This window comes from Tepidibacillus sp. LV47 (assembly GCF_048381575.1).
In the GTDB taxonomy this organism is placed as follows: Bacteria; Bacillota; Bacilli; order Tepidibacillales; family Tepidibacillaceae; genus Tepidibacillus.
This window is the reverse complement of the sequence record NZ_JBLWIF010000003.1, coordinates 1-57,671: the sequence shown is the minus strand read 5'-3', so window position 1 is coordinate 57,671 and position 57,671 is coordinate 1. Positions and strand designations below refer to the sequence as shown.

Annotated in this window: 54 protein-coding genes; 49 read left to right on the top strand and 5 right to left on the bottom strand. The window is 34.9% G+C overall.

Annotated elements, in window-relative coordinates; translation table 11 throughout:
• Positions 1-2 precede the first annotated feature (2 nt).
• From aroC to ACMW72_RS05100, 8 genes are all read left to right on the top strand, one after another.
• A complete protein-coding gene (aroC, locus tag ACMW72_RS05135) occupies positions 3-1,172 on the top strand; it encodes a chorismate synthase (protein ID WP_418367778.1) in 1,170 nt (389 codons plus the stop codon).
• 1 nt (position 1,173) lies between these two features.
• Positions 1,174-2,262, top strand: a complete 1,089-nt coding sequence (aroB, locus tag ACMW72_RS05130; RefSeq protein ID WP_418367777.1) for a 3-dehydroquinate synthase — start codon at positions 1,174-1,176, stop codon at positions 2,260-2,262.
• A gap of 37 nt (positions 2,263-2,299) precedes the next feature.
• Positions 2,300-3,583, top strand: a complete 1,284-nt coding sequence (gene aroA, locus ACMW72_RS05125) for a 3-phosphoshikimate 1-carboxyvinyltransferase (RefSeq protein ID WP_418367776.1) — start codon at positions 2,300-2,302, stop codon at positions 3,581-3,583.
• A 239-nt stretch (positions 3,584-3,822) separates the two neighbouring features.
• Positions 3,823-5,112: a tetratricopeptide repeat protein gene (locus ACMW72_RS05120; protein ID WP_418367775.1), complete on the top strand. Its 1,290-nt coding sequence runs from the start codon at positions 3,823-3,825 to the stop codon at positions 5,110-5,112.
• A gap of 136 nt (positions 5,113-5,248) precedes the next feature.
• A complete protein-coding gene (locus ACMW72_RS05115; RefSeq protein ID WP_418367774.1) occupies positions 5,249-6,334 on the top strand; it encodes a hypothetical protein in 1,086 nt (361 codons plus the stop codon).
• Positions 6,335-6,510: 176 nt separating this feature from the next.
• Complete coding sequence (locus ACMW72_RS05110) at positions 6,511-7,053, top strand: ReoY family proteolytic degradation factor (RefSeq protein WP_418367773.1); 543 nt, start codon at positions 6,511-6,513, stop codon at positions 7,051-7,053.
• A gap of 123 nt (positions 7,054-7,176) precedes the next feature.
• Positions 7,177-7,800 carry a DUF1405 domain-containing protein gene (locus ACMW72_RS05105; RefSeq protein ID WP_418367772.1) on the top strand — a complete coding sequence of 208 codons (624 nt, stop codon included), beginning with the start codon at positions 7,177-7,179 and terminating at the stop codon, positions 7,798-7,800.
• A 42-nt stretch (positions 7,801-7,842) separates the two neighbouring features.
• Positions 7,843-8,631 (top strand): sporulation protein YpjB, encoded by a 789-nt coding sequence (locus tag ACMW72_RS05100; protein ID WP_418367771.1) that lies wholly within the window; start codon positions 7,843-7,845, stop codon positions 8,629-8,631.
• Between the two features lie 160 nt (positions 8,632-8,791).
• Here ACMW72_RS05100 and ACMW72_RS05095 read toward each other — a convergent pair whose 3' ends face one another.
• Positions 8,792-9,619, bottom strand: a complete 828-nt coding sequence (locus tag ACMW72_RS05095) for a YitT family protein (RefSeq protein ID WP_418367770.1) — start codon at positions 9,617-9,619, stop codon at positions 8,792-8,794.
• Positions 9,620-9,830: 211 nt separating this feature from the next.
• On the opposite strand from ACMW72_RS05095, the gene ACMW72_RS05090 reads away from it, so the two are divergent.
• The 15 genes from ACMW72_RS05090 (at position 9,831) to ACMW72_RS05020 (ending at position 25,658) form a co-directional block, all read left to right on the top strand.
• A complete protein-coding gene (locus ACMW72_RS05090) occupies positions 9,831-10,340 on the top strand; it encodes a tetratricopeptide repeat protein (RefSeq protein WP_418367769.1) in 510 nt (169 codons plus the stop codon).
• Positions 10,341-11,120, top strand: a complete 780-nt coding sequence (dapB, locus tag ACMW72_RS05085; protein WP_418367768.1) for a 4-hydroxy-tetrahydrodipicolinate reductase — start codon at positions 10,341-10,343, stop codon at positions 11,118-11,120.
• Positions 11,121-11,147: 27 nt separating this feature from the next.
• A complete protein-coding gene (mgsA, locus tag ACMW72_RS05080; RefSeq protein ID WP_418367767.1) occupies positions 11,148-11,585 on the top strand; it encodes a methylglyoxal synthase in 438 nt (145 codons plus the stop codon).
• A gap of 139 nt (positions 11,586-11,724) precedes the next feature.
• Complete coding sequence (locus tag ACMW72_RS05075; RefSeq protein WP_418367766.1) at positions 11,725-12,963, top strand: CCA tRNA nucleotidyltransferase; 1,239 nt, start codon at positions 11,725-11,727, stop codon at positions 12,961-12,963.
• Entirely contained in the window at positions 12,947-13,906 is a 960-nt protein-coding gene (locus tag ACMW72_RS05070) for a biotin--[acetyl-CoA-carboxylase] ligase (RefSeq protein WP_418367765.1), read from the top strand. Before ACMW72_RS05075 ends, ACMW72_RS05070 begins: the two co-directional genes overlap by 17 nt.
• A gap of 265 nt (positions 13,907-14,171) precedes the next feature.
• Positions 14,172-15,017, top strand: coding sequence for a 3-methyl-2-oxobutanoate hydroxymethyltransferase (gene panB, locus ACMW72_RS05065; protein ID WP_418367764.1), 846 nt, complete (start codon positions 14,172-14,174; stop codon positions 15,015-15,017).
• Positions 15,018-15,019: 2 nt separating this feature from the next.
• Positions 15,020-15,880, top strand: a complete 861-nt coding sequence (gene panC, locus ACMW72_RS05060) for a pantoate--beta-alanine ligase (RefSeq protein ID WP_418367763.1) — start codon at positions 15,020-15,022, stop codon at positions 15,878-15,880.
• Between the two features lie 2 nt (positions 15,881-15,882).
• Entirely contained in the window at positions 15,883-16,266 is a 384-nt protein-coding gene (gene panD / locus ACMW72_RS05055; protein WP_418367762.1) for an aspartate 1-decarboxylase, read from the top strand.
• Positions 16,267-16,333: 67 nt separating this feature from the next.
• Positions 16,334-17,734, top strand: a complete 1,401-nt coding sequence (locus ACMW72_RS05050) for a tetratricopeptide repeat protein (RefSeq protein ID WP_418367761.1) — start codon at positions 16,334-16,336, stop codon at positions 17,732-17,734.
• 101 nt (positions 17,735-17,835) lie between these two features.
• Positions 17,836-20,667 (top strand): ATP-dependent DNA helicase DinG, encoded by a 2,832-nt coding sequence (gene dinG / locus ACMW72_RS05045; RefSeq protein WP_418367760.1) that lies wholly within the window; start codon positions 17,836-17,838, stop codon positions 20,665-20,667.
• 36 nt (positions 20,668-20,703) lie between these two features.
• A complete protein-coding gene (locus ACMW72_RS05040; protein ID WP_418367759.1) occupies positions 20,704-21,585 on the top strand; it encodes a ComEC/Rec2 family competence protein in 882 nt (293 codons plus the stop codon).
• Positions 21,586-21,650: 65 nt separating this feature from the next.
• Complete coding sequence (locus tag ACMW72_RS05035; RefSeq protein WP_418367758.1) at positions 21,651-22,466, top strand: Ku protein; 816 nt, start codon at positions 21,651-21,653, stop codon at positions 22,464-22,466.
• Positions 22,467-22,479: 13 nt separating this feature from the next.
• Entirely contained in the window at positions 22,480-23,421 is a 942-nt protein-coding gene (gene ligD / locus ACMW72_RS05030) for a non-homologous end-joining DNA ligase (protein WP_418367757.1), read from the top strand.
• Positions 23,421-24,320, top strand: a complete 900-nt coding sequence (ligD, locus tag ACMW72_RS05025; RefSeq protein WP_418367756.1) for a non-homologous end-joining DNA ligase — start codon at positions 23,421-23,423, stop codon at positions 24,318-24,320. The genes ligD (ACMW72_RS05030) and ligD (ACMW72_RS05025) overlap by 1 nt, the downstream gene beginning before the upstream one ends.
• 36 nt (positions 24,321-24,356) lie before the next feature.
• Positions 24,357-25,658 (top strand): amidohydrolase family protein, encoded by a 1,302-nt coding sequence (locus ACMW72_RS05020; protein WP_418367959.1) that lies wholly within the window; start codon positions 24,357-24,359, stop codon positions 25,656-25,658.
• 102 nt (positions 25,659-25,760) lie between these two features.
• Here the strand turns inward: ACMW72_RS05020 and ACMW72_RS05015 are convergent, their stop codons facing one another.
• Entirely contained in the window at positions 25,761-25,928 is a 168-nt protein-coding gene (locus ACMW72_RS05015) for a hypothetical protein (protein ID WP_418367755.1), read from the bottom strand.
• A 157-nt stretch (positions 25,929-26,085) separates the two neighbouring features.
• Between ACMW72_RS05015 and ACMW72_RS05010 the strand changes: the two genes are divergently transcribed.
• The 9 genes from ACMW72_RS05010 to ACMW72_RS04970 all read left to right on the top strand — a co-directional run bounded on the left by ACMW72_RS05010 (position 26,086) and on the right by ACMW72_RS04970 (position 34,951).
• Positions 26,086-26,250 carry a YpmA family protein gene (locus ACMW72_RS05010; protein ID WP_418367754.1) on the top strand — a complete coding sequence of 55 codons (165 nt, stop codon included), beginning with the start codon at positions 26,086-26,088 and terminating at the stop codon, positions 26,248-26,250.
• Between the two features lie 26 nt (positions 26,251-26,276).
• Entirely contained in the window at positions 26,277-26,762 is a 486-nt protein-coding gene (locus ACMW72_RS05005; RefSeq protein WP_418367753.1) for a hypothetical protein, read from the top strand.
• Positions 26,763-27,104: 342 nt separating this feature from the next.
• Positions 27,105-27,638, top strand: coding sequence for a hypothetical protein (locus ACMW72_RS05000; RefSeq protein ID WP_418367752.1), 534 nt, complete (start codon positions 27,105-27,107; stop codon positions 27,636-27,638).
• Positions 27,631-29,127 (top strand): AAA family ATPase, encoded by a 1,497-nt coding sequence (locus ACMW72_RS04995; RefSeq protein WP_418367751.1) that lies wholly within the window; start codon positions 27,631-27,633, stop codon positions 29,125-29,127. The genes ACMW72_RS05000 and ACMW72_RS04995 overlap by 8 nt, the downstream gene beginning before the upstream one ends.
• 129 nt (positions 29,128-29,256) lie before the next feature.
• Positions 29,257-30,126, top strand: coding sequence for a 3-hydroxyacyl-CoA dehydrogenase family protein (locus tag ACMW72_RS04990; RefSeq protein WP_418367750.1), 870 nt, complete (start codon positions 29,257-29,259; stop codon positions 30,124-30,126).
• 238 nt (positions 30,127-30,364) lie between these two features.
• Positions 30,365-31,567, top strand: a complete 1,203-nt coding sequence (locus tag ACMW72_RS04985; RefSeq protein ID WP_418367749.1) for an acetate/propionate family kinase — start codon at positions 30,365-30,367, stop codon at positions 31,565-31,567.
• 40 nt (positions 31,568-31,607) lie between these two features.
• On the top strand, positions 31,608-32,798 hold the full coding sequence (locus tag ACMW72_RS04980; RefSeq protein WP_418367748.1) for a pyridoxal phosphate-dependent aminotransferase: 1,191 nt from the start codon (positions 31,608-31,610) through the stop codon (positions 32,796-32,798).
• 65 nt (positions 32,799-32,863) lie between these two features.
• Entirely contained in the window at positions 32,864-34,153 is a 1,290-nt protein-coding gene (asnS, locus tag ACMW72_RS04975) for an asparagine--tRNA ligase (RefSeq protein WP_418367747.1), read from the top strand.
• 72 nt (positions 34,154-34,225) lie between these two features.
• Complete coding sequence (locus ACMW72_RS04970; protein WP_418367746.1) at positions 34,226-34,951, top strand: DnaD domain protein; 726 nt, start codon at positions 34,226-34,228, stop codon at positions 34,949-34,951.
• 14 nt (positions 34,952-34,965) lie between these two features.
• On the opposite strand, the gene ACMW72_RS04965 is transcribed toward ACMW72_RS04970, so the two are convergent.
• Entirely contained in the window at positions 34,966-35,418 is a 453-nt protein-coding gene (locus tag ACMW72_RS04965; RefSeq protein WP_418367745.1) for an OsmC family protein, read from the bottom strand.
• Positions 35,419-35,661: 243 nt separating this feature from the next.
• On the opposite strand from ACMW72_RS04965, the gene ACMW72_RS04960 reads away from it, so the two are divergent.
• The 3 genes from ACMW72_RS04960 to ACMW72_RS04950 all read left to right on the top strand — a co-directional run bounded on the left by ACMW72_RS04960 (position 35,662) and on the right by ACMW72_RS04950 (position 39,102).
• On the top strand, positions 35,662-36,615 hold the full coding sequence (locus ACMW72_RS04960) for a TAXI family TRAP transporter solute-binding subunit (protein ID WP_418367744.1): 954 nt from the start codon (positions 35,662-35,664) through the stop codon (positions 36,613-36,615).
• 74 nt (positions 36,616-36,689) lie between these two features.
• Positions 36,690-37,181, top strand: coding sequence for a DUF1850 domain-containing protein (locus ACMW72_RS04955; protein ID WP_418367743.1), 492 nt, complete (start codon positions 36,690-36,692; stop codon positions 37,179-37,181).
• Complete coding sequence (locus ACMW72_RS04950) at positions 37,165-39,102, top strand: TRAP transporter permease (protein WP_418367742.1); 1,938 nt, start codon at positions 37,165-37,167, stop codon at positions 39,100-39,102. Before ACMW72_RS04955 ends, ACMW72_RS04950 begins: the two co-directional genes overlap by 17 nt.
• Before the next feature lie 84 nt (positions 39,103-39,186).
• Here the strand turns inward: ACMW72_RS04950 and ACMW72_RS04945 are convergent, their stop codons facing one another.
• A complete protein-coding gene (locus tag ACMW72_RS04945) occupies positions 39,187-39,636 on the bottom strand; it encodes an OsmC family protein (RefSeq protein WP_418367741.1) in 450 nt (149 codons plus the stop codon).
• Between the two features lie 254 nt (positions 39,637-39,890).
• On the opposite strand from ACMW72_RS04945, the gene ACMW72_RS04940 reads away from it, so the two are divergent.
• The 5 genes from ACMW72_RS04940 (at position 39,891) to ACMW72_RS04920 (ending at position 46,279) form a co-directional block, all read left to right on the top strand.
• The gene (locus ACMW72_RS04940) at positions 39,891-40,253 is read left to right on the top strand and encodes a hypothetical protein (protein ID WP_418367740.1); all 363 of its coding nucleotides are present in this window, start codon (positions 39,891-39,893) and stop codon (positions 40,251-40,253) included.
• 126 nt (positions 40,254-40,379) lie between these two features.
• Positions 40,380-40,946, top strand: a complete 567-nt coding sequence (locus tag ACMW72_RS04935; protein ID WP_418367739.1) for a non-canonical purine NTP pyrophosphatase — start codon at positions 40,380-40,382, stop codon at positions 40,944-40,946.
• Between the two features lie 55 nt (positions 40,947-41,001).
• Positions 41,002-42,216, top strand: a complete 1,215-nt coding sequence (locus ACMW72_RS04930; protein WP_418367738.1) for an MFS transporter — start codon at positions 41,002-41,004, stop codon at positions 42,214-42,216.
• A gap of 38 nt (positions 42,217-42,254) precedes the next feature.
• Positions 42,255-43,514 carry a metallophosphoesterase family protein gene (locus ACMW72_RS04925; protein WP_418367737.1) on the top strand — a complete coding sequence of 420 codons (1,260 nt, stop codon included), beginning with the start codon at positions 42,255-42,257 and terminating at the stop codon, positions 43,512-43,514.
• Between the two features lie 14 nt (positions 43,515-43,528).
• On the top strand, positions 43,529-46,279 hold the full coding sequence (locus ACMW72_RS04920) for an AAA family ATPase (RefSeq protein WP_418367736.1): 2,751 nt from the start codon (positions 43,529-43,531) through the stop codon (positions 46,277-46,279).
• Positions 46,280-46,295: 16 nt separating this feature from the next.
• On the opposite strand, the gene ACMW72_RS04915 is transcribed toward ACMW72_RS04920, so the two are convergent.
• A complete protein-coding gene (locus tag ACMW72_RS04915; protein ID WP_418367735.1) occupies positions 46,296-46,418 on the bottom strand; it encodes a hypothetical protein in 123 nt (40 codons plus the stop codon).
• A gap of 94 nt (positions 46,419-46,512) precedes the next feature.
• Here ACMW72_RS04915 and ACMW72_RS04910 point away from each other — a divergent pair, with 94 nt between their 5' ends.
• From ACMW72_RS04910 to ACMW72_RS04870, 9 genes are all read left to right on the top strand, one after another.
• Positions 46,513-47,730, top strand: a complete 1,218-nt coding sequence (locus tag ACMW72_RS04910; RefSeq protein WP_418367734.1) for an MDR family MFS transporter — start codon at positions 46,513-46,515, stop codon at positions 47,728-47,730.
• Positions 47,731-48,736: 1,006 nt separating this feature from the next.
• Complete coding sequence (locus ACMW72_RS04905) at positions 48,737-49,189, top strand: Lrp/AsnC family transcriptional regulator (protein ID WP_418367733.1); 453 nt, start codon at positions 48,737-48,739, stop codon at positions 49,187-49,189.
• A gap of 309 nt (positions 49,190-49,498) precedes the next feature.
• Positions 49,499-50,347 carry a M55 family metallopeptidase gene (locus ACMW72_RS04900; protein ID WP_418367732.1) on the top strand — a complete coding sequence of 283 codons (849 nt, stop codon included), beginning with the start codon at positions 49,499-49,501 and terminating at the stop codon, positions 50,345-50,347.
• Between the two features lie 31 nt (positions 50,348-50,378).
• Positions 50,379-52,001: a peptide ABC transporter substrate-binding protein gene (locus tag ACMW72_RS04895; protein ID WP_418367731.1), complete on the top strand. Its 1,623-nt coding sequence runs from the start codon at positions 50,379-50,381 to the stop codon at positions 51,999-52,001.
• Positions 52,002-52,093: 92 nt separating this feature from the next.
• Entirely contained in the window at positions 52,094-52,702 is a 609-nt protein-coding gene (pcp, locus tag ACMW72_RS04890) for a pyroglutamyl-peptidase I (RefSeq protein WP_418367730.1), read from the top strand.
• Between the two features lie 54 nt (positions 52,703-52,756).
• The gene (locus tag ACMW72_RS04885) at positions 52,757-53,668 is read left to right on the top strand and encodes a fumarylacetoacetate hydrolase family protein (protein WP_418367729.1); all 912 of its coding nucleotides are present in this window, start codon (positions 52,757-52,759) and stop codon (positions 53,666-53,668) included.
• A 168-nt stretch (positions 53,669-53,836) separates the two neighbouring features.
• Positions 53,837-55,006: a sugar diacid recognition domain-containing protein gene (locus ACMW72_RS04880; RefSeq protein ID WP_418367728.1), complete on the top strand. Its 1,170-nt coding sequence runs from the start codon at positions 53,837-53,839 to the stop codon at positions 55,004-55,006.
• Positions 55,007-55,150: 144 nt separating this feature from the next.
• Positions 55,151-56,422 (top strand): GntP family permease, encoded by a 1,272-nt coding sequence (locus ACMW72_RS04875; protein ID WP_418367727.1) that lies wholly within the window; start codon positions 55,151-55,153, stop codon positions 56,420-56,422.
• Positions 56,423-56,447: 25 nt separating this feature from the next.
• Positions 56,448-57,584 carry a glycerate kinase gene (locus ACMW72_RS04870; protein ID WP_418367726.1) on the top strand — a complete coding sequence of 379 codons (1,137 nt, stop codon included), beginning with the start codon at positions 56,448-56,450 and terminating at the stop codon, positions 57,582-57,584.
• The last annotated feature ends 87 nt before the right edge of the window (positions 57,585-57,671 follow it).

The following is a 57,671-nucleotide window of genomic DNA, read 5'->3' as shown; positions in this document are numbered from 1 at the left end:
AAATGAGGTTCTTAACCGCTGGGGAATCACATGGACCTCAATTGACAGCGATTATTGAAGGGGTTCCTAGTGGTTTTCCAATATCTATTCCACAGATTAATGAGAGTTTAGCGAAAAGACAGCGCGGTTATGGAAGAGGAAGACGAATGCAAATCGAAAAAGATCAAGTAGAGATATTAAGTGGTGTACGTTTTGGTAAAACAACAGGTGCACCGATTACATTGGTGATTAAAAATAAAGATTATGTTCATTGGCAAAAGATTATGAGTGTAGATGATCAAAAAATTGATCATTCAAGAAGAGTTTCCCGGCCAAGGCCAGGACATGCCGATTTGAATGGCGGACTTAAGTATCAAGTAAAGGATTTAAGAGATATTTTAGAACGTTCAAGCGCAAGAGAAACAGCGATACGTGTAACAGTTGGTGCGATAGCAAAGCAATTGTTAAATCCTTTTGGAATACGATCATTTAGCCATGTTATTAATATTGGAGGAATTGAAGCAAAATCTTTTGAACAGCTTAAACCGAAAAACATAGAAGAATTGATCCAACAAATCGAGTCCTCGGAGGTGCGTTGTGCCGATCAACAGAAGACTGAACTGATGAAACAAAAGATTGATCAAGCTAAGGCTAATGGAGATACGGTAGGTGGTATTGTCGAAGTGGTTGTTTTTGGCTTACCTGTTGGACTAGGGAGTCATGTACACTGGGATCGTAAATTGGATGGCCGACTTGGGCAAGCGATTCTTAGCATTCAGGCTTTTAAAGGTGTTGAGCTTGGTATGGGTTTCGCTGTTGCTAATCATTTTGGTTCTGAAGTTCATGACGAAATTTTTTGGAATGAGGAGAAAGGGTTTTATCGAGCAACGAATCGAGCTGGAGGTATCGAAGGTGGGATGACAACGGGAGAACCTTTGGTGATCAGGGGTGTAATGAAACCAATCCCCACGTTATATAAACCTCTAAAAAGCGTGGACATTGATTCGAAAGCTCCCTTTGAAGCAAGTGTTGAACGTTCAGATGCTTGTGCTGTTCCAGCTGCTAGTATTGTAGCAGAACATGTCGTCTTATGGGAGGTCGCAAATGCTTTTTTTGAAAAATTTTCGGGTGATTCTTATATAGAGATTGAACAACAACTTAAGAATTATCTTCAATTGGTGAGGAATTATTAATATGGCTGTCAAGCGATTGAAAATAGAGACAAAAGAGCACAATTATGATCTTTTAATTGGTGCAGGAATTATTAACCAATTTGCTGACTATTTATATCAATTAGGAATCACCTCGAAAACCAAAATTTTGCTCATAACCGACTCGAATGTTGCCCAATTTCATCTTGAAGTAGTAAAAAAAGTCCTTTCTTCTTTCCAATTGTATGAATACATTGTTCCAGCAGGGGATACAGCGAAATCTTTGAAACAAGTAGAAGCGATCATTACCTTTATGATTCAACATGGATTTGACCGATCCTCTTATGTGATTGCCTTAGGCGGAGGCGTAGTTGGTGATTTGAGTGGTTTTGTTGCGGCGATTTATATGAGAGGAATTCCTTTTATTCAATGCCCTACAACCATCTTGGCTCATGATAGTAGTATTGGTGGAAAGGTAGGAATTAATCATCCTTTAGGTAAAAATTTAATTGGCGCTTTTCATCAACCATCATTTGTGCTTTATGAGACAGAGTTTTTAACCACTTTACCAAAAAGAGAGATTCGTTCTGGCTTAGCAGAGGTCATTAAACATGGATTGATCGCTGATTCCAGTTTTATTAACTGGTTAAGTCAACATGTTGAATCTTTATTAAATCTAGATTTTGAAGCTCTAAATGAAGCACTTTATCAAGGGTCAAGAATTAAAGCAGCGATTGTCAAAGAAGATGAAAAAGAACAAGGAATTCGTGCTTATTTGAATTTTGGTCATACACTAGGTCATGCGATTGAGACCCTTTCGAAGTATCAGTATTCTCATGGAGAAACAGTTGCGATTGGAATGGTATTTGCGACCCGACTTGCAAGGAAAATGGGATATATTTCAAGAGAGATCGAAGAATACTATGTGAATTTAATTGAACGTTTTCAATTACCTACAACCATTCCTAAGGATTATAATACAGAAGAAATTATAAAGATTCTGTTGAGAGACAAAAAATTTAAACATCATCAAATCCGAATGGTCATCCCTATTGAGATTGGAAAAGTGACGATTGTTGAAGGGATTGAAATCGATCGGGTAAAACAAACGATTGAAGAATTAAAAGTTTAAATGTGAATGATTGTAATAAAAAAGGTGAGGAGAAAAGATGAAAACGGTACATTCCATATCTTCATTATCAGGTTCAATACAAGTTCCAGGTGATAAGTCCATTTCCCATCGAGCAGTTATGCTTGCTGCAATAGCAGAAGGAATAACGGAAATTAACGGATTTTTAAATGGTGAAGATTGTTTGCATACAATCAAGGTATTTAAGCAACTGGGAGTGGAGATTGAACAGACAGGGGAAACAGCTTATAAAGTGAAAGGAAATGGACTTTATTCTTTAAAAGAACCAAAAGATGTTTTATATGTTGGTAATTCGGGAACGACCATCCGTTTGACTTCTGGAATATTAGCGGGTCAACCTTTCTATAGTGTATTAACAGGGGATCAGTCCATCATTCGTCGGCCAATGAAAAGAGTGATTGAACCACTTAGGAAAATGGGAGCTTTCATTGATGGAAAAGAAAATGGTCGTTTTGCTCCAATTACCATACGAGGTGGCTCTTTACATGGGATTAGCTATGAATCTCCTATAGCAAGTGCACAAGTGAAATCTGCTATTTTACTAGCTGGCTTGTATGCTGATACGCAGACGACATTCATTGAACCTTATCGATCAAGAGATCATAGCGAAAAATTATTAGCACAGTTTGGTGCCAAACTTGAGATTAAAGGTCGACAAGTCACTATCTTTCCGAAACCACGTTTAGAAGCTCAGTCAATCCAAATTCCTGGTGATTTTTCGTCTGCCGCTTTCTTTATTGCTGCAGCACTAATTGTACCTAATAGTCGCATTGAGATTCGAAATGTAGGATTGAATGAAACGCGAATTGGTTTCCTTGAGATAGTGAAGAAAATGAACGGTAAAGTAGAAATTACTGATCAGCGTTTTTTTGGGCAAGAAGTGGTCGGAGATCTGATTATCGAAAGTAGTTCCTTGCATGGAATCGAAATTTCAGGGGAAATGATTCCTCGGCTAATTGATGAGTTACCCCTTTTGGCTGTTTTAGCTAGTCAAGCGGAAGGAACAACAAAAGTAACGGATGCAAAAGAATTAAGAGTAAAAGAAACCGACCGTATCGAAACCATTTCTACAGCACTTCGTAATGTTGGAGTTGAAATTGAAGAACTTGAGGATGGTTTTATTATCAAAGGAAAGCAAAAGATACGTGGTGGAGTGATTTCCACAAAAGGAGATCATCGAATCGGTATGGCAATGGCAATTGCGGGTTTAATTGCAGTAACACCCATTATCATTCATCAGTCAGAAGCGATTCATGTCTCTTACCCACAATTTTTTGAAGATTTAAAGCAACTTGCGAGATAGATTTTTTAATATTCTGAAAATTCATTGACTTTTTTGCCTATCCCATATATACTAAATGTAGCATAGTTAGTTGGTTTCTCTTCGCTCCTATCCTAATGCACTAATCGGTAATATACCGAATCCACATCATACAATTGATGTGGTTTTTTTGTTTTTTACCAATTTATTTTGGAATAAATTTTTTTATGTTAAACTAAAGAAAAAGTATTTGCTGGCACATAAATAGTGAGGTGCATAAAATGAAAGACTTTCATTCAGATCGTATTTCATCAATTCTAACGATGTTGGAATCAGGAGAATATGAACAAGTTATCGAACAGTTAACTAAAATAGATATTAACTCCCTTCAAAATGACGAAAAAATAGTTTTAACAAAAATTTATTTATCATTAGGATTTATGGATCAAGCAAGAATGATCATTCAACAATTAAAGAACGTAGAAACTAATTTTTCAGATCTACAACGATTGGAAGCAGAATTAGAATATAAAGAAGGGGATTATGATCATGCGATCGCTATTATGCATGATTTGGTTGAAAACGAAGAATATGATGATTATGATTTGGTATTTATATCCCAAATCTATTTTGACGATGGTTTACCGGAGGTCGCTTACCGCTATATTCAAAAAGCCCTCAACCTAAATTCAAAAATTCCCTTTTATCATTACCAAAAAGGCTTATATGCATTTGAAATGGGGAATATAAAAGAGGCCCTTGAGAGTTTCCAGGAAGCGATCAAATTAGATCCAGCCGAACCTCTCTATCATTTGGCCCTAGGTGAAGCTTATTACAGTTTAGGGCAATTCGAAGAGGCATTAGAAGAATATGATGAGGTATTAAAGAAGAATTCTGAACAAGAAGAAGCATTGTATTTAAAAGGGTTACTTTTGGTACAGATGGGTGATCTAGATGAAGGAATACGCTATTTAAAAAAAGTAGCTAAAATGCAACCAGAAAATATCGAACTTATGATCTCACTTGTTGATGCATATGAAAGGAATCATGACCATACAAAAGCTCAGGCCGTGTTGAAAAAAATTTTACAAATTGATGAATATTATTTACCTGCCTTAAAACGGTTGGGAGAGATTTACATATACCAAAAAGAATGGCAAAAAGCAAAAGAGATATTAAATAAAGCGCTTGAAATTGATCCAGATGACCTCACATTACAGGTAATGTATGCAAAAATACTAAAAACATATGGAGATGTTAAAGAAGCGATTCAACAATATGAATTGATCCATCAGAATGCTCCTTATGAAGAAGAAATATGTGAAAATTTAGGTGATCTCTATTTAAAAGCAGGTGAAGTAGAAAAAGCTATTCAATGTTACGAAAAACAATTAGAGATAGTCCAAGATCCCAAAATTTTGAACCAATTAGCTGCCTGTTATGCAGAGATAAAAGATTATCAAAAAGCGCTATCTATGATTGAACAATCTTTGGTTTTGGATGATTCTCAAGAGCAACTTCTTTTGATTAAAGAGCAATTTCTCGATTTACTCAAGTCCCAAGAGATCTAATCTTTTGGGACTTTATTAGTACGGTTTGTCATCACTCCGTTCATGGATTATCAGTGACAATTTTATTCTATCTGAATGGAATATTTTAACTAAAAAGAAGGGATAATAGTAAAAATTGGAATTAGGAGTGATGGCATTGAATTTAGCTGAGATGTTGTTATATGCGGATATCAGCCACATCAACAAAATTGCCGATCACTATCAATGTCAATGCGATCGTCATTCAAAACAAGATATGATTCAAACATTAATTTATAAAATCTTACAAAAGCAAACCATGTTGAATATCTTGAAGCAAGCCGATGATACGGAGCAAACATTTATGATGCTATTGTATCTTGATCAGAGAAATCAATTTACCATGGAAGATTTGCTTGCAAAAGGAAAAAAAGCGATTCAACTGCATGAATCATCCCATAAACCCCGTGATTTAATCCTGTTGTCATTAAAAAAAGGTTGGATCTTTCAAGGGTTAGAAAAAAAGAATGCTTTAGTATATTTAATTCCTGACGATTTAAAAGCAAAAATGTTGGAATTAATCCGTAATCAATATCTTTCTCAAATGCATACTCTAAAGGAACTTTCTTTTTACCGTGATGAAAAAAGGTTGATTGCAGCAGACTTTCAAACCTTTTTGAAGTTTGTATCCAATGAAGAAATATTACTCACAGGGGACGGTAGTATATATAAAAGGCAACAACAATTATTGTTTAATCAATTTTTAGTACCCGAAGAACCGATTAAAAAGCCAGGATGGAGATTTGGTTATGGTCGAAGATATCGTCAATACCCAGATCGTTTTTCCCTTATCTACGATTATGCTTTTTACAAAAAAATGATTGAAGAAGATGAAAGAGGATTCTTATATTTGACAAATTTAGGAAGAAATCGATTGGATCATGAGAATCTAGAAGAAATTACAATGGAAATTTATAAATTTTGGCTTCGAATTTATAAATCCTCTATTCCCTTCTTGCCATTTATCGTTCAGCTGATTGACCTTTTAGCTTTTGATTGTTGGCTTTCTTTAGAAGATCTAAAAAGAACGGTTTTAATTTGGCTAAAAGATCGTTATTATGAAACCAAGGAGGTTATTTTTAACGAAAGAATTATTAAAATGTTACATCATCTTGGAATTATTCAAATTGGCCAGGACCAAGAGAAAAGTTATATTCGTTTAACAAAAGAAGGTCATCGATTCGTAAATGGTTTTGAAATGTAAAAGAAACGTAACTTAAATAAAGGATTTTGGGACCATAAAAGCGAAAATAAAAGTAAAGGAATAAAGCCAAACTGATTCGCCTAATTTTCTAACAACAATATAGAATCTTCAAACTTTTAGTATTTAATATAAACGTTACATCATATGTATAAAATAGGAGGGTGGCATCATCGAAAATGATTACGGTTTCAGAGAAGAAAGATTTTATTAAGTGGTTCTTGAATTCATATACATTAGCAAAAAAGGAAGCAGCTTGGTTATTAACTTATATTGCCTCAAACGAAAAACTATTAGAAAAAGTTCATTTTGTTAATGACATCCACGATTTGCCTAAATCCATCCTCATATCAACAGAATGTGTAACCATGACCCCATTCAAATTTTACAAAAACAACCGTGTTACACCTGATGTAGAAACAGCATTTTTAGACATTCGTTCCAATCCAGATGAAGATATCTATATAGGTCTGTATTTTAAAGACCGGGAATTTTCCCCGGAATACGCCGCGGTATTGGAGGGAAATCCAATGGAAAAACAGAACATGGTCAAAGACTCATTGTTAGAGTTGTTCGCGGAGATGGTATTGGATCAAGTTACATTTCAATTCACAAAAGAAAAATTATATATTGCAATTGATGAAGCGCTCCAAAAAGGGGATAAAGCTGAGTTCATCAAACTTACCGATCAGCTAAATCAATTATTAAAAACAGTTGAATGAAAAAGACCGAAAAGGCCTGGGTATATCTCAGGCTTTTTCGTGGGTTTACTTAATAGAGAGAAGAGCAAGTGTTAATAAACAATTTCCCTTTGTATTTTTATCACTGAATAGGGGAGTATTATGGTGAATCTATGGAGACAAATTGAGAGATATTTAGAACAGTCTTGGTTTATTTTGACATTAATCATCATTAACTTTCTCGGATCGATCTATGGGTTTTATTGGTATAAAAATCAATTGATGGATACACCAGCAGAATGGTTAATCTTCGTTCCAGATAGTCCTACATCGAGTACATTTTTTACGTTATTTTTGATCCTCTATTATTTTCGGAAAAAATCCCCAATTATTGAAGCAATGGCTTCAATCACTTCATTTAAATATGGTATCTGGGCTGTTGTCATGATTTTATGGGGAGCTTTAGCAAAGGATTCCTCATGGATGAAGATTTTTATGGTTCAGACCATTACATGGTCAGATGGTATGTTAATGATGTCTCATTTAGGCATGGCATTTGAAGCTATCCTCTTTTTTAAGAAGTACTCCTACGGTCCACTTTCAATCGGATTCATTGCCATCTGGACTTTATTAAATGATTATATCGATTATTCAAAAGATGTGCATCCATGGTTAAAAGAAAGTATTAGCCATATTGACCCCATCGTAGCTCGTTTTACCTTAGGTTTATCTATTTTCACGATTCTTTTATTCTACTTTTTATCTTATTTACGAAGAAAACAAGCATAAAGTCGTACAACCCCCCATATCTTAAAATGAGGGGTGAATCTCATGAGTAAAAAAATAGGATATGGAATCATGATTAGCTTCTTAGTTTTCTTTTTTTTCTTCACTTATACTAAAGCTAATAATCCAGAAAATCCATCTATCGCTTCCATTCAAAGATTAACACAGTATTTAGTTGAACTCGTTCAAAGAAAAGATTATGATCAAGCAAAACAAGTGATTGAACAATTAAATTCACAATTGCTAGCGGTTCCTTACAAGGGAATAACCTCGGTAGAAGGGATGAAAGCAATCGCTTCATTGGCAATACAAATCAAAAAAAATCTCTCAAAACTTTCACCAGAGGAAGAACTTATTTCGTATTTGACAACCCAATTTCAGTTAGCGATTGATGCATTAAACCATAAAGAACAACCTTTATGGAAACGCTATTATTCTACCTTACAAACAGATATCAAAGAAATGGAAACAGCCATCTCCATGAATCAAAAAGAAAAGTTTGACAGCGCTCTTAAAAAATATCAAGAACATTACCAATTAATAAAACCGGCACTTCAAATCTCAAAACCCGATTACATTGTGGAAAAGATAGATTCTCTCCATACAGCTTTAACAAGCCAAAAGGTTGACCAAAACAAAGAAATTATCTTATCTCAATTAAAAGAAGCAATAACAGAATTATTTTTCGGAAATGAAAAGGATGTAATCGGAAAAATTGTTGAAGAAAAAACCTTGTGGAATACCACATTGGGAATGGGGTTTGTTATTTTTATCGTATTAAGCTATGTCATATGGAGAAAATTTAAAGGAGCAAAAATAAACATTAGTACTTAAGAGCACATTCTAAATAAAAATAGGTTTGTATATACCAACACGCTCCGTTGTCCGTGTATTTCATTTGAATGAAAGGAATAAGAAAGAATACACTCCCAAAAGACGTTGCTTATGGAATATACAAACCATTTTATATTTATGCCTTTCTTATAAGTAATCTTTATGCTTTTTCAAACCCTTCCCCTAAAACATCATGAACATCGCTAACGACAACAAATGCCTTAGGGTCAATTGATTGGACTATCTGTTTAAGGCGAGATAGCTCGTTTCTACTGATTACACAATACAAAACTTCTTTATCATTTCCCGTATATCCCCCCCTTCCCTTCAACACGGTAGCCCCACGATCCATTTCTTTCATGATTTTTGTTGTGATTTCTTGTGCATGATCAGAGATAATCATTGCCGCTTTCGCTGCGTAGGCACCTTCTTGAGCAAAATCAATCACTCTAGCAGCGACAAATACAGCTATTAATGTATACATCGCTTTTTGGACACCAATATAAACAGCTGAGAGAGAGATAATCACGAAATCAAAAATAAACATCGTTCTTCCCATACTGAAACCAAAATACTTATACACTAATCTAGCAATAATATCGACCCCACCTGTTGAACCACCATAACGAAAAATAATTCCTAAACCAAGACCGATTGAAACTCCAGCATATAATGAAGCTAAAAGTATATCGTCTAGTGGTTGGCGAAAACTTTCTGTTAACCATAAAAAGAAAGAAACAAGCGTTGTCCCAACGATGGTGTAAATCATAAATTGGTGTCCAAGTTTCTTCCATCCAAGAATAAATAAAGGAATATTTAACAATAAAATCACAACACTTGGAGAAAAACCAAAAACGTATTTTAGTAATAATGCAATTCCAGTAAAGCCACCTTCAGAAAGGTGATTGGCGATGGTAAAATAATTCAAGCCAAAGGAATAAATAAAAGCTCCGATTGTGATAAAAAAGATATTTTGGATGTGTTTCATGATTAAGAACTCCCTTTTTCGTATTCCTTATTCATTATACAAATGATGTGCAAAAAATAGCAATTATATCCAATATTCCTATTTGATTTCTTAAAAAAAATTAGGTACGATAAACTGTAGTAAATACCTAAGTAGCTGGACAAATAGGCACACCGATTGTAACTTTTATTCATATACTATGTCATAGGCCGAAAACAAAGGTGTGTTGGCTATGTCTTCAGGTAGAAGTTACATCAAGGCGGCTTATGATGCCATTTTCCAAAATGATTTTCAAAAGGCCATTGAATTATTTAAACAAGCGATTCGCTGTGAACCAAATAATGCTTCCTATTATTACAGATTATCCATTACTTATGATCGCAGCGGGTTTATGAAAAAGGCGATCGAAACAGCAAAAAAAGCATGTGAACTTGAACCAGAGAATCAAGGCTATCGGTATCATTTGCAGATTCTTCAGTCGAAAAATTTAGTATATGTAGCTGCCGATTTAATGAGGCATAACATCTTCACAAAAGAAATAAAAGAAATACTTATCCAAGCCAAAAAGTTAGACCCATTAAATATAGGAGCATATTTACTATTAGGCATTTTTTATGGAGAAACAAATGCATTACATCTGTCGTTAAAAGAGTTTAATTCTGTCTTTTATATTCAACCTTATCATCTCCAAGCAAAACAATTAAAAGAATACTATCTCAATTTATACCAAGAAGGTGATTAAATGCGTCGTTTAAAAGTGATGGTTTCAGGAGCAAAAGGAAGAATGGGAAGAGAAGTTATTAAAATGCTCAAACAAGATGATGAGCTTCTTTATGTTGGTGGGATCGATCCAATTGGTCCTTCACAACAAGAAACAGATGGCAAACCTATTTATCAGCGTTTGGAAGAGGCATTAATTGCCGAAAAACCTGATGTTCTCGTTGATTTTACAAATCCACATGTTGTGAAAGATAATGTTAGAATTGCAATTGAGATGGGGGTAAGTCCAGTAGTTGGTACGACTGGATTTACCCAAGACGATATTGTATTTTTGGACAAGCTAGCAAAAGAGCATGATCTTGGTGGAGTCATTGCTCCAAACTTTGCCATTGGTGCAGTATTGATGATGAAATTTTCGCAAATGGCAGCAAAATATATGTCCCATGTGGAAATCATTGAGTATCACCATGATAAGAAATTGGATGCTCCATCTGGAACTGCCTTAAAAACAGCGGAATTAATTCAAAAGGTAAGGCAAGAATTAAAACAAGGACATCCAGATGAAACGGAGACACTTGTTGGTGCTCGCGGTGGAGAATATTCTGGTTTTCGCATACATAGTGTAAGGCTCCCAGGTCTAGTTGCTCATCAAGAAGTGATTTTTGGCGATAGGGGACAGACGTTAACGATTCGCCATGATTCCATTGATCGAGAATCGTTTATGCCTGGAGTTAATTTAGCGATTAAAAAAGTAAAACATTTGCGGGGTATTGTTTACGGATTAGAACATTTACTAGACTAAAAAATTAAATTAACAGGGGGAGAAACCTTGAAAATCGCATTAATCGCTCATGATCGAAAAAAATCGGAACTTGTCAATTTTATGATCGCTTATGAATCGATCTTTAAAGAACATGAACTCTATTCTACTGGGACGACGGGGAAGAGAATCATGGAGCAAACTGATCTTAAGATTCATCGATTTCAATCTGGTCCGCTAGGTGGAGATCAACAAGTTGGTGCTTTAATTGCTCAAAATGAATTGGATCTGCTCATTTTTTTTCGGGATCCGTTAATGGCCCAACCCCACGAACCAGATATTATTGCCTTGCTTCGCTTATGTGATGTTTATGGAATTCCTGTTGCTACCAATGTTGCTACTGCAGAAATCCTTGTCCGTGCATTAGGAAGAGGGGAGTTTGCATGGCGAGAGGTAGTACATCGGTATAAACAAGGATTTGAAAATGGATCAAGCCTTTCTGAGTAGAAAGGCTTATTTCTTACCTACCACTTGTTTCAACATCTGAATCATTTTTGCTAAAAGTACGAAGATACTCACAATCATTCTCATTTTAAATTCCTCCAATCAAAGACGTTGAAGATTTAATTAACTAGGAGAAGAGAAGATGAGAAATAAAAAAATTGCGAAGAAAATATTACAACGTTTGCTTCAACATGGTTATCAAGCCTTTCTTGTTGGTGGATATGTTCGTGATCTCCTGCTAAAACGTCCAACAACAGATATTGATGTTGCCACCGATGCCAGACCAGAAACGATTCTTCATTTATTTGAAAAGGCAATACCTACCGGTTTAAAACATGGGACTGTTACGGTTATCGAAGGAGGAGTTTCCGTCGAAATTACGACTTTTCGCAAAGAGGGAAAATATTTGGATTTCCGTCATCCATCTGAAGTAGAATTTGTAACCAATCTCTACGATGATTTAAGTCGAAGGGATTTTACGATGAATGCGATCGCAATGGACTACAATGAACGATTGATTGACCCATTTAATGGATTATCCGCTATTTCCAATCGAACGATAAAGAGTGTGGGCAATCCTAATGAGCGATTTCTGGAAGATCCATTGCGCATGTTAAGGGCTATTCGTTTTGCTGCCCAGTTGGAATTTCAGATTGAAACGAAAACACTTCAAGCGATAGAGGAATTCGCTTCTTATCTCCAGTATATTGCCATTGAAAGAGTAAAAGTAGAATTAGACAAGATCATGAGGTCCTCTCACCCTGAATTGGGAATCGAATTATTGTATTCCTTGAAACTTGTTCGCTATTTCAAAGGAATGGTTGATGGACCTCTTTCTCAGATTGATAGCAAGAAAGTTTGGCAAACGATAAATATGACTCAAGACCCCTATATTCGGTGGTGTATTTTATTTGAACAACTACAGCCAAAAGAGCGAATTAAAGTCATGGAAGGACTTAGATTTTCCAATCAAGAAAAGAAGGAAATTCTTAACATCTTCAAAGCTTATTCTATCATTAAAAAAGATCAGAAGTTAGAGGATTTAAAAAAATGTCTCATTGAAACAGATGAAGAGATTTGTCAAAAAGCATTAGAATTAACTTATTTGTTCGGTTATATTCATGAGAAAGACATGTTAAAATTAAAACAAACATTTATTGAAGTAACAAAAGAACTGTCGGTTCGATCAATCAAAGATTTAAATATATCAGGAAAAGATTTACTAAGGATCATTGATGAACCTCCTGGTCCTTGGGTTCAATATCTATTACAGGAATTATTTCATCTGGTTGTTTTTCATGGATTACCTAATGAAAGGGAAATATTACTTCAACAAGTGAAAAATCTAAAGGAGAAGGTCTCTAATGAGGGAAAAGATTAAAGAAATTTTTATTCAAAAGAGACACCAATTTGTTTCAGGGGAAGAAATTAGTAAGCAATTAAATATTTCGAGAACAGCGGTATGGAAACATATCGAAGAATTAAAAAAAGAAGGTTATCAATTTGAAGCTATTCGCAAGAAAGGGTATCGTCTTTTAAATGATCCAGATGATATATCAAAAGAACGTTTAAAAGCCTCAATATCTACAAAATGGATGGGGAAAGAGATTATTTATCTTCCTGAAGTTGATTCTACACAAAGAGTAGCCCATGAACTGGCTAGAAACGGTGCATTACACGGGACTGTGGTGATTACTGACAATCAGACGAAGGGTAAAGGGCGTTTAGGACGAAATTGGTTTTCAAGAAAAGGGAAAGGGATTTGGATGAGTTTTATTTTGCGACCTTCTTTTCCTTACCACCATGCTCCACAAATTACCCTTTTTACTTCAGTCATTCTGGCAAATACGTTAAAAAAATTGTATAAAGTAAATTTTATGATTAAATGGCCCAATGATATCTATATTAATGGCAAAAAAGTATCGGGGATTTTAACCGAAATCCACGGAGAACAAGACCAAATACATTATATGATTATAGGTATTGGAATTAACACTCATCAAATTGATTTTCCTGAAGAACTAAAAGAAAAAGCGACTTCAATAGAAAAAGAAATAGGGTATGTCCCAAAGCGGATCGAGTTTATCACATATTTTTTTTCTGAATTTGAACAAGAATATTTACATTTTCTTAAAGATGGTTTTGCCCCGTATTATAAGCAATATAATAACGCTTTATATGGAAAAGGAAAAAGGATTAAGCTAAGGCAGTTTAATGAAGAAATAGAAGGAACCATTGTAAGTATTGACCAAAATGGGTACTTAATTCTTCGTCAAGACAATGGCAGAGAGGAAAAAGTGGTTTCGGGTGACATTTTTTTCTGATATAATCATAATTAAGGTAGTATCGTCAGAACTACACTTAACCGTGCATATCCGTTTTACCGCGCATAAGAGAATTTAACTTCACTAAAGTAAAAAAGCAAAGTAAACTTGAACTAGCGGTATAAAGAATTATCTTCTGACAAGTGAATCAGTTTATTTTCTGCTCTGAGCCTTAACGGACCGAGACAGAAGGAGAGAAAAGAGGATGATATAACCTTCTACCCGTCTATGGGCTAGAAGTTTTTTTTATCTTGGAGGTGATAACATGGAACAAAAAGCAATTACGATTTACGATCTAAAAAAATTAAAAGAAAAAAAAGAGCCGATCACCATGGTGACCGCTTACGACTATCCCACTGCCAGATTAATCGATCAGAGCGGAATCGAGATGATTTTAGTTGGTGATTCATTAGGAATGGTCGTACTAGGATATGATACCACGATTCCTGTTACATTAGAGGATATGATCCATCATGGGAAAGCAGTGGTAAGAGGAACGAAAAGAGCATTTGTCGTTGTAGATATGCCCTTTCTTACTTATCATCTAGGCATAGAAAAAGCAGTCTATCATGCAGGGCGGATCATGCAAGAAACAGGAGCAAAAGCAGTTAAAATCGAAGGTGGAAAGGAGATTGTCCCTGTCATTCAGGCGATTATTCAAGCTGGAATTCCTGTTATGGGACATATTGGCTTAACCCCTCAATCTGTACACCAACTTGGAGGTTTCAAAGTCCAAGGAAAATCAAAAGAAGATGCCCTAAAAATCATTGAAGATGCAAAGGCATTAGAAGCAGCTGGTGTATTTAGCATTGTTCTCGAAGCCATACCTCATGATTTAGCGAAAATTATCACAGAAACTGTTTCGGTGCCAACAATCGGGATTGGAGCAGGGAATGCTTGTGACGGTCAAGTACTTGTCTTTCACGATTTGATTCAATATGGAATGGATCGACCTCCTAAATTCGTCAAGGTTTATGGGCAAATCGGTGAAATGATCAGATTGAGCCTTTCTCAATATAAAGATGAAGTAAAAAAGAGAATCTTTCCAGCAAAAGAACATACTTTTTCCATTCAAGAATCTGTTTTAGAACAACTATACGGGAAGGTGTAAACATGGAAGTGATTACAACGATAAACGAAATCAGAACGAGAATAGCAAAAGAGAAAAAAGCAGGAAAAGTCATTGGTCTCGTACCTACTATGGGATATTTACATCGTGGTCATCAAAGTTTGATTGAAAAAGCCCGCAAAGAAAGTGATTTTGTCGTTGTATCGATTTTTGTCAATCCATTGCAATTTGGCCCAAATGAAGATTATGATCGTTATCCAAGAGACTTAGAAAGAGACAAGATTATGGCCAAACAAGCTGGTGCTGACCTGATTTTTTTCCCATCTGTTAATGAGATGTATCCTGCAAAACCAAAAACCTTTGTTGAAGTCAATGAGCTAACCGCTCAATTATGCGGAAAATCAAGACCAGGACATTTTCGTGGAGTCACAACGGTTGTAAGCAAACTTTTTCATATCATCCAACCAGATATGGCATATTTTGGTTTGAAAGATGCCCAACAAGTAGCAGTCATTCAGCAAATGGTTCAAGATTTGAATATGCCAATTACCATCATACCTTGTCCGATTGTACGTGAAGAAGATGGGTTGGCCTTAAGTTCGCGAAATGTGTATTTATCACCTGAAGAACGAAACCAGGCAACAATTCTTTATCAAAGTCTACAAAAGGCTAAAGAATGGATTGAAGAGGGAATCACAGAAACGAGGATTCTAAAGGATCGAATCAGAAGTGTTATTGAAACTCAATCCCTTGCTCGCATCGATTATGTGGAAATCCTTTCCTTTCCATCCCTAGAACCTGTAGGGGAAATTAACGAAACGAGCCAAACCATTATTGCATTAGCTGTTTGGTTTGGCAAAACAAGATTAATCGATAATCTCATCATCGATCGAAATGAGGTGTAAACATGTTGTTACAAATGATGAAGTCCAAAATTCATAGAGCAACTGTAACGGAAGCAAACCTAAATTATGTTGGAAGCATTACGATTGATGAAGCTATTATGGAGGCGGTAGGTATTTTACCCAATGAAAAAGTCCAGGTTGTCAATAACCATAATGGTGCACGCTTTGAAACCTATGTCATTAAAGGGGAAAGGAATTCAGGAACGATTTGTTTGAATGGGGCTGCGGCCCGTTTAGTTCAACCAGGTGATACAGTCATTATCATGGCTTATGCATTGATGACGGAAGAAGAGGCGAAACGTTTTACACCCAAAATTGCGGTTTTAAATGAAAAGAATCAAATCGCTCAAATGATTGATCAGGAACAAGAAGCTACTGTTTTGTAATTGATGCTCCTCCTCGCATATTCTCGATCGATCTGGCAAAAAATGAGATTAGAGGAGGAGCAAACTTATGATTCAGCAACTTTTTTCCTATATGCACCAAACGATCAATGAGTTAGAACATGAATTTAATGAACATATTGGAATAGATCATGAACTTAATTTGTTAGAAAAATATTTTACGATCAAAGAGATGATTGAGGATATTTCTGATGAATTAATGCAAATAACAAATAAACTAAAACAATTTGAGAAGAATCATGGCTTAGATCTTCCTGTTATCGAATCAACTTCTAAAGATAATCTTGAAGAAGTCGTAATTGAACTGGATGAAAGTGATTTTTTAGATTTTCAACAAGGAATCGGTTTTTTTGATTTATGGATGTATGATCGTGCGATTATTCATTTAGAAAAGATCATGGCAAAGTATCCTGATTTCAATTTAGCAAGATTATATACGGCGATGACCTATTTTCAAAAAGGAGATGATCAAGAAGCGAAAAAACAATTAAACATCCTCTTTCAATATACTGAGGATGACGATCTTCTTTCACTAGGACATAACCTTTTAGGAATGATCTATGGTAAAAAGGGATATTATCAAAAGGCGATTGCTGAATTTCAACAAGCCATAGAGCATCGCTCTGATTGGTATGAACCAAAGTTTAACATTGCCATCGTCTATTATCAGTTAGGCCAATATCATCAGACGATTTTCTTTCTCAAAGAAATCCTGAACCAAAGACCTCTGGATTGGGAAATTGCATATTATTTAGGAAAGTCATATCAGAAATTAAACCAATCTCATCGTGCCAACGAATGGTTTAAAAGGGTTTATGATATGACAAAACAACCAAAAATGATTCAACAGATTGCCATGGATTTTGAAAAAAGAAAACAATTTAAACAGGCCATTTATTGGTTCGAAAAATGGCGCGACCTTGAACCAAATCGCCCAGAACCCCTACTCTCCCTTATTAAAAATGTCTGGTTATCTGGAGAAAAAGCAAAAGCAAAACTTTTGTTGAAAAAATTTTTTTCTGTCTTTGAAGAAACCAAAGAAGCCTTATTATTATATGCTTGGATCTTAACAGAAGAGGGAGAAACGGATAAACTAGATGCTGTATTGACAAAACTAACCTCCAATCTGATTAAGCACTTAGAAATACCTGATTTCACTTTTTTGGCCAGCCTAGTTCGATTATATGCCTTTCATCAACATGATCAACAATCCCAAGATTTGATCTCCTATCTTTTAAAGTCGGAAAACTCATATATCCAGGGTCTCGCCCATATGTTACAAGGTATTATTCACTTAGATCAAAATCGCCCAGAACAAGCCCTTGAGCATTTTTTAAAGACCGTTAGTGCAAATGTGACCTTCCCCTATTTTCCTTTTTACCTAGGATATACGTATTTTCTTTTAGGGGATTTAGAAGAAGCGAAAAGATGTTTTACAATGCTTCATTAAGAAAACAACCTTAGCTAGTTTTAGTTAAGGTTGTTTTCTTTGTTTTTTTCGATTTGTTAGTATAGTATAATGGGATGTGAACATTTTATGAGGTGAAAAAGGTGAAGCGTTTTATCGTCATTGATATAGAAACAACTGGAAATCAACCAGATCGAGATGCAATTACGGAAGTAGGATTAGTCCTTATTGAAAATGGCGAAATCAAGAAGGTTTATTCTTCATTCGTATATACGGAACAACCAATACCTGAATACATTCAATCATTAACCGGTATAACTAATCAAATGCTTGAAGACGCACCACCCATTGATGAAGTGTTGATGGAGTTACTTCCTTTAATGGAAGATGCTGTTTTTGTTGCCCATAATGCTCTTTTCGATCTTGGATTTATTCAGCAGGCATTAGATGAATGGGGTTATCAACCCTTTATTGGTCCTGTTATCGATACTCTAACCTTGTCACGAATTTTATTTCCTATGGTACAAAGTTACAAGTTAGCGGAAATCACGCAAGAATTAGGGATTCTTCATAAAAAACCCCACCGAGCAGCAGATGATGCTTTGGCAACTGCTAAGCTTTTTTTACTCCTTATTGATCAATTAAAAAAAATGCCGCTGATTTATTTACAACGATTGGTTGAGATCGTAAGAAAGATCGATCTGGATTTAGCTGCCTTTATTGATGAATTTATTGAAGACAGAATTACACATCTCGTTAATGAAGAGAATTTTTTCATCTATCAACAAATAGCTTTACAAAAGATGGATGAGAATGAGTCATCTTTAGATGATCATTATGGCAATTTAGATTTCGATGAGATGTTTTTAGAAAATGGTTATCTTTCTAAACGGTTTCCAAACTTTGAAATTCGACCTTCACAAAGAGAAATGTCCCTTGATATAATGGATGCTTTTCTGGATAACAAACATTTAATGATCGAAGCAGGAACAGGTACCGGTAAATCGTTAGCATATTTACTTCCTGCAATCTTTTACGCAAAAGAACATGATGAAAAAGTTGTGATCTCAACGCATACGATTAATTTGCAAGAGCAACTTTATCAAAGAGATATTCCATTATTAAAAGAAATTTTGCCATTTGATTTTAAGGTAACCATTCTAAAAGGACGTAACCATTATTTATGCTTACGTAAATTTGAACAACTACTCCTTCATTCATCTAATGAACGGAATAAAGAAGAAATGATTCATCTTGCTCAACTATTAACATGGGTTGCTCTAACCAAAACAGGAGATGTTGAAGAGTTAAACTTTACAAGTAACCAAAAATATCTGTGGAATGAAGTGAAAAGTGACGCGGAGACTTGCTTAAATCGAAACTGTCCTTGGTTTCGTCTTTGCTTTTATCATCGGGCAAAACAAAAAGCGCAAACGGCAGACCTGATTTTAACCAATCATTCTTTACTTTTAACCGATTTACAATCAGAAAACCGGATTCTCCCTAATTACAAAAAGTTAGTGATTGATGAAGCCCATCACTTTGAGGAGGTAGCATCCACCCATCTAGGTTATGAATTAAGCCAATATGAAATTCAGCAATATTTTCAGCGCTTATATAAAGATGCAAAACATGGGTTATTCGTTCAAATTATGAACGAATGTTTTCATTCTCAAGATCCTGACCAATTTTCCCTTGCAAACCAAATCCAAAATCATTTACTACCTTTAATAATAAAAATTGAACAGAACTTTCAAGATTATTTTGAACAATTGGGCCAGTTTGTGGATCGTTTGGTTATCAATCAGGAAATTGGTAGGAAAACCATTCGAATTACTGATCGGATGAAAAGTAGAAAAGAATGGATCGTTATTTATGAACTCTATCGAAACCTTTATATAGACTTGATGGAATTGGATAATCTCACTGAAGAAATTCTTAGGAAGATGAAAGATTATCATTTGGAAGAAAATTTAATTGCTGATTTAAAAGGGATCCACAAAGAATTAAAAGAAATCAATCATATTCTATCTGAGTGGAGCGAAGCAGAGAATACAAGTATGGTGTTTTGGGTTGAAACAGAGAATAGAGGAAAAAAATTTGTCTCCTATCTTTATGCAAGTCCAGTGGAAGTGGGCCCATATATCAAAGAATTTCTTTTTGATCAGAAAGAAAGTGTGATCCTTACTTCAGCAACGTTAAGCGTCAATGGTTCATTTCAATACAGCAGTGAAAAGTTTGGCTTTATGAAAATAGATCCGGAATTAAGAGTAAAGACACTAGCTTCACCTTTTGATTACTACAAACAGGCTTTTATTTCAATTCCAAATGATTTCCCCAATATCCAAGACGTAGGGGAAAAAGAGTTTATTCATTCTTTAGTTAAGTATATTCACGAACTAGCACTACATCTAAACGGAAAGACGTTAGTTTTATTTACATCTCACCAGATGTTACAACAAGCATATGAAGGATTGAAGAATTCCCTTGAACCAAATGGAATTAAAGTGCTTGGCCATGGTATCGATAGTTCAAGTCGGACAAAGTTGGTGAAACAATTTCAATTACAAAGACCAACAATATTATTAGGAACGAGTAGTTTTTGGGAAGGGGTAGATATTCCTGGAGAAGCGTTAAGTGTGCTTGTGATTGTTCGCCTCCCTTTTACACCACCTACTCACCCCATTTACGAGGCAAAAACAGAAAAATTAAAAGAAGCAAACCGAAATCCATTTATGGAAATGGCTGTTCCCCAAGCGGTTATTCGTTTTAAACAAGGGTTTGGTCGATTAATTCGATCACAAAAAGATCGTGGTGCTGTGATTATCTTTGACAAAAGAATTATCGAGGCCAAATATGGGAAATGGTTTCTTTGTTCTTTACCTAATATTGATATTCGTTATCAACCTTTTGCAAAAATTTTAGCTGATATAAAGGAATGGATTGGCGGGAATAATTTAATCGATCATTCATAAGATGAGGATAGAGCATAAGACAAGAAGGTGAGCATAATGAAATTAACCAAAATTGTCTTCTCTTTTATCCTCATTTTTTCTTTTTTTTCTTTTCTTTTTTATAAAGCATATTCTTCTATTTTTGTTCGTTCGATTTTTGCCAATCACACAGAGGAAGAAAAACACTTACAAGATAACGAAGTTCAAGTTTCTTTTTTGCCTTTAGAACAAGGGGAAGCAACATTAATACAACTCGCAAACGGTGATACGTATCTGATTGATACAGGAAATGAATATAGTCAAGAGCAACTACTTGAGTTGTTAAACGAACATAAAGTCGTCCAAATGAAAGGAATTTTATTGACGAATCCTTGTGAAGATCATATAGGGGGATTTGAGGAAATTATCCATCAATACCATGTTGAGCAAATTTACCTTCCTGAATTAATCGCTTCTACTTTTCCAATTACTGATTCTTACCGTTCAAAAATAAAATATATAAAACAGAATGATATTGAATTTTGGGGACCTTTAAAAGTACAGATTTTAAGTCCACAAGAGCCATTGTCCCTTTCCCTACAGGATAACTCATTAGTTTTTCAATTAACTCATCAAAAGATTCGTTTTTTGTTTACCAGTGATATCAGTGAAGAAATAGAAAAAAGACTGATCAAAAAGTACTCGTTAAAATCGGAAATTTTAAAAGTAAGCGATTTTGGTAATAATACCGCTTCAAATCCGGAGTTTTTGCAAGAAGTAGATCCCCAAATCGCCATTATCTTTTCCAGTGATCCCGAGTTATATCAAACAAGTGATGACGTCGTTGAACGATTAAAAGAATCATGGGTAGATATTTATGAAGTAAGTAAAGTAGGAGAAGTTCAAATCATAAGCAATGGAGATGATTACCAAATTCAATTAGTCAAAAAAGAAGATTAGTGATTAGTTGGTGTATGAATGATACCGATTTATCAAACAATACCTCTTAATGGAGGTGTTTTTTTATGCATACAATGTGGAAAGGTTCAATTAGTTTTGGCCTTGTGAATATTCCCATTAAAATGTTTGCTTCAACGGAAGATAAAGAGATCAAGTTTCGTTATTTACATAAAGTGTGTAAAACTCCTTTAAAATATATTCGAACCTGTCCTACATGTAATGTGGAAGTGGAATGGGGGAATATCGTAAGGGGAGTCGAATACGAACCAGGGCGTTTTGTCTTGATTGAAGAAGAAGATTTAGCGATTCTTGAACCGGAATACAATAAAGCGATTGAAATTATCGATTTTGTTAATCTATCAGAAATCGACCCTATTTATTTCGATAAATCATACTACTTATCTCCTCAAGATACGGGAGCAAAGGCCTATAGCCTTTTAAGGCAGGGGTTAAAGGAAACAGGCAAGATTGGTATCGCTAAAATCGTCCTTCGTTCGAAACAATCGTTAGCAGCCATTCGGGTTTATCAAAATTTACTTGTTTTAGAGACGCTTCATTTCCCTGATGAAGTTAGGTCGGTGGATTTAGTACCTGAAATTCCCCAAAATATAGAGGTTAGTAAAAAAGAATTAAGTATGGCGATTCAATTAATTGAAAATTTATCCGCACCATTTGAACCTGAAAAATATACAGATGATTATCGTGAAGCATTAAGAGAATTGATTAACAAAAAAATTGAAGGGGAAGAGATTGAGATTCCAAAAGAAGCTCCACAAAAAAATATTATTGATTTAATGCAAGCTCTACAAGCGAGTCTCGAACAAACCAAAGAAAAGAAAAAAAACAAAAAAGGAAGAAAAAAGAAAACCACAGCGAGTTAAGGTGAGAATAAAAGTGGAATGGATAAAGCCTATGGAACCCATCTTGCGTTCTGATATTCCTTCAGGAGATACATGGATTCATCAAATCAAATGGGATGGTATTCGTGGTCTTACATATATCGGACAAACAGGACTTCGTCTTTATACAAAGAAAGGAAAGGAAAGAACAGAAATTTATCCGGAAATCCAGCAATTATTAAAACTTGTAAAAGCAAATTCAGTCGTACTCGATGGGGAAATGATTATTCTTAATGATGAGAATAAACCTTCATTTGAATTATTACTCAAAAGAGAAAGAGTCCAAACAAAAGAAAAAGTCTCTTTTTACAGTAAAAAATATCCAATAAAATACATTTTGTTTGATATATTGTACCTAAATGGAGAGAATCTTACGAAAAAACCGTTAAGCGAGAGAAAAGATCTTCTTCTTAAATTCGTTGATCAAAATGAAAATATCGCTATTACGGAAGATTTTAAAGATGGTATGATGTTATTTGAACTGATGCGAGAAAAGGAATGGGAAGGAATTGTATCAAAACACATTAATAGTCCCTATACCGGGGGGAAAAACCACAAAGATTGGTATAAAATAAAGCTTCAGCGTAAAATGTTAGTCGTCGTTGGAGGGGTTCAATGGAAGTATGAATTACCTAATTCTTTGTTATTAGGGATCTATAGAAACGGTCGCCTTTTATTTATTGGTAAGGCTTCAATAGGTTTAAAACAATTAGATTTGCAAATCTTGAAAGAATTTGTTCCTAAACTTAAGCAAACGGATTCTCCATTCTACCAGATAACGGCAAAGATAAATGATGTAACATGGTTAAAACCTACATTAACTTGTTGGGTCCAGTTTTTTGATTGGACACATGAAGGGCAATTACGGCATCCCAAAATCCTTGGATTTAGTCCCTACCTTCCAAAGCAAGCTATCGGAAAGGAATATGTGTTGTAATGGATCAAATCAAGGTTGACAACTATTCACTTCAAATTACCAATCCCGAAAAAATCCTTTGGCCAGAACTAGGAATTCGAAAAATCGATTATTTGATAAAGTTGATGGAGATTGCGTCGTATATTCTTCCCCATGCCAAAGATCGTTTTTTAACAATCATTCGCTATCCTGATGGAATCAATGGAAAATCCTTTTACCAAAAAAAACTCCCTTCTTATGCTCCATCTTGGGTAGATCATCACCCTTGGCAAGATACGGATTACATTTTATTGAACAAACGAGCGACTTTGGCTTGGCTTTGCAACCAAGCGGCCCTTGAATTTCACACATCATTTAATCGTTATCAAAATGAACAATATCCAAGTTCATTGGTTTTTGATCTTGATCCTTCAAAGGGGCAGACGTTTGAACAGGTTGTCGAAGTTGCCTTATTGATTCATGAAACTCTTGAAACTTTAGGAATACAAAGTTGGATCAAAACATCAGGAGCAACAGGAATGCAAATTTATATTCCAATTGGCGAGCGTTATACATATAAGCAAGCAAGAAAAGTGAATCAGTTTTTTGGAAAATATTTTAGTGAAAAATACCCACAATTCATTACCATAGAGCGAGTCGTGAAAAATCGCGGAAAAAAATTATATTTTGATTATTTGCAGATGTGGCAAGGAAAAACGATTACATTAGTATATTCTCCAAGGGCTACAAAAGAGGCAACCGTATCAACTCCTGTAGAATGGGATGAACTGAAAAAAGGGATTCAGCCCACAGATTTTCATCTTTTGAATATTAAAGAGCGCATTTTAACGAAAGGAGATTTGTTCGCCCCGTTACTTAACAAACGCTACATTCAAGATCTTGATCCGATTCTTCAGTTTATCAACAAGCAAAAAATTTGATATGATGAATGTAGTGATCTGGGTAGAGGAGAGATGATTTTGCGTTCAATTGTGATTCATGCACTGATCGTTACGGTTAACTCGCAAAATGAAATCATCCAAAACGGAAGTATGATCTTTGAGGGAGATACGATTACCTATATTGGTGCAACACCAACACATCTAGATTTATCATCATTTGATAAAGTGATTGATGCCCATGGCAATATTGTCATGCCAGGATTGATCAATACCCATACCCATGCCGCTATGTCTTTGCTTCGTGGTTATGGGGACGATCTACCTCTTCAAGAATGGTTAGAACAAAAAATGTGGCCCATTGAAAGAAGATTTAAAGAAGAACATATTCGTTTAGGAACGGAACTTGCACTTGTGGAAATGTTAAAGTCAGGAACGACTACTTTTAACGATATGTATCAGTATATGGATGTAGTGGCCGACCTTGTTAACCAATCAGGTAGTCGTGCCAGTTTATCAAGGGGAATGTTGGGATTTGGTACAAAAGAGATGCTAAGGCAAAAATTAAAGGATACCATTCGCTTTGCTAAACAATGGCATAATCAAGCCAATGGTAAGATACGGGTTATGATTTCACCTCATTCAGCTTATACCTGTTCGCCCGATTTCATTAAAGAAGCTGTGGCGGTTGCCAAAGAATTAAATTTGCCTATACATATCCATATGGCAGAAACAGAACAAGAAGTTAAACAAAATATAGAACAATACGGAACAAGACCTGTTGAACATTTATATCATTTAGGGGTATTTGATCAGCCAACACTTGTCGCTCATGCGGTCCATGTGAATCATAAAGAAATTCAGCTTTTAAAGAAATTAGATGTAAAAATTTCTCATAATCCTGGAAGTAATCTAAAATTAGGAAGTGGAATTGCGCCTGTACCTGATATGCTTAAGATTGGTCTCCATATTGCCCTTGGTACAGATAGTGCTGCAAGTAACAATAATTTGGATATGTTTGAAGAGATGCGCTTAGCTTCATTGATTCATAAAGGATATAGACAAGACCCATTAGCAATTCCAGCAGATATTGCCATTCAGATGGCAACCCGCTACGGTGCGGAGGCATTATTTTGGGAAGATGAGATTGGTTCCTTAGAAGTGGGGAAGAAAGCAGATTTTATCATTTTAGATTCGAATCAATCCCATTTTCATCCCATGTATGATCCAATTTCACATATCGTTTACTCTGCTTCTGGAAAAGATGTTCTTGATGTTTTTATCAATGGGAAACAAGTGGTCAAAAATGGAGAAGTTTTAACTTTAGATGAAGAGCGAATCATTTTTGAGGTAGAAAAGATGGTGAAACAATGGAGATAAAGAAAAAGCCTGCAACTTGCAGGCTAGGAGAAAATGGAAGTGTATAAGGTATAAAATTTTAGTTAAATGGAAAATCTAACTTTGTAAATTCTACATGTAAATTTATTCAAATAAGTTATCTTTCATACGAAAATTGGGAAGATCTTCTTCGTCCGCAATATAACCTGTAGGGCAAACATGTAACCAAGCTTTGATCTCATTTAAGTGAATCAGGTGTAATGGTTTAAAAGCTAACAGTGATCTTTGACCATTGGAGAGATGCAACCCCATCACCTCCTTAGGTGTAATGTTATTATTACCTGAAACCATTTAGATATGAAATCCTATTTTAGTACAGACTCACATATATTTGTGGGTCTGTTTTTTCTATCCAATTTTGTTGTATAATGATTGAAGTGAAATTATTGATGAAAAGGATGAGGATATTATGGGGATTCGGTTAATCGCATCAGTGAAAGTAACCGCAACAGACGACTTGTATAAAATTGTAGATATCTTAAACAAAAATCTAAAATATGATGATTTGATGTTTGGGTTAGCGAAAGATGAAGAAGATCCTAACTTGATGGTATTTAGCATTTACCGTACATAAGACGTAATACCTAAAGGAGAATAAGCATGAAAAAATTTTTATGGATCAGTTTTAGTATTGTGATTTTCTTGTTTATGATCTCTTTTGTGTTTTTCTATCGAATATGGGCTTTGGAAAATTTAACGAAAAAACAAATGATAACCAATGTGAAAAAACATTTACCTATGGTAACTCAGATCGAACAAGTTGATTATTTTGCAGGAGACAAAGTTTACTATGTCATGTTTGCAAAAGATCGGGATGGAGATGAGCTAATGATTTGGACAAATGATGAAGAATTACGATACCGATATCTCGATCATTATTTGACGAAAGAACAAATTAAAGATTTAGTAAATCGTTTAGAAAAAAATTTTACGATAAAACGAATCACACCTGGGATTATTTACCAGGAGCGTTTTATTTACGAAGTACTTTATGAAGATGATGAGAAAAGATTAGGTTATATTTATTATGATCTACAAACAGGGGAATTTATCAAAAAATATCGGTTAGGTATTACCATTTCATAACGTTACTTTTTAGATGGCTTGTATGTTCTAACGCTGCTCCTAACCTTACGGTTTTCCGTAAATAAGGTCGGTGGGAAAAAACTTGCATTCTAAAGTCGCAGCTTATAGAACATACAAGCCATTAAGACGATGATGTAGGTTTGTATATTCCATAAGTAGCGACTTTTGGGAGTGTATTTCTTCCTTTTATTTTATTCAAAAGAAATACACGGACAATGGAGCGCGTTGGAATATACAAACCTATTTTTATTTTGTATTGCTTGGTACTATTTCCCATCATTTATGATATATACAATATGATATACTTTTATATGTATCGTTTTGATAGAAAGGGGGTATATTATGCGCTTGAAAAATTGGTTGTTAACGTTCGTTGTTTTTATCATATCTTTAATTGTTTTATTTGGAGGAAGTTTTCTATACCAAGATTTTCGTATCGAAAAACCGATCAAGGAAGCAATAAATGAAATAAAAGGAGTCAAACTTCAGCAAATCCAACTGGATAAAGAGAAAGTGATTTTAACCCTTGATGTTTCAAATATCGATAATTTTGTAAACACCTATCATCAGATTGAAGAAAGAGTTGTACCGATAATTGGTAAAAGAGAATTACAACTTCATTTTGAAAGTAACCAAGATCAAGCGCTTCTACATGCTTGGAATCAAGCCTACTTTGATGTTGCTCAAGCTATAGATAAAAACGAATATAGTACGATTCCAACTGTAGTTAAAAAGATAAAGAGCCAAGCTCATTTAGACAAAGTTGGTTATGGAATGGATGAAAAAAGTGTGTATATTGATTTGCATGCAGGAGACAAATCCCTTTATGTTATCCTCCCAAGAAAAGATGATCAGGTGGTGAAAAACCATGGTTAAACATCTTTTTTTTGGTTTTATCCCTGCTTTATTGATATTTCTAGGATCAAGTGGTTACAATATCAGCCCACTTCTCTTTTTATTTTTAATTGTTGCTATAGGTACTATTTTATTTTCTGATAAAAAAGGAAGTATACCTGGACTATTTCGAGATGGGAAAAATCGTACTCATGCAGTGGTCAAAACAAATATAAAATTTGAAGATATCGGTGGTCAGGAACGAGCAAAAAATGAATTAAAAGAAGCATTAGATTTTTTAATTTATCACGATAAAATTGAAAAATACGGGATTCGCCCTTTAAAAGGAATTTTATTATTTGGTCCACCAGGAACAGGTAAAACTTTAATGGCAAAAGCAGCAGCAGATTATACAGATTCAGTTTTTGTTGCTGCTTCTGGAAGTGAGTTTGTTGAGATGTATGTTGGTGTTGGAGCTCAACGCATTCGCGATCTATTTGCAGAAGCAAAAGAATTGGCAAAACGGAATAACAAAAATAGTGCGATCATTTTTATTGATGAAATTGATGTAATCGGTGCAAAACGCGATGGAAATCATCTACGTGAGTATGATCAAACATTAAACCAATTACTTACAGAAATGGATGGAATAAAAGAGGACGATCGCCCTAAGATTCTTGTTATTGCAGCAACGAACAGAAAGGATCTCCTTGATTCTGCATTGCTTCGTCCAGGTCGTTTTGATCGTCACATCACCGTAGATTTACCTGATAAACACGCAAGGAAGAAAATTTTAGAAATACACACCAAATCAAAGCCATTGGCAAATGATGTAGATTTAAATCAACTTTCGATTGAAACATATGGTTTTTCTGGTGCTCAATTAGAAAGTGTAGCTAATGAGGCAGCGATCTATGCATTACGAGAAAATGAACCAATGATTACCGCAAAACACTTTGCAAATGCTATTGATAAGGTTTTAATGGGTGAACAAACGGATCGTAAGGCAACAAAAGAAGAAAAAAGAAGGGTGGCCATTCACGAGTTAGGGCATGCGATTGTAGCTGAGAAAGTAAAACCTGGCTCAGTTTCACAAGTTGCTTTGAAACCTAGAGGACAAGCTCTTGGCTATGTTCGTCATAATCCTTCGGATGATCATTATCTTTATACTCGTGAATCCATTGAAAAACAAATCATGATTGCTTTAGGTGGGGCTGTAGCAGAAGAAATTTTTTACGGAGAAAGAAGCACAGGTTCCAAAAATGACTTTGATCAAGTTTTGAACCTTATTCAACATATGATTGAAGCAGGTTTAACTTCCCTAGGAATCGTCAATACTAATTATGTTTCTAAGGATAAAATCGTTGAAGAAACGAATGAGATTTTAGATCTGTTATTAACAAAAACAAAAGAACTGTTACAAGAACATAAAACAGTGATCGAAGAAGCGTTAGATTTTTTAGAAAAAGAAGAAGTCCTTTCGGGTGAGGAATTTAGACAGATGATTGCTAAAATATCAAAAAATAAATGAAAGCCAAATCAGAAGATTTGGCTTTTTTTGAATCTGTTTCATAAAAATCTAAAAAATTTGTATAACACATGTAACGGGGATTATGATACTATATTATTCGTATGAAAAATTAAGTAGGGAGGAACGATTATGACCATTCGTAAAGTGGGTGTAATTGGTGCAGGGGTTATGGGTACAGGGATTACTCAGATGCTTGCAGAACATGGGATTGATGTAATCGTGATCGATAAAGAGGAAAGTATTTTAGAACAATCAAAACAACACCTCATCCAAGCTTTAGATAAATCGATTGAAAAATGGGGAATTACCGAAACGGAGAAAAAAGTGATTTTATCTAAAATTCACTATACATTAGACAAACAATCCCTAAAAGAAGTGGATTTAATTATTGAAAGTATCGATGAAATCCTTGATGAGAAAAAAGAACTTTTCCGTGAGATCGATCAAATCTGTATACCTAGCACCATTTTTGCAACCAATACTTCTACACTAAGTATTACCGAATTAGCGAGTGAGACAAATCGACCAGATAAATTTATTGGCTTAAATTTTACATATCCAGTTACGAAACGTGAACTGGTACAAATTGTTCGTGGATTAGAAACTTCCGATGCTACCTATCAAATCGCAAAAGAATTTGTTGAGGCAATGGGGAAAACTGGCATACAAGTATATGAATCGCCTGGTTATGTGACAGTACGTTTAATGATGCCTTTAATTAATGAGGCTATTAATATTGTCATGGAAGGTGTTGCTTCGGAAGAAGACGTAGATAAAGCGATGAAACTTGGTTTTGGATTTCAGTATGGACCATTAGAAATGGCAGATCGAATGGGATTAGATGCGGTTTTGAGAGTCAGTGAAGCAATGTATAAAGAATATGGGGATGTTCGTTTCCGTCCAGCACTAACATTGAAAAAATTAGTTCGAGCAGGTTATCTTGGCGAGAAAACAGGTCAAGGTTTCTTTAGATACGAAAATGGTGAACGAATCAAGTAAAGTCCTGCACTAATATGTAAAGACCCTTCTAGGCCACGAAAAGTCCAGACCCCAATATTAGAATCTGGTATTAAGCTGTCTGCTCTTTTGACCGATCATTCCTAATAACGGTAAGTGAAAGAGCTATTGTTGATTAAGAAAAATTACTATTTAGTTTTCAAGGAACAAAGTCTCTCAATAAAATTGGAAATTCGATGTTTTTGAGAGGCATGAAAATACTATACGAGGAGAGGTTAAAATGAAAATTTTCGTCTTAAACTGTGGTAGTTCATCATTAAAATACCAGCTTTTTGATATGAAGGATGAATCTGTGATTGCCTCAGGAAAAGTAGAACGAATCGGTATGGAAGATGCCATTTTAACCCATGAACCTACTGGAAAAGAAGACCTGAAATTAGTTACCGAGATTCTTGACCATACTACAGCTATTGAAAAAGTTTTCAACTATCTTGTTGATCCAAAATATGGAGTTATCTCTGACATCAATGAGATTGAAGCAGTTGGCCATCGTGTCGTTCACGGTGGAGAGGTTTTTTCTGATTCGGTCAAAGTAGATGCTCAAGTAAAAGCGGCGATAAAAGGAACATTTGATTTGGCGCCTTTACATAATCCAGCAAACTTGGTTGGGATCGAAGCCGTTGAAACAGTTCTACCTGGTGTTCCCAATGTTGCTGTTTTTGATACCGCTTTTCATCAAACAATGCCTAAAAAAGCATATATGTATGCATTACCTCGAATCTTATACAAAAAGCATAAAATTAGAAGATATGGATTTCATGGAACTTCACATAAATATGTAAGCCAAAAAGCAGCCGAGTTTTTAAGTAAGTCGATCGAAGATTTAAAAATCGTATCATGTCATATTGGAAATGGGGCGAGTATAGCAGCTATCGACAAAGGAAAATCCGTGGATACCAGTATGGGAATGACCCCGTTAGAAGGTCTAATGATGGGAACACGTAGTGGTGATATCGATCCGGCAATTATTCCCTTTGTTATGGAGAAAGAAGATTTAACCTTAAATGAAGTGAATTCAATGTTAAATAAGCATAGTGGTTTACTCGGAGTTTCTGGCATTGGAAGCGATATGAGAGATATTGAAGAAAATATGGATTCTAATGAAAATGCGAAACTCGCTTTTGACATGTATGAGTATCGAATTCGCAAATACATCGGAGCATATGCTGCTGCAATGAACGGAATAGATGTACTGATTTTCACTGCTGGTGTAGGTGAAAACTCGAATATTTTAAGAAAAGCGATTGCAAATAATCTTACCTATTTGGGAATTGAAATTGACGATAAACTCAATAACATTCGCTCCAAAGAAGTAAGAAGAATCAGTACACCAAATTCAAAAGTTGAAGTTTTGGTCGTTCCAACAAATGAGGAGTTAATGATTGCAAGAGATACCTTAAGAATAGTAAAATCAAGTAAATAAATATAATTTTATTTGTATAGACTTGTGGGGAGGTATTTCTATGCAATTTGCAAAAAGGGTTTCAGAGTTAACTCCTTCATCGACCCTGGCAATTACAGCAAAGGCAAAAGAACTACGGAGTAAAGGAATCGATGTCGTGGGGTTAGGAGCAGGTGAACCAGACTTTAATACGCCAGATCATATTATTGAGGCTGCAACGATCGCAATGAAAAAAGGTTTTACTAAATATACACCTGCTTCTGGTATTCCTGAACTAAAACAAGCAATCATTGACAAATTCAAACGGGATAATGGATTACATTATGAAATGAACCAGGTAATGGTCACTTTAGGAGCAAAGCATGCGTTATATAATTTTTTTCAAGCAGTATGTAATCCCGGAGACGAGGTTATTATTCCAATACCTTATTGGGTGAGTTATCCCGAACAGGTAAAATTAGCAGAAGCTGTTCCAGTCTTTGTGGAAGGAAATAAAGATAACCAATATAAAATTACAGCAGAACAATTAGAAAAGGCGATTACGAAGCGAACCAAAGCATTCATCCTCAATTCACCAAGTAATCCAACTGGAACCGTTTATACAAAAGAAGAACTATCTGAAATTGCAGAAGTTTGTAAAAAACATAATCTTTATATTGTTTCAGATGAAATCTACGAAAAATTGATCTATGATGGAGTGAAACATGTAAGTATTGCAAGTATCAGTGAAGATGCTTACAATCGTACTGTGGTTGTAAATGGGGTTTCTAAACCATACTCTATGACTGGTTGGAGGATAGGGTATATTGCTGGGAATAAGGATCTGATTAAAGTCATGACCGATTTAGCTAGTCATAGTACATCTAACCCTGTTTCCTTTGCTCAATATGGCGCATTAGAAGCGATTAACGGACCACAAAAAGAACTAGAAAAAATGAGAGAAACCTTTGAACAACGTCGAAACATCGTTTTAGATTTAATTGATGAAATTCCCGGTTTAAAGGCAATTCGGCCACAAGGAGCATTCTATGTTTTTATTGATATATCTGAAGTTTTAACCACCAAGAGGAGACAATTTAAAAATGCTGATGAATGGGCTAAAGCTTTATTAGAAGAAGCAAAAGTTGCAGTCATTCCTGGATCAGGATTTGGAGCACCTAACCATATTAGAATCTCATATGCTACTTCTATTGAGCAATTACAAGAGGGTATGCGCCGAATCAAGGATTTCATTACTTCATTAAATGCTTGAGATTGATTTATTTTAGCGATAAATAGTATAATTAACGGGTTGATAAAAATCGGAGGGAATCAACTTTGCTTGTTACCATTCGAAATATTGCACAATTCGTAGACCAAGAAGTAAAGCTAGGAGTATGGCTATATAATAAGCGTTCAAGTGGAAAGATTCATTTCCTTCAATTGCGTGATGGTACCGGTTTTATTCAAGGAGTTGTCGTAAAAAATGAAGTTCCTGAACAAGTTTGGAATAATAGCAAGGCATTAACTCAAGAAAGTTCTTTTTATGTAAAAGGTATTGTTAGAGAAGATCAACGTTCAAAAATTGGCTATGAATTGGCAGTTACAGATATAGAAATCATTCAGATTGCTGAAGAATATCCTATTACCAAAAAAGAGCATGGGACTGACTTTTTAATGGATCACAGGCACCTTTGGATGAGAACTCCAAGACAAAGTGCCATCTTACGTATTCGTAGTGAAATTATCCGTGCCATTCAGGAATTTTTTAATGATAAAGGTTTTACGTTAGTCGATGCACCGATTTTAACACCTACATCAGCAGAAGGGACCACCAATCTTTTTCACACGAAATATTTTGATGAAGATGCATATTTATCTCAGAGTGGCCAATTATATATGGAAGCGGCAGCGATGGCATTAGGACGCGTTTATTCCTTTGGACCAACTTTCCGCGCCGAAAAGTCAAAAACAAGGCGCCATTTAATAGAGTTTTGGATGATTGAACCAGAAATGGCTTTTGTTGAACATGAAGAAAGTTTACAAATTCAAGAGGAATTTGTTACTCACATTGTTCAATCTGTCATTAAAAATTGTCGATCCGAATTAGAGATACTTGGGCGTGACATCTCTAAGCTGGAGAACGTTCAGCCGCCATTTCCCCGAATTACATATGATGATGCAATAAAACTTTTGCAAGGAAAAGGCCACGAAATTCAATGGGGTGATGATTTCGGGGCACCTCATGAAACAGCAATTGCTGAAAGTTTTGATCGGCCAGTTTTTATTACTCATTATCCTACAGAATTAAAAGCATTTTACATGAAACCTGATCCTAATCGACCTGAAGTTGTTTTATGTGCAGATTTAATCGCTCCTGAAGGGTATGGTGAGATTATTGGTGGTAGCCAAAGGATTGATGATCCAGTTTTATTAGAACAACGTTTCAAAGACCACCATTTATCAGAAGAAGCTTACAAATGGTATCTCGATCTAAGAAAATATGGTACTGTACCTCATAGTGGTTTTGGTTTAGGTCTTGAACGAACTGTGGCTTGGATTTGTGGGTTGGACCATGTTCGGGAAACCATTCCATTTCCCCGTCTCTTAAATCGCCTCTATCCTTAAAATGTTTATATTTTCTTTACAATTAAAAAGAGCACCCATTTGGTGCTCTTTTTAATAAAATGAGGTGTAAATATGCAAAGTGAATCCCAATTTTTACTTGAATTATTTCAAGAAGGTTCGACTGCGATTTCCAACTTGTTATTATCCCATTACAAAGAGCTGGGGTTATCAGATCAAGAAATGATGTTAATTATCCACTTGCTTTATTTTCAAGAGAAGGGCAATCTTTTTCCTGCTGTCTCTGAACTAGAAAAACGAATGACACTAAATACGGAAGAGATTATGCGTCTTTTACAAAGATTAGTACGCCAAAACTATATTCGGATTGATGAAAAAAAGGATGAGATAACTGAAATCTTATCTGAAGCGTATAATTTAACTCCTCTTTACCAAAAGTTCATACATTGGCTGATTTATCAACATCAAAAACAACAAATGCAAACAAAACAACATGAAAAAGAAAAAGAGGTTATTAATATTTTTCAAATCTTTGAACAGGAATTTGGTCGACCATTATCCCCTATGGAAATAGAAATGATCAATACATGGATCGATCAAGATCATTATTCTACAGAACTTATTCATTACGCATTAAAAGAAGCTGTTTTCTCAAACAAACTTAGTTTTCGTTATATCGATAGAATCCTTTTTGAATGGCAGAGAAAGAATCTAAAAACCATTGATCAGATTAAACTACATATCAAAAACTTCCGCGAAAAACAGACAAACTATAAATACAATAAGGAGAAGAAAGACTATCCTGAATTTGAATTTTACAATTGGCTAGAGGAAGATTAAATAGGTCTCTTTCTTTATGATGATTTGTTGTTCACGATATTAACGTCACCAATTACTTCTACGCCTTTTAGAGTATCAGATACAGGGCATCTTTCTTCTACCATTTTCATCAGTTTTTTAATTTTTTCCTCAGGAGAATTGGAAACGATTTCTACTTGGTAACGGATTTGCATAAAACCCTTTCTCACATCTTTATTTAACCCTAAAAAACCATCGGGATCTAGATCCCCAGTTACATGTACCTTACAATCCTCAATCTCAACATGAGCAGCTTTGCTAAAAGCAGCAATGGTAATTGTTAAACATCCGCCTAATGCCGATAAGAGAAGTTCAACGGGGTTCATCGCTTTGTTTGTTCCACCAAGTTGTTCAGGTTCATCCATTTGAACAGTAAAACCCCTTGCATTTGCTTCAACAAATAATCCTTCTTTTAATGAAACAGTTGCTTTGAATTCTTGAATTGCCATTTATTTCGCCTCCAATTACATCTCAGTTTTTACTATCAAGTCAAATTATATGCTTGAGTTTATATTATACAGAGATTGAAGTATATTTATTCAAAAGTTATTCAATAAATTAAGAATTTTCTATGACAAATTTACCAAAAAAAATGTATTAGCAATAATAATTATAAAAAAATATACAATAACTAGAATTTAGTGTATAATAATTTTGGAAAAGTTCAAAACAATTAAAAGAGGGGGAAAATGATGAAGAAGAGTTATGTTTTACTAGCGATCGTACTTTTGTTATCCCTAAGCTTGGTTGGATGTGGGGGTGGAAAAGCCAGTCAATTAATCATTGCAACTGGAGGCACTGGTGGAACATATTATCCTCTTGGTGGAGGAATTGCCCAAATTATTAAAGATAATACAAAAATGGATGCAACTGCTCAAGTTACAGGAGCATCTGTTGAAAATATGCGTTTACTAAGTAAAGGCGATGTAGATTTAGCTTTTACTCAATCCGATATTGCTGATTATGCAAGTAAGGGTACAGAAATGTTTAAAGATACTCCGGTAAAAAATTTAAAAGCTATTTCTTCCTTATATAATGAAACCGTTCAAATTGTAACAACTGTAAATAGTGGGATTAATTCTGTTGCCGATCTTAAAGGGAAACGTGTTTCGGTTGGAGCTGCTGGTAGTGGAGTAGAGGCAAACGCAAAACAAATCCTTGAAGTCTATGGATTAAAGTTTGAAGATTTAAAAGCAGAGCATTTATCATTCGGTGATTCTTCTCAAAGAATTCAAGACGGACAACTGGATGCAGCTTTTATTACTGCTGGTGCACCTACAGCAGCTGTCAACGAATTATCTGCAACTACTAAATTTAAAATTCTTTCTCTAGATCAGGATAAAATTAAAGAATTAATAACGAAATACCCATACTATGTTGAAGATGTAATTCCGGCAAAAACATATGCTGGTCAAGATCAAGATGTAAAAACTGTTGCCGTAAAATCCATTCTTGTTGCTAGAGGAGATTTATCAGAAGATCAAGTCTATGATATTACAAAGTCCCTTTTTGAGCACCTAGACAAACTAGTCGCGATAAATAAAAAAGCCGAGTCGATAAAATTAGAAACAGCATTAGATGGGATAAATTTAGAAATTCACCCAGGTGCTGCGAAATACTATAAAGAAAAGGGAATTTTAAAGTGATGTTTAAATATAAACAACCGAGGCGGCTTTTTTCCCCTCGGTTTTTTTTAAGGGCTACATGGAAATCCTCGATTGTGATAATTCTCATCATGCTGTTACTTTATAATCTTCCTTTAGTACCCATGTTAACACTTATTGAAGGAGATTCGGGGAAAATATTACTCCGTATCCCCATTAATGGAAATGATCGCTTTTCTATTGAATATATCCATTCCATTCATAAAACACCCGTTATTGACACTTTTTATATTGATTCCAATCAAAATATTATAGTAGATCAAACCACTTTTGATACTTATGGTGTTGGCATGCCATCAGACGTAGAAAAAGGTGAAACATTTACCATTAAAAATGGGAAATTCGTATTGAATCATCTCAATCGAGTTCTTCCATATTTTGATCTGAGGGTTGGACAAGTGATTGCAAACCATCAATTCATTGTACACCAGAGAAAAATACCATTAGCAAAGTTAACGAGACCTGGAAATTGGGTTCGATTTAAAGTGCAAAAATTAAGCTTATTGCAACTGATGAAGGGAGGTAGTCTAGATGAGTCAAGATATTAAACATTTAACTGAAGAAGAGATGCATCAATTATTAAGTAAATACGATAGAGAGTCAAATTTTTATAAATATACAGGAGTTATGAAATGGTTGATAACCATTTTAGCAGTTGGCTTTTCACTTTTTCAGTTATACGCTGCACTTTTTGGTAATATTCCACTTCAATTATTAGTTCCTGTACATTTAGGTTTCGGTTTAACATTGATCTATATTTTGTTTCCTACAAAAAAATATGTTAAAAAAAGCAATCTGTTTACAATATTTCTTGATTTTTTATTACCAATATTAAGTGCAGGGGTTGGTTTTTATTGGGTTTTTGAGTATAAAGATTTAATTATAAGAGCTGGGAATTATAACCAATTGGATTTTGTTATGGGGTTGATCGCTATACTTCTAGTAGTAGAAGCTTCAAGAAGAGTAGTTGGAATTCCAATTACAGTGATTGCTCTATTTTTCTTGATTTATGCTAAATTTGGCAATTATTTTCCATCGTTCTTAAGTTTTCGGGGGCTATCTTATGAACGTATCGTGTCACATATGTATTATACTTTAGATGGTATTCTTGGAACTCCTTTACAAGTGTCGGCAAAGTTTATCTTCTTATTTTTGTTGTTCGGAGCATTTTTAGAAAAAACAGGAGTAGGTCAGTATTTCAATGATCTAGCATTATTGATTGCTGGAAAACGTGTAGGTGGTCCTGCAAAAGTGGCTGTATTTTCAAGTGCATTACAGGGGACTATTAGTGGGAGTTCAGTTGCTAATGTAGTTACTTCTGGATCATTTACCATTCCAATGATGAGAAAATTGGGTTATCGTAAAGAGTTTGCTGGAGCAGTAGAAGCAGCAGCTTCTACTGGTGGACAAATTATGCCACCTATTATGGGAGCTGCAGCCTTTTTGATGGCTGAATTTATTGGGATGTCTTATTGGGATATTGCAAAAGCGGCAGCAGTACCTGCAATTCTATATTTCACAGGGATCTGGATTATGGTTCATTTTGAAGCAAAAAGAACGGGGCTACGGGGCTTAACTGATGAAGAGTTGCCTGATAAAAAAGAAATTTTAAAGAAAATATATTTATTAATTCCTTTATTCGTTATTATTGGACTTCTCATGAGTGGAAAGTCTGCAACCTTTTCTGCAATTAGTGGGATATTGAGTACAATCATTGTTGGAATCATCGGTATGTTACTAGGACATAATGAAATGAAATTAAAAGATATATTTTTTGCTTTGGAAGATGGAGCAAAAGCATCATTAGGAGTTATTGCGGCTACTGCCGCTGCAGGGATTATAGTAGGTACTGTTACACTAACAGGATTAGGGTTAAAATTCGCCAATGGATTAATTGAATTTTCGGGTGGATTACTTATTCCAACTCTCTTTTTAACGATGATTTCATCAATTATCTTAGGAATGGGTTCTCCAACAACAGCGAATTATATTATCACTTCAACAATCGCTGCACCAGCGATTATACAATTAGGAGTTCCAGCACTTGCAGCTCATATGTTCACATTCTATTTTGGAATTGTGGCTGATATCACCCCACCAGTTGCACTTGCAGCTTTTGCGGCATCAGGAATAGCTGGAGGTAAACCAATTCGAACGGGTGCAGAAGCAACAAGATTAGCGATTGCAGCATTTATTATTCCATATATTTTTGTGTTATCTCCTCAATTACTACTAGTTAATACAACGATATTAAAAACATTGTGGATTGTCACTACAGCATTCGTTGGTATGTTGGGAATAAGTGCAGGATTAATGGGATACTGGTTCAGACCAATGTATTGGATTGAAAGAGTATTAGCAATACCTGCAGGGCTTATGCTCATCGTTCCAGGATTATGGACCGATTCGGTTGGATTAGGTATCTTAGTGTTACTATTTATCATTCAATTCACAACGAGAAAAAAATGAAAAAAATTGCAAATGCTGAAGTCAAATAAATAAGTGAAATTAAAAAGGACATCCTAATAGATGTCCTCATTTTCTTTTATTTAATTATACAGATACAGTTTCGAATTCTACAGAATTATTGATGGTTACGCCAACTCGTAAGGTATCACTAACTGGGCACTTTGATTCAGCCATTTTAATTAAGCGCTCAATACGGTTTTGTGGTGCATCAGAGACAATGTGTACATGTACACGAATATTTTGATAACCACTTCTAGCATCTGACTTACCCATCGCAGCCATTGGGTCGAGCTCCCCTTCAACCTCAACACGTAAATCTTTAATATCTACATGGAATGCTTTAGAGAAAAGGCTAATCGTAATCGATAAACAACTACCTAATGCAGAAAGTAATAATTCTACTGGAGTCATCCCTTGATTAGAACCGCCGATTTGTTCTGGCTCATCAACAGTTACTTTGAAACCACGAGCTTCAGCCTCTACACGTGTGCCCTCAATTAAACGAACGGAAGAACGAAAAACTTGATTTGGCATAAAATACCCTCCCATAAATGATAATCTTTTTTAAATTAGAATAATTTGTGAACATTTCTACAAATAGTATACAAGAGGTTTTTTTAAAAAGATAGACTTTGAAGAGTATGTTTAAAAATTTGTCATAATTATTACTTAAGATTGTAACAAAAAATACACATTTTAAACTTTATTAAACCCATCTTATATACGGATTGTTCAATTTCGATTACAATAATAATGTTTTTAGCTTTACCTTATAGGAGGTTTCTTATATGTCAGTGATTGAAAAAAAAGTTCAGTTTGTATATAATGATCGCTTAGGAATTCACATACCTGATTTTCAAGTTGATTGGGAAGATTTATCTTTAGATGAACAAGTAGCTGTCATTGATCGATGGGAAAGGGAAAGAGCCAAAATTCCAGACCGTATTAAGGAATTAGAAGAAGAAATTTTAAGAAAACAAGATATTATGTTTCAGATCCCGTTTGAAGAATATGTAGAAGTCCATAAAGAAATTATCGATCTATCTAGTGCAATTAATGACTTGAATATTTGGTTTCGAACTCATGGACAAATCACCGAAGGAAAGGATAAAGGTAAAGAGAACTATTATAAAAAAAAGAAGCATATATAACCTAAACAACCCGTATAATTGGTGGGTTGTTTTTTTATAAGTTGAATATATATCAAAGAGAATAAAAATGTGGTAGTCTATTATTTATGAATGATAATCAGTAAACTTCGAGAGGAGTCATTCGGAATGAAACTTATTTTTGTCACAACAAATCCTGAAAAATTAACAGAAGCTCGCTTAGCATTGGCTCCATTTGGACATCAAGTAGAAGGTAAAAGTTTCTCTTTTATCGAGCCAACTGAAGGTACATTAGAAGAGATTGCAAGATATAAGTTAGAACAAATAAAGGAGAATGACGAAATACCAATTTTTGTAGACGATTCTGGAATTTTCTTTGAATCTTATCCTCAATTCCCAGGTATTTTGACCAAAAGAATTTTTCAGTTAATTGGTTATAAGGGGATCGACAAATTATTATCAGGTGAGAGTCGAAAAGCATATTTTCATGGTGTCATTGCTGTGAAGTGGAAAGGAAAAATCGATGTTTTTCACGGAATTACATCCGGCAGGATTATCTCTGAAATACCCTATAACTTACCAAACGATTTACGCTTTCCTTTTGATCCAATTTTTATTCCTGACGGTGATACACAAGTATTAGGAAATATGCCTTTAGAACGACGAGTTTATTATTCTTACCGAAGAAAAGCCTTAGAAAAAATGGGACATTGGCTTTATAGTAATCAAAAGTAAAAATACATGATATGAAAGGCATGGGAATTAGGAAATGCAGTATCCATTGGAGATCGTGAGAAAGAATAAACGTTACAGTATTATCAATGGTGCTTACTCAATGATTATGAATACTTATTCCAGTTTTTTGGCGTTATATGCTATTCATATTTTACATGCGAATCACCAGCAGGTCGGTTTATTAAATTCCCTGCCTGCAGTCGTTAGTTTAGTAACAACGATCGTAGGAGGATATTGGTTTAGTCAACTAGAATTAAAAAAGAGATTCTGTGGTTTTTCGATTCTGTTTGCTCGCATTACTCTTTTATTATTTGCTTTAATTCCTTATATTCCGATCTATCAGGCGTGGATTTTGGTTATTTTAGTTGGTTTTATGAATATTCCAGCCAGTTTGGCCAATCTATCTTGGCAATCTTTGATGGGTGATTTAATTCCAGAGAAAGACCGAGGAAATTTTTTTAGCTACCGAAATCAAATCTTAACGATAGTAGGAATGATTGCAACAGCAATTGTAGGAGTTCTACTTAATTTATTTGATAAAAACAACCCTGTTCCATATCAGGTGTTATTTATTATTACATTTATCTTTGGGGTTTTAGAAGCTTATTATCTATTTAAGCACATCGAACTAAAAGAATTTAGTTCAAAAGGAACGGTAGAAAAGGACTCTCTTATTGAGCAAATGAAAAAAATAGGGCAAACCAAACCCTTTCTTTTTTTTCTATTCAGTTCGATTCTATTTAATTTTGGTTGGCAAATGGCTTGGCCACTTTTTAATATCTATCAGATCGAGTATGTTCATGCCAGTGCTTTTTGGTTAAGTTTGTTTACTGTTGCGAATCAACTCTCACAAATTCTTACTTATAAATGGTGGGGAAGAATGTCCGACCGTTTTGGTAATTCGATGATGCTTTTTGTAGCCAGCGCAGGAATGGCAACGGTTCCGTTTTTAACGGTATTATCCAAAAATCTTTATTATTTAGTCCTCACAAACTTTTGGAGCGGTGTTTATTTATCAGGTACAACTCTATTATTATTTAATCAATTATTAGCTGTTTCACCTGAAAAAGGTCGCTCTTCTTATATTACCCTTTATACGATTTTTATTGGTTTTGTTGGTTTTATTGCTCCACAGTTCGGGATTAGGATGTTGTCTATTTATGGGATGAACGGTACCATGAATCTTTCAGCATTGATTCGTTTATTAGGTGGAGTAGCTTTTATCTTAGTTGCTATCTACGTTGAACAGCAAATAGATATAAGTCGGTGAAAGATAGATTTATCATTCAATAAACAGAGGTGATACTTTTGACATCATTTCGTTTTATACATACAGCTGACTTGCATTTAGATAGCCCTTTTAAAGGATTAAGACATCTTCCAAAACAAATCGTATCTGAAATTTATGAATCTACTTTTCGCAGTTTTGACCGGATCGTGGAGTATTGTATTGAAAAAGAAGTAGACTTCTTATTGATAGCAGGAGATGTGTATGATCTAGAAGAGCAAAGTCTAAGAGCACAATTCTATTTTAAAAAAGCATTGGAAAAATTGGATCATTATGGAATCCATACCTTTATCATTCATGGGAATCATGATCCTATTGATCAGAAAAAAACAAAAATAAAATGGCCTGAAAAGGTTCATTTTTTTTCTGGAGAACGGGTGGAATGGTTTTCTTTTCAAAAAGACAATAAGGAAGTAGCTAGAATCTTAGGCAGAAGTTATCCAACCAAAGCATTTATGGAGAATATTGTAAAGGACTTTACGAAACAAAACGAAAAACTGTTTCATATTGGATTACTTCATACCAATGTTGATGGCCAAAAAAATCATGACCCTTATTGTCCTTCTCGTTTACAAGAATTAGTCTTAGGTGAGATGGATTATTGGGCACTTGGACACGTTCATAAACATCAAATTTTACATGATCACCATCCTTATGTGGTCTACCCAGGTAACCCGCAAGGAAGACATATTCAGGAAACAGGGGATAAGGGTTGTTATTATGTTGAGGTAAAGGATAATGAAGTTCAAACTATTGAATGGTTATCAACGGCGCAAATACGTTGGGAAACAATTGAACTAGATATTTCACAGATCACTACCATTGATGACCTGATTAACCTAGTAGAGATGAAGATTGAAGAAAAACGAAGGGAAATTCAACGTCCATTGATTTGCCGTGTGGTATTGAGAGGTCTAACCCTACTTCATTCGTTACTCTTAGAAGAGGAGCAGCGAAAGGAATTAGAAGAAGTCATCAATCTTAGTTTAATGGGACAACAACCTTGGGCATGGATCGAAATGATCCAAGTAAGGATACAACCACATATTACGAATGAATATTTACATGAACAAGGGACTTTTTTATCCGATTATCTTTTACAGGTTGAGCGTTTTTTTCAAGGAATAGATATTGAGTTCGTACAAAAAGAAATTTTGTCAGATTTATTTCGACATCGAGGAATAAAAAAACATTTTTCGTCATTAACGACTGAAGATTTTGAAGAAATAAGGAGACAAATCATCACATATGCCTATGAATATTTCGTTGAAAGAGAATGAAGGGAGGGGTCTCGTTGTGGATTGAATCCTTAGAGATTTATGGTTTTGGTAAATTGGCAGATAAAAAGATCACTTTAAAGCAAGGATTAAATCTTATTGAAGGCTTTAATGAAGCTGGGAAGAGTACGATTCGCGCATTTATCCAAGCCATTCTTTTTGGATTTGAAAATAGAAGAAACCTCCATTTACGGTACGAACCTTTAAATGGAGGAAAATTTGGTGGAGCGATTTCCATCGTTGATGAAAAAGGACAGCTCTATCGAATAGAAAGAGTTTATCATCAAAAAATTTCTGGGGATGTTCGGATTTATTTGCCTAATGGGAATTTTGTTGGCGAAGAGTATTTGCCGAATTTACTTCATCAGATCAATGAAAAAGTTTATCGTCAAATTTTTTCTTTTGGTTTAAATGAGATTCAACACCTTGATACCTTACAAGATCAGCAAATCAATAGTTTTTTGTATCATGCTGGTACAGGTTTAGCAAAACAAATTCTCAATATGAACCAAGAATTAACGAAGAAAGAACAAGAACTATTTAAAGTTGGCGGAAAAAAACCTATCATAAATTCTTTGCTCACAGAAATGGATGAACTCTTACAAAAAATCAATCACATAAAAAATAAAAACAGACAATATGAAGAGATCGTATTAAAAATTGAGCAATTGACTAGTAAAATTGATAAGGTTGATAAGAAAATTGTAGTTATCAAACAGGAACTAAATAGGTATGAAAAAGCAGCACATTACTTTCATACTTATCAAAACGTAAAAGAGATGGAATGGCAACTAAGTGAATATGCGGAAGAGCCAATTTTCCCTGAAAATGGAATTGAACGTCTCGAGATGACCGAATCCAAAATTAACGAATATGAGATTGAAAAAAAGCATCTAGAAACAAAGGTATTTGAAATGAAAGAAGAAGCAAAGGAACTTAAGGCTCAACTTTTAACAGAACAACAAATTAGACAGATTGAATACATGCGAGATCATTTACCTTACTATCAACAAAATAAGAAAAGATTGGTTCAAATACAAAAGGATTGGAAACTATTAAATGAAAAAATAGAAGAAAATCAAAAATTATTAGGCTCTTTTTATTCAGAAAAGACCATACGTTCATTTGAATTACCCATTGCTGAAAAACAAACACTGCAAACGATCCTCCAGCAATTAGATACAAAAGAAAAAGAACTTTTTACACTTGATCTTAAATTAAATGAATTGGAATCACGATTACATTCAAATCGCTTCAATCCCCAAGAAATTGAAGTTGACAAAAAAAGGAAACAACGATTTGCATTTATGAAAAATTCATCCTGGTTGAAATATTTAATTCCCACGATCGGTATATTAAGCAGTGTATTTTATCTCTACCATCAACAATGGGTAACAGCAGGGTGGTTTATCATTCTCTTTTTTTTAGTTGGTCGCTTATTATTCCATCATAATCAGTTAACCGATCAACAGATAAATCAAACTAGAAATGAAGAAATGCGTTTAGAAAAGGAAATTAGCAAACTTATGCAAACGAAAGAAAAAATAAAAGAAGAATACGAAAAGCAAATCGTCCTTTGGCAAAATTGGCTACAAAGTCAAGGACTTCAGCAAGATTTATCCTCGATTACTGTTTATGATACAATCTCGCTCATCCAAAAAATGAAAGATTTATACAAAGAACAAGATTTACTTAACGAACAAATCCATATATTGAAGCGGGAAATAAAAGATTACGAGGCATTAGTTGCAAAGATTGATGGGGATCGTATTAATCCTTATAAGACTGAGGAAATAGTATATGGATGGATTCAAAGGTATCATCAAGATCAAAGAAATCGTTCAAAACTTGATCAATTAAATCAGAGAATAAAAGAGATAAAAGAGGAAAGCAGACGATTGGAAGAAAGGATTTATCTATTACAAGAACAAATCAGGCAATTATTCCAACATGCTAAGGTAACGAATAAAGAAGATTTTTACTTTCGTTTTAAAGACTATACCACGTATCATCAGTTACGTTTACGATACAAACAATACTTATTTTCTATTCGAAATGGATGTTCTACTGAGGAAGAATATCAGCAATTGATTCAACAATTAGAACGGACGAAAGAAAATGAATTAATACAATTCATAAAACAACGAAAAGAACAATTGACAGAATTGCAAAGTAAGTTAAAGGAATATCTTGAAAAAAAAGGAGAATTACAGAATCAATTAAAGGAAATCGAAGAAGACAAAAGTTTAACCGTACTTCAACAAGAGTATTCTGTTCTAAAGTCTCGGTTGCATGAAAATGTGAAGAATTGGGTAAAAGTTGCGATTGCAAAATACCTTCTTCAACAAACAATGAAAACTTATGAAATGGAAAAACAACCGGAAGTAATTAAAAAAGCCTCAGCATACTTTCGGTTAATGACAGGAAAGCACTATAAAGGAGTGTTTGCTCCACTAGATGAAGCAATTATAAAAGTAGTACGAAGCGATGGCCAGATTTTTGAACCCCAATACTTAAGTCGAGGTACAATAGAACAATTGTTTATTGCCTTAAGATTTGCCTTAATTGATGAGTTTGCAAAAAAAGTCAATCTACCATTAATCTTTGATGATATCTTTGTCAATTTTGATCCGAAACGATTACAGAATACGCTAAACTCATTAACGGAGCTTTCTAAACGTCATCAGATTTTATTTTTTACCTGTCATCCTCATCTTGTTTCTCTAATGAAAGAAATGATAGGAAATATTTATATCATTCGATTATAATGTTGAATTCAATCATTTATTCTTTTGGTAAACAAATGGCAATTCGCCAAGTGAGATGTTTATAAAGATAATAATCAAGAGCAGCTGAACCGGATAAGAAACCAAGAAGGCGCCAATCGATTGTTTTTATGAATTCCATCCTCATCACCTCTACTATAAGTATATGTTCTGTAAAGGTCAGGACGGACCGGTAAAATTTGTCAATTTTGGTCAACTAGAAAAGAGGAGAATCAATGGAAAAAAAGTTTCTATATCCTTTATCTCTTTGGATTTTGGCCATAGGAATGACAATCAATGTAACAGGAAATTCATTCTTATGGCCACTAAATACGATTTATATTACAGGTGTATTAAATAAATCGATGTCAATTGCAGGTTTTGTTCTTATGCTCCAACAAGGATCTGGGATTTTAGGGAATCTAGCAGGTGGATGGTTATTTGATAGATGGGGTGGGAAAAAGACTATCATTATAGGGATAATCATGTCTGCTATCAATGTTTTATCATTAGCTTTCCTTCATCAATGGATTCTTTATGTTCTATTTATGCTTCTTCTTGGATTTAGCAACGGACTAGTTTTTCCCTCGATGTATGCGATGGCAGGAACGATTTGGCCAGAAGGTGGGCGCAAAGCATTTAATCTTATTTATGTGGCACAAAATTTAGGTGTAGCTATTGGCTCTACGCTAGGTGGTATTGTTGCACAGATTTCCTTCACTCTCATTTTTATTGTTAACTCGATAACATTTCTGTTATTTTTATTTTTAGTCATCTTCGGATTTCGCAATGAACAATGGCAACAAGCAGTAGTTGTCTCTGGAGTTGAGATATCTGATCAAGAAGAGGTTAAGGAGTCAAAAGAAGCTTCGAGAGCGTTTGTATCATTAATGATCTTGTCCATCGCCTTTGTGCTTGCTTGGATACCGTATGTACAATGGCAAACTAGTTTATCCAAATATATTTCAAATTTAGGAATTCCTTTATCAAAATATACTTTATTATGGACGATTAATGGGGTCTTAATTGTTCTTGGGCAACCATTTATTTCATTTGTCACAAAACGATTCTTGACGACCATTAAAAAACAATTGTTTGTTGGAATTATTATTTTTATCCTATCATTTGCAATTATGGTTCATAATACATTTTATATTGGATTTGTATTAGCAATGATTACAATGACTATTGCAGAAATGCTCGTTTGGCCTGCCGTTCCTGCTGCCGCTTATGAACTAGCTCCGGAAAATAAAGCTGGGTTTTATCAGGGGATAGTAAGTAGTGCTGGTGCAGGGGGAAGGATGTTGGGCTTTTTAATTGGAGGTTGGTTGTACGACCACACATCGATACCCAACTTGTTGTGGATCATGATAGGACTTTTTGTGATTTCGGGTTTGACTTTTTTGAATTACGATCGTGGAGTAATAAGGGAAGGAAAAAAGTCATATGCCTAATGTTTGGGCACATCTCCTATTTGGGGAAAGGGTAGCGCTACAATAAGGAATTTCAGCATGGTGTCCAAGGGCCCTTCTTATACTATTATCATTTTGGCCTTGGAGAGGAAAGATCGATCTGTTAGCTTTATTGTCACCATGTATTAGATCGGAACGCATACCCATATATCTCTGATTCAGATAAAGTAGATGTGGCTTGTATGTTCTAATGTTGCTCCTAACCTTTCGGCTTTCCGTAAATAAGGTCGGTAGGAAAGCTCGCTCTAAAGAATCAACTTATAGAACATATAAGTCAAGCTTATTAGGTTTGTATATTCCATAAGAAGCGACTTTTGGGAGTGTATTTCTATCTTATCCTTTTTAATCAAAAGAAATACACGGACAACGGAGCGCGTTGGAATATACAAACCTATTTTTATAATCAATGGTTTACTAGTTTAGCTTCAAACTGTCCTTTTTTAAATATCTATTTTGGATAAAAATCAAAATCCAATAATAAAGAAGGGACAAGTGAGAAGATCCCAAAAAGGCTTGAATCTGTGATTTGCTCGACCAATCCAAAAACATAACGACCTAATATGCCGAAAATTTGCTTGAAATTCCATAAAAACTGAAGAATTCAGCAGTTCGTTTCACACGAATCTTACTTCCAAAAATCGAACGACTGATGGCCTGACTTCCAGTAAAAATAATAGGTCAGTTGCAATTGCCCTTATTGAAGAAATATAACTTCAATAGGCAGAACCTGTGGTATTAGGTAAATTCAACATCAGTATTAAAGATTGGTAAAACAGCCGCCGCTTCTTTATTCATAAAATTTTATCGAATTAATCTTTTCAAAAAAATATTGCTTAAACAATTATTATAAATTATAATAACACTCAAATATTTGCGTTTTCCGATACCAAAAGAAGAAATGAATAGTGAATTTAGTAATCAAAAAATAGATATTATAACTATTCGGATAACTAAAATACTATTTTAATAACGAAATGGAGAATTTTTTATGGATAATGTACAAGTAATAGATGAGTTAGATAAGCAAATCATTAAACTTTTATCCAAAGATGGAAGAATGGCATTTACCGAGATTGCAAATCAATTAAATGTTACAGAAAAAACAGTGAGAGCTAGATATAAAAATTTAGTCGAAAATCAAATCCTTGAAGTAGTAGGGATTGTTAATCCGATCTCAATTGGAGTAAAAACAAGTGCAATTATTCAATTAGGTATTCAAGCTAACACCCTAGAAAATATAGTAAATCGTTTACGTAATTTTAAGGAAATTCGCTACATTTCCTTAACTTCTGGTGAATATCAATTGTTGATCCAAGTACATGTACATACTTATGAAGAATTGACAGAAATACTGAAGAAATTGAATCAAATCGAAGGGGTTACCCAGACCAATGTAATTGTTCAGTTTGAAGTGTTTAAGAATTCTTTTGAGTATTTATAAAAAATGTTTTTTACTTATTACTTTAACACTATAAAGCTTTCAATTATCAATCATATGAATTTTTAAATTATGTGAGTCTAATGGTATATCTTGAAGTTTATTTAATAGGGGAGTCTGCTCAATATGTGAAATTTGAAAATGCAAAAAAATTCGTTCCCATCAACACTTGTAAATAGACATTGGGCTACTACTAAAGAAGAAGCGGAAAGAATGGGGGTAAAAGTGGGTGACCATATTACTTAGGCGACAGAACTAGAATACCTTGGAACCAAGATACAAAAATTGAATTCTAGGAAAGGGAGTAGGAGAATGAAAATCTATATTTCAGTAGACATGGAAGGAATTTCGGGTGTAGCGACAAACATGCAATTGAAAAAAAATGATGAGTATAGTCGTTTTCGCAAATTGATGACCCAGGATGTCAATGCGGCGATTGAAGGAGCATTTCGAGGAGGAGCGACAGAAGTTGTTGTTTCTGATGGACATGGAAATATGTCAAACATTCTGATTGAGGAGTTAGATCCTAGGGCTCGTTTAATATCAGGAAATAATCGGGTCATGTGTCAAATGGAAGGAATTGATGATAGTTTTGATGGAGTGTTCTTTGTTGGCTATCATGGACGAGAAGGTGGATCAGAACGTTCAGTGATTAGTCATACCTTAGCTGGGATTGCAGTCAATGAGATGAAAATTAATGGTAAAGTGGTTGGGGAAAGTGAATTAAATGCAGGAGTAGCGGGCTTTTTTGGTGTACCAGTTTTACTAGTAACAGGAGATGATGTGGTTACTTCAGAGATTAAGTCCACGTTGCCATATGTGGAAACTGTAGTTGTTAAGCGTGGGATTGATCGCTTTGCTGCAGATTTACTACCTTTACAACAAGCACATGAATTAATCCGAACCAAAGCAGAACTTGCTGTAAAAAAAGCAAAGCAGATCGAACCATATCGTATAGAAGGACCAATTACTTTTGAAATTGAGTTTAAAGGAAGTAACCAAGCGTTAATGACAACGACGATTCCATCAGTAGAATTGATTGAACCTAAAAGGATTCGTTTTACCTGTGATGATTACATAACAGCTTATAAAATGATGTGGGGGTTAGTCATTATTGGGATGTCCGCAACAAATGGTGTTTTAGGACATGCCAATGCATAGATTAAACACATATACAAGGGGGAAAAAAGAAATGAAAAAAAGATTTTTAGCACTAATTGTTTTAGTATTATTGATGGTTCCTGTTTTATCAGCTTGTGGATCAACTCAAACGACGTCTAGTTCAGGAAAAAGCGAAATCAAACAAGAAATTACGTTAAATTTAATGAGTGAACCACCAACATTAGATCCAGCATTAGCAACAGATACGACTTCCGGTTGGGTTATCGAACATTTGTTTGAAGGACTATATACGACAAATAAAAATGGCGAAGTGGTTAAAGGTTTGGCCAAAGATGTGAAAGTTTCTGAAGATGGCAAAACATATACCTTTACAATTCGCGAAGACGCGAAATGGTCTGATGGTACTCCGGTAACCGCTCAAGATTTTGAGTATGCTTGGAAGCGTGTCTTAAATCCAGAAACAGCAAGTGAATTTGCTTTTTATTTGTATTATCTTAAAGGGGCAGAAGCTTACAATAAAGGAAAAGGTTCTGCTGATCAAGTCGGAGTAAAAGCAATAGACGATCATACTCTTGTCGTAGAATTAGAAGAACCAGTGGGCTATTTTGATAAATTATTAACATTCTGGGTGTATTTCCCTGTAAAAAAATCATTAGTTGAATCGAATAAGAACTGGGCTGCACAAGCAAATACACTAGTAAGTAATGGAGCTTACAAGCTAACCAGTTGGGAACATGATTCAAAAGTGGTCATTGAAAAGAATGATCAATACTATAACAAAGATGAAATCACAATGGAGAAAGTCACATGGGTTATGATTAACGAGGCAACTACCTATTATCAAATGTATAAAGGGGGACAAATTGATCTCATTGCTAGTATCCCATCTGATGCGGTTCCACAAGAAAAATCAAATCCAGAATTTAAGATAATTCCATACTTTGGTACTTATATGTATATGTTTAATGTAAAAAAAGAACCATTTAACAATCTAAAGGTTCGTCAAGCCTTTAATCTAGCAATTGACCGTGAAGCAATTACAAAGCAGGTCACACAATCAGGTGAAACTCCAGCATATGCTTTCGTACCAGAAGGAGTGAAAACTCCATCAGGTGAGGATTTCCGTAAACAAAAAGAAGCGTATTTCAAACAAGACATTGAAAAAGCAAAACAATTAATCAAAGAAGCAATGCAAGAAGAAGGATGGACGAAGTTCCCAGAAGTAACACTCATCTATAATACTTCTGAGAATCACAAGAAAGTCGCTGAAAGTATTCAAAATATGTTATCCAAAAATCTGGGTATCAATGTGAAACTTGAAAATCAAGAATGGAAAGCTTATTTGGCTAGAACCAACAGTTCAGATTTCCAAATGGCTCGGATGGGTTGGGTCGGTATCTTTTTAGATCCTGCTGTTATTCTTGACTATTTCTTAGGGGATAGTCCTAATAACAGAACCTTATGGGTGAATCCAAAATATGACGAGTTATTGCATAAAGGCAAAGTAGAAGCTGATCAAACGAAACGGATGGAATATTTACATCAAGCAGAAGATATTCTTATGCAAGATCTACCATTTATGCCAATTTACTTTTATTCTCAAAACTACCTAACTTCCAAAAAGTTTGAAGGTATTGTTTACCCATATAATCGCTATCCAAACGTTCGATGGGCGAAAAAAATAGCAGAATAATGGTTTTAGAAATGATAGATCTACTCTTCCTTGAGTAGGTCTTTCATCTTTTTATATGGAAAGAAACCTTAAAGTGGATGGAGGAGAGAAACATGAAAAAATTACTATTAACTGGCTTTGAGTCTTTTCTTGAATACCCAATCAATCCTACCGAAAAAATCGTAAAAGAGTTAAATGGGAAAACCGTCGGACAGTACCAAATATTTGGATATATTTTACCTGTTGATTACAAAAAAGCTGCTGACGAACTGTTTAACGTATTTGATCAAGTAAAACCAGACGTCGTTATCTCTTTAGGATTAGCAGCTGGAAGAAATCGGGTAACTCCTGAACGAGTTGCTATAAATTGTAACGATGGTCCAGCAGATAATCAAGGGAACGTTTTAAAAGATCAACCGATTGTTCACGATGGTCCAGCAGCATATTTTTCAACATTGCCTATTCGCAAAATGGTTCAAGCTTTACAAGAAGTAGGTTTACCAAGTGAAATATCAAATACGGCAGGTACCTATTTATGTAATCATGTGATGTACAGTATGTTGCATAAAATTGCAAAGGAAGGTTTATCCGTTCGCTCTGGATTTATTCATATCCCAGCTTCTCATGAATTAGCCATTAAAAATCGATCCTTACCAAGTTGGTCGCATACCCAATTGCTACAAGCAATTGAGACAATTATATGTGTGTTGGACGAAGAATAAACTCATGGTATAGTAAGAGAAGAACAAGTCTTTTTAAATGGGGGGATTGTAAAAATGAAATTTGTAACGTTTAAGCGACAAGGGGAAGAAAAAATAGGACTTCTAATTCATCACGATCAAGTGATTTTAGACTTAAAAACAGCTGAAATAGCAATGTCTGGACAAAATCTTATCCCTAATACCATGATCGAAGGTATCGAATTAGGGGAGGAATTCCTAGAAAGATGCAAAGAAATTTATGATTGGTCTAGCAAAAAAGACAATAGAGAATGGACCTATTCTCTTGAAAGTAATGAAATCCAATTACTTTCCCCAATTCCAAAACCAAGAAAAAATATTTTTTGCATAGGAAAAAACTATGTTGCTCATGCTTTAGAAATTGGTAAAGCTGAGGATATTCCAGAATATCCAATGGTATTTACAAAAGCACCAACGACGGTTACTGGACATTTAGCAAACGTATATAGTCACCACTCTATCACTCAGAAATTAGATTATGAAGGAGAATTAGCAGTCGTTATTGGAAAAAAAGGAATATCTATTCCTAAAGAAAAAGCGATGGACTATGTATTTGGTTATACGATTGTAAATGATATTACGGCTCGTGATATTCAACAGCGTCATAAACAGTACTTTTTAGGCAAGAGTCTTGATACAACTTGTCCAATAGGACCAAGCATCGTACATAAATCCTTAATTACGAATCCACATCATCTCCAAATTACAACGAAAGTGAATGGAGAAGTTCGACAAAATGGAAATACGAAGGACTTTATTTTTGACATTCCAACTTTAATTTCTGTATTGTCACAAGGAATGACGTTAGAACCAGGGGATATCATATCTACCGGAACACCTGCTGGCGTAGGCCATGGAATGAATCCGCCCAAATATTTAAAAGCAGGAGATGTGATCGAAGTTGAGATTGAAGGAATCGGTGTATTAAAAAATAGAATTGTAAATTAGGCTTCTTTATCGGGTTTGTATATTCTATAAGTGTTGGAATATACAAACCTATTTTAATTACATAATTAAATTATGGTTAACTTAAAAAATTCTAATCCTATGATTATTGTATAATATCTGTGAATCATTATATTTTAAAAAGCTTCAACTACTATGGAGAGATGCAGATTGAAATTGTTAACGCGAGAACTTGCTCAAAAGATTGTTGAAAGAACGATGGGAATTATTAACCGAAATATCAATGTTATGAATGAGAAAGGAATTATTATTGGTTCTGGAGATTCGAGTCGTATTAACCAAGTACATGATGGAGCAGTTGCGGTTATTGAAAGAGGAGACATCGTTGAGATTGATGATGAAGAGGCACAGTTTTTAAAAGGAGCAAAGCCTGGTGTCAATCTTCCGATTTATTTTAAAAATGAAATTGTTGGTGTTGTGGGGATTACTGGCAAGCCAGAGGAAGTGAGAGGATTTGGTTTACTCATTAAAATGGCAGCAGAAATGATTTTGGAACAAGCTTTCTTAATGGAGCAAATCCAATGGGATGAACGGTTAAAAGAAGAAATCTTGCATCAACTGATTACGGGGGAAATTACCTCCGACCCATGGTTTAAAGAAAGAGCGAAAACATTAGGGATTGATCTTGATGTTCCTAGAGTGGCTGTGATTCTTGAACTAAGATCCAATTCCTTAACTGAAGAAGCCTTAAGTAAAAAAAGAAAAAAAATCATATCCATTTTAAAAACATTAATAGAGCCCGATGATTTGCTAACTTTAACATATACTACAGAAATTATTCTTCTTAAAAAAATTCGCTTAAAAGATATGGACTGGGATAAGGATCAATTGTTCCATCAGTTAAATGCTTGGAAATTTCGCTTAAACCATTCCACAAATGTAAAAATGAAAATAGGAATTGGCACATATTATCAAGATTTTAAAGGATTATTCCAATCTTATGATGAGGCGAAAAAGACGTTGAAAGTAGGATTAACCCTTTATCCTGATCAAGACATCTACTGGTATCATGATATGGGCTTTCCTATTTTAATCCAACAAATTTCGGCATTGAACAATCACCCGTTGTTAGACCATTATAAAAAAATTGTGAGTAGGGATAAAAAAGGGGAATTACAACAAACTTTAAAGGCGTTTATTGAAGAAAATGGTGAGATTAATAAAACAGCCGAACGACTGTTCATACATCGAAATACATTACATTATCGCTTGGATAAAATAAAAGAAATTACTGGAAAAGACCCAAAAAAGCTAAATGAATTAATTGAATTATACACATCCATGCTTATATATATCTTGAGGAATAACATTGTGCAATAGTCCAAAAACTTTACCTCGGTTTTTGTTTTTTTTGTTTTTATGAATGATGCTTATTTCCAGGAAAACGCTTACTATGGAAGTATAAAATAATCTATCATGAATCTGAAAAAATTGTTTGTTCATACAAAAAAAGGAGGATATGAAATGGCTGCTCAAGTACAAGTTACAGCTTTAGGAGCTATTATTGCATTAGTGATTGCGATCATTCTTATTTTACGTAAAGTTCCACCAGCATATGGAATGATTGCTGGAGCTTTGGTGGGTGGAATTATTGGTGGAGCTAGTTTGGTTGATACCGTTTCATTGATGATGGATGGTGCCAAGGGTATTATTCCAGCTGTATTAAGAATTCTAGCAGCTGGTGTATTAGCAGGAGTTTTAATAGAATCGGGTGCAGCTTCAACGATTGCTGAAACGATTGTTAAAAAACTAGGGGAAACAAGGGCTTTACTCGCTTTAGCGATTGCCACAATGATTTTAACTGCAGTAGGGGTATTTATTGATGTAGCTGTTATTACCGTTTCACCAATTGCACTAGCGATTGCAAAGAGAGCAAATATCTCTAAACTAGCGATCTTATTAGCCATGATCGGTGGAGGTAAAGCAGGGAATATAATTTCTCCAAATCCAAATGCCATTGCAGCCTCAGATGCGTTTCACTTACCTTTAACTTCTCTTATGGCTGCAGGACTGATTCCAGCTATTGTCGGCGTAATTCTTACCTATTTTGTGGCAAAACGATTAATTCAAAGGGGATCACAAGTAGAAATTAGCGAAGTGCAAAATCATGCTGAAGGGAATTTACCAGGATTCCTAACTTCAATCACTGCCCCTATTATAACTATTTTGTTACTTGCATTACGCCCTCTATTTAAGATCAATATCGATCCCATGATTGCATTACCTGTTGGTGGACTTGTAGGGGCACTTGCAATGGGACGAATTAAAAAGATTAACGATTATGCCGTATCAGGTCTTGGGAAAATGTCTGGTGTTGCGATCATGCTATTAGGAACTGGTACATTAGCAGGTATCATTTCCAATTCTGGGTTAAAAGGCTTAATCATTGATGCTTTAAATGCATCAGGATTACCTGCGTACCTGCTTGCACCAATTGCTGGTATTTTAATGTCTGGTGCTACAGCATCCACCACTGCTGGTACTGCAGTTGCAAGCCAAGTCTTTGGTCCAACCATTTTACAATTGGGGATCTCGGCATTAGCAAGCGCTGCTATGATTCATGCGGGGGCTACTGTATTAGACCATTTACCACATGGTAGCTTCTTCCATGCGACAGGTGGTAGTGTCAATATGCAAATTAAAGAACGCCTTAAATTGATTCCTTATGAATCTTTAGTCGGTTTAACGATGACTATTGTTTCTACTTTAATCTTTGGTGTTTTTCGCTTCTTATAATGGCAGTAAGATGGGAGTGGTAGAGATGAAAATTGTCATTGCACCAGACTCTTTTAAAGAAAGTCTTACAGCGCTTCAGGTTGCCAATGCGATAGAGGAAGGATTTAAAGAGGTCCTGAAAGATGCAGAGTATATCAAAATTCCAATGGCAGATGGCGGAGAAGGAACGGTTCAATCATTGGTCGATGCAACGAATGGAAAAGTCATTAAAAAAGAAGTGATCGGTCCACTAGGAAAACCAGTTGAAGCTTTTTTCGGTATTCTCGGAAATGGGAAAACGGCTGTTATAGAAATGGCGGCGGCATCTGGGTTACATCTTGTTCCTCCTGAAGAACGAAATCCGCTTACTACAACGACATGGGGCACCGGAGAATTAATTTTGGCAGCTTTAGATTATGGAGTAGATCATATTATCATCGGAATTGGTGGTAGTGCAACCAATGATGGGGGAGCAGGAATGGCGCAGGCATTAGGTGCAAAGTTACTGAATCAAGAAGGAAAACAGATTGGTTATGGTGGAGGATCATTGTATCAAATAGCTACGATTGATATTACAGAAATGGACACTAGACTCCAGAATGTTAAGATTGAAGTAGCTTGTGATGTAAATAATCCTTTAGTTGGACCGACAGGAGCTTCTGCAATCTATGGACCACAAAAAGGGGCAACACCTGAAATGGTTCAATTTCTTGATCAAAACTTAAATCATTATGCAGACATCATCAAACGTGATTTAAATAAAAATGTAAAAGAGATACCAGGTGCTGGAGCAGCAGGTGGACTTGGAGCAGGTTTACTTGCTTTTCTTTCAGCAGAACTAAAACGAGGAGTTGATATTGTCATCTCGGCCACGAATCTGGAACAACACATGCAGGGTGCTTCCTTGGTCATTACTGGAGAAGGGAAGATCGATTCCCAAACCGTTAATGGAAAAACGCCAATCGGGGTTGCTAAAATAGCGAAAAAATATCATATTCCTGTGATTGCTATTGCTGGTAACATAGCAAGAGATAGTAAGATCGTTTACGAACATGGAATTGATGCCGTGTTTAGTATTGTACCACGGGTTACAAGTTTACAAGATGCGATGGAGAATGCAGAGGAATATGTTAGACAAACGGCAAGAAACATTGCTGCCGTTTGGAATCTTGTAAGAAATTAAAACGAAATATAAAAGTGGGGCTAAACAATAAGTGATATGCTCCCCTTAAGGTAGACAGATAAAAAATAAAAATTCTGTTTATCTTAG

Excerpts from the sequence above, each read along its gene's own strand:
- aroC (WP_418367778.1), top strand. The coding sequence starts at position 3 with ATGAGGTTCTTAACCGCTGGGGAATCACATGGACCTCAATTGACAGCG.
- aroB (WP_418367777.1), top strand. The coding sequence starts at position 1,174 with ATGGCTGTCAAGCGATTGAAAATAGAGACAAAAGAGCACAATTATGAT.
- aroA (WP_418367776.1), top strand. The coding sequence starts at position 2,300 with ATGAAAACGGTACATTCCATATCTTCATTATCAGGTTCAATACAAGTT.
- ACMW72_RS05120 (WP_418367775.1), top strand. The coding sequence starts at position 3,823 with ATGAAAGACTTTCATTCAGATCGTATTTCATCAATTCTAACGATGTTG.
- ACMW72_RS05110 (WP_418367773.1), top strand. The coding sequence starts at position 6,511 with ATGATTACGGTTTCAGAGAAGAAAGATTTTATTAAGTGGTTCTTGAAT.
- ACMW72_RS05100 (WP_418367771.1), top strand. The coding sequence starts at position 7,843 with ATGAGTAAAAAAATAGGATATGGAATCATGATTAGCTTCTTAGTTTTC.
- ACMW72_RS05095 (WP_418367770.1), bottom strand. The coding sequence starts at position 9,619 with ATGAAACACATCCAAAATATCTTTTTTATCACAATCGGAGCTTTTATT.
- ACMW72_RS05090 (WP_418367769.1), top strand. The coding sequence starts at position 9,831 with ATGTCTTCAGGTAGAAGTTACATCAAGGCGGCTTATGATGCCATTTTC.
- dapB (WP_418367768.1), top strand. The coding sequence starts at position 10,341 with ATGCGTCGTTTAAAAGTGATGGTTTCAGGAGCAAAAGGAAGAATGGGA.
- ACMW72_RS05075 (WP_418367766.1), top strand. The coding sequence starts at position 11,725 with ATGAGAAATAAAAAAATTGCGAAGAAAATATTACAACGTTTGCTTCAA.
- ACMW72_RS05070 (WP_418367765.1), top strand. The coding sequence starts at position 12,947 with ATGAGGGAAAAGATTAAAGAAATTTTTATTCAAAAGAGACACCAATTT.
- panB (WP_418367764.1), top strand. The coding sequence starts at position 14,172 with ATGGAACAAAAAGCAATTACGATTTACGATCTAAAAAAATTAAAAGAA.
- panC (WP_418367763.1), top strand. The coding sequence starts at position 15,020 with ATGGAAGTGATTACAACGATAAACGAAATCAGAACGAGAATAGCAAAA.
- panD (WP_418367762.1), top strand. The coding sequence starts at position 15,883 with ATGTTGTTACAAATGATGAAGTCCAAAATTCATAGAGCAACTGTAACG.
- ACMW72_RS05050 (WP_418367761.1), top strand. The coding sequence starts at position 16,334 with ATGATTCAGCAACTTTTTTCCTATATGCACCAAACGATCAATGAGTTA.
- ACMW72_RS05040 (WP_418367759.1), top strand. The coding sequence starts at position 20,704 with ATGAAATTAACCAAAATTGTCTTCTCTTTTATCCTCATTTTTTCTTTT.
- ACMW72_RS05035 (WP_418367758.1), top strand. The coding sequence starts at position 21,651 with ATGCATACAATGTGGAAAGGTTCAATTAGTTTTGGCCTTGTGAATATT.
- ligD (WP_418367756.1), top strand. The coding sequence starts at position 23,421 with ATGGATCAAATCAAGGTTGACAACTATTCACTTCAAATTACCAATCCC.
- ACMW72_RS05015 (WP_418367755.1), bottom strand. The coding sequence starts at position 25,928 with ATGGGGTTGCATCTCTCCAATGGTCAAAGATCACTGTTAGCTTTTAAA.
- ACMW72_RS05010 (WP_418367754.1), top strand. The coding sequence starts at position 26,086 with ATGGGGATTCGGTTAATCGCATCAGTGAAAGTAACCGCAACAGACGAC.
- ACMW72_RS05005 (WP_418367753.1), top strand. The coding sequence starts at position 26,277 with ATGAAAAAATTTTTATGGATCAGTTTTAGTATTGTGATTTTCTTGTTT.
- ACMW72_RS05000 (WP_418367752.1), top strand. The coding sequence starts at position 27,105 with ATGCGCTTGAAAAATTGGTTGTTAACGTTCGTTGTTTTTATCATATCT.
- ACMW72_RS04995 (WP_418367751.1), top strand. The coding sequence starts at position 27,631 with ATGGTTAAACATCTTTTTTTTGGTTTTATCCCTGCTTTATTGATATTT.
- ACMW72_RS04990 (WP_418367750.1), top strand. The coding sequence starts at position 29,257 with ATGACCATTCGTAAAGTGGGTGTAATTGGTGCAGGGGTTATGGGTACA.
- ACMW72_RS04985 (WP_418367749.1), top strand. The coding sequence starts at position 30,365 with ATGAAAATTTTCGTCTTAAACTGTGGTAGTTCATCATTAAAATACCAG.
- ACMW72_RS04980 (WP_418367748.1), top strand. The coding sequence starts at position 31,608 with ATGCAATTTGCAAAAAGGGTTTCAGAGTTAACTCCTTCATCGACCCTG.
- ACMW72_RS04970 (WP_418367746.1), top strand. The coding sequence starts at position 34,226 with ATGCAAAGTGAATCCCAATTTTTACTTGAATTATTTCAAGAAGGTTCG.
- ACMW72_RS04965 (WP_418367745.1), bottom strand. The coding sequence starts at position 35,418 with ATGGCAATTCAAGAATTCAAAGCAACTGTTTCATTAAAAGAAGGATTA.
- ACMW72_RS04960 (WP_418367744.1), top strand. The coding sequence starts at position 35,662 with ATGAAGAAGAGTTATGTTTTACTAGCGATCGTACTTTTGTTATCCCTA.
- ACMW72_RS04950 (WP_418367742.1), top strand. The coding sequence starts at position 37,165 with ATGAGTCAAGATATTAAACATTTAACTGAAGAAGAGATGCATCAATTA.
- ACMW72_RS04945 (WP_418367741.1), bottom strand. The coding sequence starts at position 39,636 with ATGCCAAATCAAGTTTTTCGTTCTTCCGTTCGTTTAATTGAGGGCACA.
- ACMW72_RS04940 (WP_418367740.1), top strand. The coding sequence starts at position 39,891 with ATGTCAGTGATTGAAAAAAAAGTTCAGTTTGTATATAATGATCGCTTA.
- ACMW72_RS04935 (WP_418367739.1), top strand. The coding sequence starts at position 40,380 with ATGAAACTTATTTTTGTCACAACAAATCCTGAAAAATTAACAGAAGCT.
- ACMW72_RS04915 (WP_418367735.1), bottom strand. The coding sequence starts at position 46,418 with ATGGAATTCATAAAAACAATCGATTGGCGCCTTCTTGGTTTCTTATCC.
- ACMW72_RS04910 (WP_418367734.1), top strand. The coding sequence starts at position 46,513 with ATGGAAAAAAAGTTTCTATATCCTTTATCTCTTTGGATTTTGGCCATA.
- ACMW72_RS04905 (WP_418367733.1), top strand. The coding sequence starts at position 48,737 with ATGGATAATGTACAAGTAATAGATGAGTTAGATAAGCAAATCATTAAA.
- ACMW72_RS04900 (WP_418367732.1), top strand. The coding sequence starts at position 49,499 with ATGAAAATCTATATTTCAGTAGACATGGAAGGAATTTCGGGTGTAGCG.
- ACMW72_RS04895 (WP_418367731.1), top strand. The coding sequence starts at position 50,379 with ATGAAAAAAAGATTTTTAGCACTAATTGTTTTAGTATTATTGATGGTT.
- pcp (WP_418367730.1), top strand. The coding sequence starts at position 52,094 with ATGAAAAAATTACTATTAACTGGCTTTGAGTCTTTTCTTGAATACCCA.
- ACMW72_RS04885 (WP_418367729.1), top strand. The coding sequence starts at position 52,757 with ATGAAATTTGTAACGTTTAAGCGACAAGGGGAAGAAAAAATAGGACTT.
- ACMW72_RS04875 (WP_418367727.1), top strand. The coding sequence starts at position 55,151 with ATGGCTGCTCAAGTACAAGTTACAGCTTTAGGAGCTATTATTGCATTA.
- ACMW72_RS04870 (WP_418367726.1), top strand. The coding sequence starts at position 56,448 with ATGAAAATTGTCATTGCACCAGACTCTTTTAAAGAAAGTCTTACAGCG.